General features: G+C 57.9%; 61 protein-coding genes (2 of these 61 cut by a window edge). 29 read left to right on the top strand and 32 right to left on the bottom strand.

Annotated features, from left to right (window positions below; translation table 11 throughout):
- The 5 genes from AC2FFH_RS02240 to AC2FFH_RS02260 all read right to left on the bottom strand — a co-directional run.
- Positions 1-12, bottom strand: the 5' end (the start) of a protein-coding gene (locus AC2FFH_RS02240) for a 2-hydroxyacid dehydrogenase (protein WP_496843635.1). 939 nt of this gene lie to the left of the window's left edge; only the first 12 of its 951 coding nucleotides appear in the window; it begins with the start codon at positions 10-12; the stop codon falls past the left edge of the window.
- Positions 12-350, bottom strand: coding sequence for a tRNA-binding protein (locus AC2FFH_RS02245; protein ID WP_058275547.1), 339 nt, complete (start codon positions 348-350; stop codon positions 12-14). Before AC2FFH_RS02245 ends, AC2FFH_RS02240 begins: the two co-directional genes overlap by 1 nt.
- Entirely contained in the window at positions 343-1,158 is an 816-nt protein-coding gene (proC, locus tag AC2FFH_RS02250) for a pyrroline-5-carboxylate reductase (protein WP_496769067.1), read from the bottom strand. Before proC ends, AC2FFH_RS02245 begins: the two co-directional genes overlap by 8 nt.
- A gap of 36 nt (positions 1,159-1,194) precedes the next feature.
- Complete coding sequence (locus AC2FFH_RS02255) at positions 1,195-1,695, bottom strand: type III secretion system chaperone family protein (RefSeq protein ID WP_496724030.1); 501 nt, start codon at positions 1,693-1,695, stop codon at positions 1,195-1,197.
- Positions 1,696-2,008: 313 nt separating this feature from the next.
- A complete protein-coding gene (locus AC2FFH_RS02260) occupies positions 2,009-2,257 on the bottom strand; it encodes an accessory factor UbiK family protein (RefSeq protein WP_050604795.1) in 249 nt (82 codons plus the stop codon).
- Positions 2,258-2,354: 97 nt separating this feature from the next.
- On the opposite strand from AC2FFH_RS02260, the gene lgt reads away from it, so the two are divergent.
- The 5 genes from lgt to AC2FFH_RS02285 all read left to right on the top strand — a co-directional run bounded on the left by lgt (position 2,355) and on the right by AC2FFH_RS02285 (position 6,574).
- Entirely contained in the window at positions 2,355-3,242 is an 888-nt protein-coding gene (gene lgt, locus AC2FFH_RS02265; protein WP_496769069.1) for a prolipoprotein diacylglyceryl transferase, read from the top strand.
- The gene (locus AC2FFH_RS02270) at positions 3,239-4,306 is read left to right on the top strand and encodes a class I SAM-dependent methyltransferase (protein ID WP_496769072.1); all 1,068 of its coding nucleotides are present in this window, start codon (positions 3,239-3,241) and stop codon (positions 4,304-4,306) included. Before lgt ends, AC2FFH_RS02270 begins: the two co-directional genes overlap by 4 nt.
- On the top strand, positions 4,303-5,061 hold the full coding sequence (gene pgeF, locus AC2FFH_RS02275) for a peptidoglycan editing factor PgeF (RefSeq protein WP_496724024.1): 759 nt from the start codon (positions 4,303-4,305) through the stop codon (positions 5,059-5,061). The genes AC2FFH_RS02270 and pgeF overlap by 4 nt, the downstream gene beginning before the upstream one ends.
- 269 nt (positions 5,062-5,330) lie before the next feature.
- Positions 5,331-5,459, top strand: a complete 129-nt coding sequence (locus AC2FFH_RS02280; protein WP_496738197.1) for a hypothetical protein — start codon at positions 5,331-5,333, stop codon at positions 5,457-5,459.
- Between the two features lie 332 nt (positions 5,460-5,791).
- Positions 5,792-6,574: a Hint domain-containing protein gene (locus AC2FFH_RS02285; protein ID WP_496843636.1), complete on the top strand. Its 783-nt coding sequence runs from the start codon at positions 5,792-5,794 to the stop codon at positions 6,572-6,574.
- 116 nt (positions 6,575-6,690) lie between these two features.
- Here the strand turns inward: AC2FFH_RS02285 and AC2FFH_RS02290 are convergent, their stop codons facing one another.
- Positions 6,691-7,191, bottom strand: a complete 501-nt coding sequence (locus tag AC2FFH_RS02290) for an Lrp/AsnC family transcriptional regulator (RefSeq protein WP_108859290.1) — start codon at positions 7,189-7,191, stop codon at positions 6,691-6,693.
- A 226-nt stretch (positions 7,192-7,417) separates the two neighbouring features.
- On the opposite strand from AC2FFH_RS02290, the gene trxB reads away from it, so the two are divergent.
- From trxB to AC2FFH_RS02315, 5 genes are all read left to right on the top strand, one after another.
- Positions 7,418-8,359, top strand: a complete 942-nt coding sequence (gene trxB / locus AC2FFH_RS02295) for a thioredoxin-disulfide reductase (RefSeq protein WP_496843637.1) — start codon at positions 7,418-7,420, stop codon at positions 8,357-8,359.
- 4 nt (positions 8,360-8,363) lie between these two features.
- Positions 8,364-8,840 (top strand): RES family NAD+ phosphorylase, encoded by a 477-nt coding sequence (locus AC2FFH_RS02300; protein WP_496843638.1) that lies wholly within the window; start codon positions 8,364-8,366, stop codon positions 8,838-8,840.
- A 51-nt stretch (positions 8,841-8,891) separates the two neighbouring features.
- Complete coding sequence (locus AC2FFH_RS02305) at positions 8,892-10,562, top strand: adenylate/guanylate cyclase domain-containing protein (protein ID WP_496843639.1); 1,671 nt, start codon at positions 8,892-8,894, stop codon at positions 10,560-10,562.
- A gap of 206 nt (positions 10,563-10,768) precedes the next feature.
- Positions 10,769-12,487, top strand: a complete 1,719-nt coding sequence (locus AC2FFH_RS02310) for a bifunctional sulfate adenylyltransferase/adenylylsulfate kinase (protein WP_496724013.1) — start codon at positions 10,769-10,771, stop codon at positions 12,485-12,487.
- 111 nt (positions 12,488-12,598) lie between these two features.
- Positions 12,599-13,456, top strand: coding sequence for a hypothetical protein (locus tag AC2FFH_RS02315; protein ID WP_496843641.1), 858 nt, complete (start codon positions 12,599-12,601; stop codon positions 13,454-13,456).
- Here AC2FFH_RS02315 and AC2FFH_RS02320 read toward each other — a convergent pair.
- The 4 genes from AC2FFH_RS02320 to AC2FFH_RS02335 all read right to left on the bottom strand — a co-directional run bounded on the left by AC2FFH_RS02320 (position 13,453) and on the right by AC2FFH_RS02335 (position 15,945).
- Positions 13,453-14,322: a hypothetical protein gene (locus AC2FFH_RS02320; protein ID WP_496696157.1), complete on the bottom strand. Its 870-nt coding sequence runs from the start codon at positions 14,320-14,322 to the stop codon at positions 13,453-13,455. The two genes, AC2FFH_RS02315 and AC2FFH_RS02320, sit on opposite strands and share 4 nt — an antisense overlap.
- On the bottom strand, positions 14,319-15,206 hold the full coding sequence (locus AC2FFH_RS02325) for a PhzF family phenazine biosynthesis protein (RefSeq protein ID WP_496696159.1): 888 nt from the start codon (positions 15,204-15,206) through the stop codon (positions 14,319-14,321). The genes AC2FFH_RS02320 and AC2FFH_RS02325 overlap by 4 nt, the downstream gene beginning before the upstream one ends.
- Positions 15,207-15,301: 95 nt before the next feature.
- Positions 15,302-15,526 carry a DUF1150 family protein gene (locus AC2FFH_RS02330; protein ID WP_058275531.1) on the bottom strand — a complete coding sequence of 75 codons (225 nt, stop codon included), beginning with the start codon at positions 15,524-15,526 and terminating at the stop codon, positions 15,302-15,304.
- Positions 15,527-15,531: 5 nt separating this feature from the next.
- Positions 15,532-15,945 (bottom strand): Hsp20 family protein, encoded by a 414-nt coding sequence (locus AC2FFH_RS02335; protein ID WP_058280036.1) that lies wholly within the window; start codon positions 15,943-15,945, stop codon positions 15,532-15,534.
- A 164-nt stretch (positions 15,946-16,109) separates the two neighbouring features.
- Here AC2FFH_RS02335 and AC2FFH_RS02340 point away from each other — a divergent pair, with 164 nt between their 5' ends.
- The 4 genes from AC2FFH_RS02340 (at position 16,110) to AC2FFH_RS02355 (ending at position 18,719) form a co-directional block, all read left to right on the top strand.
- A complete protein-coding gene (locus AC2FFH_RS02340) occupies positions 16,110-16,334 on the top strand; it encodes a YdcH family protein (protein ID WP_058275529.1) in 225 nt (74 codons plus the stop codon).
- Positions 16,335-16,411: 77 nt separating this feature from the next.
- Entirely contained in the window at positions 16,412-16,897 is a 486-nt protein-coding gene (gene purE / locus AC2FFH_RS02345; protein WP_496769086.1) for a 5-(carboxyamino)imidazole ribonucleotide mutase, read from the top strand.
- The gene (locus AC2FFH_RS02350) at positions 16,894-17,652 is read left to right on the top strand and encodes an NAD(P)-binding domain-containing protein (protein ID WP_496769088.1); all 759 of its coding nucleotides are present in this window, start codon (positions 16,894-16,896) and stop codon (positions 17,650-17,652) included. The genes purE and AC2FFH_RS02350 overlap by 4 nt, the downstream gene beginning before the upstream one ends.
- Positions 17,652-18,719, top strand: a complete 1,068-nt coding sequence (locus tag AC2FFH_RS02355) for a 5-(carboxyamino)imidazole ribonucleotide synthase (RefSeq protein ID WP_496769090.1) — start codon at positions 17,652-17,654, stop codon at positions 18,717-18,719. Before AC2FFH_RS02350 ends, AC2FFH_RS02355 begins: the two co-directional genes overlap by 1 nt.
- A 1-nt stretch (position 18,720) precedes the next feature.
- On the opposite strand, the gene AC2FFH_RS02360 is transcribed toward AC2FFH_RS02355, so the two are convergent.
- The 6 genes from AC2FFH_RS02360 to AC2FFH_RS02385 all read right to left on the bottom strand — a co-directional run bounded on the left by AC2FFH_RS02360 (position 18,721) and on the right by AC2FFH_RS02385 (position 24,522).
- On the bottom strand, positions 18,721-19,872 hold the full coding sequence (locus tag AC2FFH_RS02360; RefSeq protein WP_496843642.1) for an alpha-D-ribose 1-methylphosphonate 5-triphosphate diphosphatase: 1,152 nt from the start codon (positions 19,870-19,872) through the stop codon (positions 18,721-18,723).
- The gene (locus AC2FFH_RS02365) at positions 19,869-20,642 is read right to left on the bottom strand and encodes an alpha/beta fold hydrolase (RefSeq protein WP_496723998.1); all 774 of its coding nucleotides are present in this window, start codon (positions 20,640-20,642) and stop codon (positions 19,869-19,871) included. Before AC2FFH_RS02365 ends, AC2FFH_RS02360 begins: the two co-directional genes overlap by 4 nt.
- A gap of 38 nt (positions 20,643-20,680) precedes the next feature.
- Positions 20,681-21,523 carry a DMT family transporter gene (locus tag AC2FFH_RS02370; RefSeq protein ID WP_496738208.1) on the bottom strand — a complete coding sequence of 281 codons (843 nt, stop codon included), beginning with the start codon at positions 21,521-21,523 and terminating at the stop codon, positions 20,681-20,683.
- Positions 21,524-21,710: 187 nt separating this feature from the next.
- Positions 21,711-23,354 (bottom strand): chaperonin GroEL, encoded by a 1,644-nt coding sequence (gene groL / locus AC2FFH_RS02375; RefSeq protein WP_496723994.1) that lies wholly within the window; start codon positions 23,352-23,354, stop codon positions 21,711-21,713.
- Positions 23,355-23,408: 54 nt separating this feature from the next.
- Complete coding sequence (locus AC2FFH_RS02380) at positions 23,409-23,696, bottom strand: co-chaperone GroES (RefSeq protein WP_496723992.1); 288 nt, start codon at positions 23,694-23,696, stop codon at positions 23,409-23,411.
- A 151-nt stretch (positions 23,697-23,847) separates the two neighbouring features.
- Positions 23,848-24,522: a DUF2161 domain-containing phosphodiesterase gene (locus AC2FFH_RS02385; RefSeq protein WP_496769093.1), complete on the bottom strand. Its 675-nt coding sequence runs from the start codon at positions 24,520-24,522 to the stop codon at positions 23,848-23,850.
- A 106-nt stretch (positions 24,523-24,628) separates the two neighbouring features.
- Here AC2FFH_RS02385 and AC2FFH_RS02390 point away from each other — a divergent pair, with 106 nt between their 5' ends.
- The 8 genes from AC2FFH_RS02390 to AC2FFH_RS02425 all read left to right on the top strand — a co-directional run bounded on the left by AC2FFH_RS02390 (position 24,629) and on the right by AC2FFH_RS02425 (position 31,932).
- The gene (locus tag AC2FFH_RS02390) at positions 24,629-25,618 is read left to right on the top strand and encodes a TraB/GumN family protein (RefSeq protein WP_496769095.1); all 990 of its coding nucleotides are present in this window, start codon (positions 24,629-24,631) and stop codon (positions 25,616-25,618) included.
- A gap of 106 nt (positions 25,619-25,724) precedes the next feature.
- Complete coding sequence (locus tag AC2FFH_RS02395) at positions 25,725-26,645, top strand: manganese-dependent inorganic pyrophosphatase (protein WP_496769097.1); 921 nt, start codon at positions 25,725-25,727, stop codon at positions 26,643-26,645.
- 134 nt (positions 26,646-26,779) lie between these two features.
- Positions 26,780-27,850, top strand: coding sequence for a DUF389 domain-containing protein (locus tag AC2FFH_RS02400; RefSeq protein WP_496723984.1), 1,071 nt, complete (start codon positions 26,780-26,782; stop codon positions 27,848-27,850).
- A gap of 109 nt (positions 27,851-27,959) precedes the next feature.
- A complete protein-coding gene (locus AC2FFH_RS02405; RefSeq protein WP_496723982.1) occupies positions 27,960-28,835 on the top strand; it encodes a TIGR01459 family HAD-type hydrolase in 876 nt (291 codons plus the stop codon).
- Between the two features lie 100 nt (positions 28,836-28,935).
- Positions 28,936-29,379, top strand: a complete 444-nt coding sequence (locus tag AC2FFH_RS02410) for a MaoC family dehydratase (protein WP_058275996.1) — start codon at positions 28,936-28,938, stop codon at positions 29,377-29,379.
- 116 nt (positions 29,380-29,495) lie between these two features.
- Entirely contained in the window at positions 29,496-30,428 is a 933-nt protein-coding gene (locus AC2FFH_RS02415) for a bifunctional riboflavin kinase/FAD synthetase (protein ID WP_496769099.1), read from the top strand.
- Entirely contained in the window at positions 30,425-30,898 is a 474-nt protein-coding gene (locus tag AC2FFH_RS02420; protein ID WP_496843646.1) for a YcgN family cysteine cluster protein, read from the top strand. Before AC2FFH_RS02415 ends, AC2FFH_RS02420 begins: the two co-directional genes overlap by 4 nt.
- The gene (locus AC2FFH_RS02425) at positions 30,898-31,932 is read left to right on the top strand and encodes a threonine aldolase family protein (protein ID WP_496843648.1); all 1,035 of its coding nucleotides are present in this window, start codon (positions 30,898-30,900) and stop codon (positions 31,930-31,932) included. Before AC2FFH_RS02420 ends, AC2FFH_RS02425 begins: the two co-directional genes overlap by 1 nt.
- Before the next feature lie 39 nt (positions 31,933-31,971).
- Here AC2FFH_RS02425 and AC2FFH_RS02430 read toward each other — a convergent pair whose 3' ends face one another.
- Both AC2FFH_RS02430 and AC2FFH_RS02435 read right to left on the bottom strand, forming a co-directional pair.
- Positions 31,972-32,784, bottom strand: coding sequence for an alpha/beta fold hydrolase (locus tag AC2FFH_RS02430; RefSeq protein WP_496769103.1), 813 nt, complete (start codon positions 32,782-32,784; stop codon positions 31,972-31,974).
- A complete protein-coding gene (locus AC2FFH_RS02435) occupies positions 32,781-33,383 on the bottom strand; it encodes a 2-hydroxychromene-2-carboxylate isomerase (protein WP_496769105.1) in 603 nt (200 codons plus the stop codon). The genes AC2FFH_RS02430 and AC2FFH_RS02435 overlap by 4 nt, the downstream gene beginning before the upstream one ends.
- Positions 33,384-33,490: 107 nt before the next feature.
- On the opposite strand from AC2FFH_RS02435, the gene AC2FFH_RS02440 reads away from it, so the two are divergent.
- The 3 genes from AC2FFH_RS02440 to AC2FFH_RS02450 all read left to right on the top strand — a co-directional run bounded on the left by AC2FFH_RS02440 (position 33,491) and on the right by AC2FFH_RS02450 (position 35,978).
- On the top strand, positions 33,491-34,510 hold the full coding sequence (locus tag AC2FFH_RS02440; RefSeq protein WP_058275513.1) for a ribose-phosphate pyrophosphokinase: 1,020 nt from the start codon (positions 33,491-33,493) through the stop codon (positions 34,508-34,510).
- A gap of 60 nt (positions 34,511-34,570) precedes the next feature.
- The gene (gene rpiB / locus AC2FFH_RS02445; protein WP_496778729.1) at positions 34,571-35,017 is read left to right on the top strand and encodes a ribose 5-phosphate isomerase B; all 447 of its coding nucleotides are present in this window, start codon (positions 34,571-34,573) and stop codon (positions 35,015-35,017) included.
- 268 nt (positions 35,018-35,285) lie between these two features.
- A complete protein-coding gene (locus AC2FFH_RS02450) occupies positions 35,286-35,978 on the top strand; it encodes a hypothetical protein (RefSeq protein WP_496778727.1) in 693 nt (230 codons plus the stop codon).
- A 49-nt stretch (positions 35,979-36,027) separates the two neighbouring features.
- Here the strand turns inward: AC2FFH_RS02450 and AC2FFH_RS02455 are convergent, their stop codons facing one another.
- The 7 genes from AC2FFH_RS02455 to AC2FFH_RS02485 all read right to left on the bottom strand — a co-directional run bounded on the left by AC2FFH_RS02455 (position 36,028) and on the right by AC2FFH_RS02485 (position 42,399).
- Complete coding sequence (locus tag AC2FFH_RS02455; RefSeq protein WP_282151793.1) at positions 36,028-36,378, bottom strand: H-type lectin domain-containing protein; 351 nt, start codon at positions 36,376-36,378, stop codon at positions 36,028-36,030.
- A gap of 116 nt (positions 36,379-36,494) precedes the next feature.
- Positions 36,495-36,905 carry a F0F1 ATP synthase subunit epsilon gene (locus tag AC2FFH_RS02460; RefSeq protein ID WP_058276005.1) on the bottom strand — a complete coding sequence of 137 codons (411 nt, stop codon included), beginning with the start codon at positions 36,903-36,905 and terminating at the stop codon, positions 36,495-36,497.
- Between the two features lie 12 nt (positions 36,906-36,917).
- Entirely contained in the window at positions 36,918-38,342 is a 1,425-nt protein-coding gene (gene atpD / locus AC2FFH_RS02465) for a F0F1 ATP synthase subunit beta (protein ID WP_108859264.1), read from the bottom strand.
- A 20-nt stretch (positions 38,343-38,362) separates the two neighbouring features.
- Entirely contained in the window at positions 38,363-39,238 is an 876-nt protein-coding gene (locus AC2FFH_RS02470; protein ID WP_496723962.1) for a F0F1 ATP synthase subunit gamma, read from the bottom strand.
- Between the two features lie 15 nt (positions 39,239-39,253).
- Positions 39,254-40,792, bottom strand: a complete 1,539-nt coding sequence (atpA, locus tag AC2FFH_RS02475) for a F0F1 ATP synthase subunit alpha (RefSeq protein ID WP_058275507.1) — start codon at positions 40,790-40,792, stop codon at positions 39,254-39,256.
- Positions 40,793-41,353: a F0F1 ATP synthase subunit delta gene (locus AC2FFH_RS02480; protein ID WP_108859262.1), complete on the bottom strand. Its 561-nt coding sequence runs from the start codon at positions 41,351-41,353 to the stop codon at positions 40,793-40,795.
- Positions 41,354-41,664: 311 nt separating this feature from the next.
- A complete protein-coding gene (locus AC2FFH_RS02485; RefSeq protein WP_058275506.1) occupies positions 41,665-42,399 on the bottom strand; it encodes a class I SAM-dependent methyltransferase in 735 nt (244 codons plus the stop codon).
- Positions 42,400-42,460: 61 nt separating this feature from the next.
- On the opposite strand from AC2FFH_RS02485, the gene gloB reads away from it, so the two are divergent.
- The 3 genes from gloB (at position 42,461) to AC2FFH_RS02500 (ending at position 46,751) form a co-directional block, all read left to right on the top strand.
- Positions 42,461-43,228 (top strand): hydroxyacylglutathione hydrolase, encoded by a 768-nt coding sequence (gene gloB / locus AC2FFH_RS02490; protein ID WP_496769110.1) that lies wholly within the window; start codon positions 42,461-42,463, stop codon positions 43,226-43,228.
- Positions 43,229-43,400: 172 nt separating this feature from the next.
- The gene (gene clpA / locus AC2FFH_RS02495; RefSeq protein WP_496738222.1) at positions 43,401-45,725 is read left to right on the top strand and encodes an ATP-dependent Clp protease ATP-binding subunit ClpA; all 2,325 of its coding nucleotides are present in this window, start codon (positions 43,401-43,403) and stop codon (positions 45,723-45,725) included.
- Positions 45,726-45,863: 138 nt separating this feature from the next.
- On the top strand, positions 45,864-46,751 hold the full coding sequence (locus AC2FFH_RS02500) for a YHYH protein (RefSeq protein ID WP_496769112.1): 888 nt from the start codon (positions 45,864-45,866) through the stop codon (positions 46,749-46,751).
- Between the two features lie 26 nt (positions 46,752-46,777).
- Here AC2FFH_RS02500 and AC2FFH_RS02505 read toward each other — a convergent pair whose 3' ends face one another.
- The 3 genes from AC2FFH_RS02505 to AC2FFH_RS02515 form a co-directional block, all read right to left on the bottom strand.
- Positions 46,778-48,478 carry a peptidoglycan -binding protein gene (locus AC2FFH_RS02505; protein WP_496769114.1) on the bottom strand — a complete coding sequence of 567 codons (1,701 nt, stop codon included), beginning with the start codon at positions 48,476-48,478 and terminating at the stop codon, positions 46,778-46,780.
- Between the two features lie 3 nt (positions 48,479-48,481).
- Complete coding sequence (locus tag AC2FFH_RS02510) at positions 48,482-49,660, bottom strand: biopolymer transporter ExbB (RefSeq protein WP_496769116.1); 1,179 nt, start codon at positions 49,658-49,660, stop codon at positions 48,482-48,484.
- Between the two features lie 69 nt (positions 49,661-49,729).
- On the bottom strand, positions 49,730-50,260 hold the full coding sequence (locus AC2FFH_RS02515; RefSeq protein ID WP_496843654.1) for a gamma-glutamylcyclotransferase: 531 nt from the start codon (positions 50,258-50,260) through the stop codon (positions 49,730-49,732).
- Between the two features lie 67 nt (positions 50,261-50,327).
- Between AC2FFH_RS02515 and AC2FFH_RS02520 the strand changes: the two genes are divergently transcribed.
- On the top strand, positions 50,328-51,329 hold the full coding sequence (locus tag AC2FFH_RS02520) for a DUF2125 domain-containing protein (protein ID WP_496769120.1): 1,002 nt from the start codon (positions 50,328-50,330) through the stop codon (positions 51,327-51,329).
- Here AC2FFH_RS02520 and AC2FFH_RS02525 read toward each other — a convergent pair.
- The 4 genes from AC2FFH_RS02525 to AC2FFH_RS02540 form a co-directional block, all read right to left on the bottom strand.
- Entirely contained in the window at positions 51,326-52,177 is an 852-nt protein-coding gene (locus AC2FFH_RS02525; protein ID WP_496769122.1) for an extensin-like domain-containing protein, read from the bottom strand. The two genes, AC2FFH_RS02520 and AC2FFH_RS02525, sit on opposite strands and share 4 nt — an antisense overlap.
- Positions 52,174-53,094, bottom strand: coding sequence for a prephenate/arogenate dehydrogenase family protein (locus AC2FFH_RS02530; RefSeq protein WP_496769124.1), 921 nt, complete (start codon positions 53,092-53,094; stop codon positions 52,174-52,176). The genes AC2FFH_RS02525 and AC2FFH_RS02530 overlap by 4 nt, the downstream gene beginning before the upstream one ends.
- Positions 53,091-54,176 carry a histidinol-phosphate transaminase gene (gene hisC / locus AC2FFH_RS02535; protein ID WP_496769126.1) on the bottom strand — a complete coding sequence of 362 codons (1,086 nt, stop codon included), beginning with the start codon at positions 54,174-54,176 and terminating at the stop codon, positions 53,091-53,093. Before hisC ends, AC2FFH_RS02530 begins: the two co-directional genes overlap by 4 nt.
- 64 nt (positions 54,177-54,240) lie before the next feature.
- Positions 54,241-55,508: the 3' portion of an aminotransferase class V-fold PLP-dependent enzyme gene (locus AC2FFH_RS02540; protein ID WP_496769128.1), read on the bottom strand. 148 nt of this gene lie beyond the right edge of the window; 1,268 of the gene's 1,416 nt are visible here — the last part of the coding sequence; the start codon falls outside the window, past its right edge; the stop codon is at positions 54,241-54,243.

A 55,508-nucleotide genomic window follows, 5' to 3' on the forward strand; every position in this document is an offset into this window, starting at 1 on the left:
CAAAAGTTTCATCAGTGCATCCGCCCGCCGGTTGGAACCTCGCCATCCGGACCGATCAGAACGATCTCGCCCTTGTCGTCGGGCAGGCCCAGCACCAGAACCTCGGACATGAACTTGCCGATCTGGCGCGGTGGGAAATTGACAACGGCCATCACCTGCTTGCCAACCAACGTCGTCGGATCGTAATGCGCCGTTATCTGGGCTGAGGTTCGGCGCTCGCCAATTTCGTCTCCAAAGTCGATCCACATCTTGATCGCGGGCTTGCGGGCCTCTGGGTAAGGCTCGGCGCGGACAACCTTACCGACCCGAATGTCGACCTTCAGAAAATCATCGAATGAAATCTCACTCACGGGACAGCTCCTTGGATCGGTCAGTTGCAGCCTTGACGGCGCGGTGCAACAGATCGGGGAAACCTTCTTCCTCATGCATCAGCACTTCAAGCGCAGCTTGCGTCGTACCGTTGGGCGACGTCACGTTGACACGCAGCTGCGATGGGTCTTCCTCTGCCGCCATGGCCAAAGCCCCTGCCCCGGCAACGGTCGATTTGGCCAGTTTCATCGCCAGATCAGGCGGCAAGCCTTGCGCCTGTCCGGCTGCTGCCAGCGTTTCGATCAGGTGGAAGACATAAGCAGGCCCCGAACCGCTCAGCCCGGTCACCGCGTCCATCTGCGCCTCGTCCTCAAGGCGAACTGTGTCACCAATTGCGGACAGCAGGTTTTCCGTTAGGGCTACATCGGTGTCTGAGGCGTTTGCATTGCCGATCAATGCTGTGATCCCCTGCCGGATCGCCGCCGGTGTATTTGGCATCGCCCGCACAATTGGGGTGCCTTCACCCAACAAAGCTTCAAAGGTGGCGATTGATGTGCCCGCTGCGACTGACACAAACAGGCTGCCGCCTCCGCCCAGCGCTTTGATCGCTGGCAGTGCCTCGCCCATCATCTGTGGCTTGACGGCCACCAATACGACCGCCGGGGCCTCGGGTAATGGAGTGTTGATATTGACGCCCTGCGCCTTCAGCCAATCCGAAGGATACGGGTCGATCACCCAGACGGCTGACGTAGGAAGGCCATGCTCCAACCAACCGGCGAGCATGGCCGAACCCATCTTGCCGCATCCCAGAAGAACCAGCCCCTGCTCGGCGACGCGTGACATGTCCATGATTGCCCCTCTCCATATCCGGTTTGGGGCAAATCTTTACGCGCGGCCGTAGGCCTCTGCAATGGCGACCTGCATCGCGTCCTCGGGATCGCGGTTGCCCCAGGTGACCAGTTGGATCGCGGGGTAATAGCGCTCGGCGCTCAGAACCGCGGCGGTGATCATTGTGTCGATCTGTTCCGGGCTGGCCATCTGGCCACCCGCCAGAACCAAACCGTACCGGTAGACCATCAGCTTTTGATTGGCCCAATACGTAAATGCACCAGCCCAGCACTGATCATTCATCTTGTTGAGCAGCTCATAAAGCTCGTTCTCGCGCTCGGATGGAGGTTCCATTTCGAAAGAACACACCATGCGGAGCGTTTCGTCATAGTTGGACCAGGCCAAGGTGATCGAATAGGTGCGCCACTGTCCTTCGACAGCCATGGCAATCTGATCATCCCCGATCCGGTCGAAATCCCAGTCGTGGTGTTCGGCAAGATGTTCAACAATGTCGATTGGATGAAGGTCTTCTTCGAGAAACTGTTCGGAAAGGGCCATAATGCCACCTCACTAATCTCTAGCCTTTTAGGGGCTGGCAGCGCCCCAGCGCTAGTTGCTTGCTCTACAAGCCGGGCTTCCCCAGTCTGCCTGTACTAGATATGGTGCGCCGCTGGCAGGGTTCTGGCAACCCTATTTGTTGGGGATAACATCAATAAGTTGTGGACAGTCGGCAACGGCGATCAAAATATTGGCGCCACCGCCAGCTTTGTCTTGATTAAATTTGGTAAGGTGTCAAAATACACAACACCGCACAATCCCAGCGTGGATTGCGCGGCGGTTTTCTTTTTTCAAAATCTCGAGTGTGCGGAACTTATTTGTCCAGCTTGGCTTCAAGCGCGGCAATACGTGCCTCAAGCGCTGCGTTCTCTTCGCGCGCCTTCTGGGCCATGGCGCGCACAGCATCAAATTCTTCGCGCGTGACGAAATCACGATCGGCTAACCAGCGGTCGATCATCGACTTCATGGCGTTCTCGGCTTCTTCCCGCGCGCCTTGCGCGACGCCCATGGCGTTGGTCATCAGTTGGGAAACGTCATCAAGAATCTTATTACGGGTTTGCATGGCTTTACTCCGGTATCGCGGTTGGTCTCTATATGGGCAAAGAATGGCCCGGGCTCAAGGTTGACTTGCCCCGCTAACCCCGGGCAATGAGACGCACATGCAGGCTGTTCTGAATTTCCCCGACCTTTCGCCCGAAGTTTTCTCGATCTCGCTGTTCGGGATGGAGTTCGCACTTAGATGGTACGCGCTGGCCTATATCGCCGGTATTCTGATCGCATGGCGATTGGGTACTGCGGCGCTGAAGCGTCCGGCCCTTTGGCCTGCAGATACTCCACCGATGAAACCGCAGCAGTTGGAGGATCTGATCACCTGGATCATCCTCGGCGTGATTCTCGGCGGGCGTCTGGGGTTCGTTCTGTTTTACCAACCGGCTTACTACCTATCGCACCCGTTGGAGATATTGATGATCTGGCAGGGCGGTATGGCCTTCCATGGTGGTTTGCTGGGGGTCGTCGTTGCGTCCTATCTCTATGCGCGGCGTTACCAGGTCCCGGTTTTGTCTTTGGCCGATCTGATCGCACACGCTGTGCCGCCCGGACTGCTGTTGGGGCGGTTGGCGAACTTCACTAATGCCGAGCTTTGGGGGCGACCCAGCGACGTTCCATGGGCAGTGATCTTTCCAGGTGGCGCCGCGCAGGACTGCCCTGGTGTTGTGGCCGGGATGTGTGCCCGACACCCCTCGCAGCTTTATGAAGCTGCACTGGAAGGTTTGTTGCTGGGCGCACTTCTACTGTGGATGGCCTATCGGCGTGGGGCGTTTCACAAGCCCGGTCTGGTGATGGGTGTATTTCTGGCAGGTTATGGCGCCTCGCGTTTCATTGTTGAGTTCTTTCGTCAGCCTGACGCACAGTTCGTCTCGGCCGGGAATCCGCTGGGGCTGGCGTGGCACGTGGGCGGCTATGGCCTGACCATGGGGCAAATGCTATCGCTGCCAATGATCGCGCTTGGCCTTTGGTTTGCACTGCGCGCGCGACGCACTCAATGAACCTTAAGGATCACCTACTGGCGCAAATTGCGCTGAATGGCCCGATGAGCGTGGCCGATTTCATGACTGAATGCCTGCTGAACCCTAAGTTTGGATACTACACCACCCGCGATCCGCTGGGGGCGCAGGGGGATTTCATCACTGCACCGGAAATCAGCCAGATGTTCGGAGAGTTGATCGGGCTTGCTCTGGCGCAAAGCTGGATGGATCAAGGCAAGCCGGACAGGTTCATTCTAGCAGAGTTGGGACCGGGTCGCGGCACACTGATGGCAGATATCCTGCGCGCAACCAGCAGCATATCTGGATTTCACGAGGCCGCAGAAATTGTTTTGTTCGAGGCCTCCCCTGCCCTGCGGGACAGGCAGGCGCAATTGCTGAGCGGTCACAACCCGCGCTGGATCGATACGCTCATCGACCTGCCCGAAGCCCCCCTGTTTCTGGTGGCGAACGAGTTTTTTGATGCCCTGCCAGTCCGCCAATTCATACGTGAAGGTGATGGCTGGCGCGAACGTCTAATCGGTGCGCAGGGCGAATCGCTTACGTATGGGCTGGGGCCGAACACGGCTCAGATCGGTCTGGCAGATCGCATGACCGACACCCAAGATAGCGATTTGGTTGAACTTTGCGCGGCCGCAATTCCGATCCTGACCGTGATCGCTGGGCGGATCGCCACTTATGGCGGGGCGGGTCTGATCGTGGATTACGGTGACTGGCATTCGCTGGGCGACACGTTTCAAGCTTTGCAATCACATGAACGTGTTGATCCCCTGCAAGCTCCGGGTCGGGCGGATCTGACCGCGCATGTAGATTTTGAGCCCCTTGCTATTGCCGCACGCGCCGCCGGTTGCGCCCATACAAAGCTGACACCTCAGGGCATGTTTCTGGAACGGCTGGGCATCACGGCCCGCGCACAGGCGCTGGCTGCGCCACTCGGCGGGTCTGAGCTTGAGGCGCTCATTGCTGCACATCGCCGGTTGACGCATCCCGAGGAAATGGGAAATCTGTTCAAAGTACTGGGCCTCTACCCTTCTTATGCTGCACCTCCACCGGGACTGGAACCATGACATTGGAAATTCTGACCTCGGACGTCCTATCGCCTGTCCGCCACGGGTTTTTCAGCCGTCGGGGCGGAGCGTCTTCCGGAATATTCGCGGGTTTAAACTGCGGCTATGGCTCGTCTGACCAAACCGAAGCGGTGGCAGTGAACCGTCAGCGCGTGGCCGCGGCGATGGAGGTCAACCCGGACGCATTGGTCGGGGTGCATCAAGTGCATTCCCCAACCGTTCTGACAGTGGACGCTCCGATAAATGGCGACAAACCCAAAGCGGATGCGGTTGTCACCGCAACCCCGGGATTGGCGCTGACGATTCTGACAGCGGATTGCCAACCGGTCCTGTTTGCCGATTCTGACGCGAATGTGATCGGGGCTGCGCATGCCGGGTGGCGCGGTGCTTTGGACGGTGTATTGGAGGCAACCCTGGACGCGATGGAGGCATTGGGCGCGCAGCGGGAAAACACCGTCGCTGTCATTGGTCCTACGATTTCTCAAAACGCGTATGAGGTCGGTCCAGATTTCCTGGATGAATTCGCAGCGGATTCGCCCGAAAACCTTAGGTTCTTCGCGAATGGCAATGGGGATCGACTGCAGTTCGACCTGCCCGCCTTTGGTCTGCACAGATTGCGGCAAGCCGGGGTGGGTCAGGCGGAATGGACGCGGCACTGCACCTATTCAGACCCGGACAGATTTTATTCCTTCCGCCGCTCGACCCACGCGAAAGAAGCCGATTATGGCCGTTTGATCTCCGCCATTAAATTGTAGAGCGCGCCCAAAATGTGGCGAAATCGCCGCTTTTTCGCCACATTTGTTGTGTCTGTTTGAGTCGAGACATTTTGACTTTTATTGTCCGCACTCAGGTGTTTATCAAACGATTATCCCGCGGTGCGAGGCATTCCAAAGAAGAGGATCTGCCGACCTTCGACTTTACTGTTTAAATCCTGAGTCAGCCTTATCGGTGCCGCATTGACGCGCCACACTGATCCTACACAGGAACCCGGGGTAGCTGCCCCGGTACGACTAGGAATAATAACATGAAGGTTAAATCTCGTTTTCTCAGTGCCGTTGTTGCGGCCACGCGAGAACAGGCACCGGAAATGCCGTGGAAACGGGTTTCCAGTTCTTCGATCAGGGTCGCGCGCCGCTTGGCACGCCAACGCTGATCAAAAGCCCAAGGAACCATGCTGCCGGTTCCAAGGGTCAAGACGCACATCGGAGGGGTGCTCCGGGCCGGTGTGTGACCAACCGCTGAAATTTCCAGCGGCCTGGTTCAGGGGTGTGTGTGCGCAGGTAATTTCCGCCTGTGTTTTAGTGAGTTTGTCTGGGGGGTCAGTGTGTTGACCAAAGGAAAGCGAAAGTTCATCGCGTTGCGACGCCGCAAAGGCGTGCGCCCTGAGGTCGCTATCTCATTAAAGACAAAGAATACGCCGGTCAGGTTGCCCTGTACGGAGGGCTTTACCCGTCTGAACGGTATTTTAGGAGGGACGGAATAAAAATGACAATTCCACATTCCTTGACGCGCGCAGCCAGATACGCGGTCGAAACTTCGGCCATGCTGCGCGAAATTCCGAAGACAAACGCAAGACCAAAGGCGCAGTTGCGGCGCTATGAGGTCAGTACCTTGATGCCGAACGGAGATGTTTCGCAAACGCGCCACATCGCCCCGGCATTGCCCATGTTCGAAGACGCCTTTTGTGCCTTTACACGCGGATCCCTGGTGGAAACCGAAAACGGCCCATTGGCGATCGAAGATCTGCTTCCGGGCGACATGGTTCTAACGCAGGATGGCGCACTGCAGACCGTGTTGTGGAAGGGGTCGGTGACCCTGATTCCCGGGCGCGCGGATTCGCGTGGGCGTACACGCCCGCTAACTCGGATCATGGCCGATACATTTGGAATGCAAAAGCCGCTGTCCGGCGTAATCGCGGGACCTGCAGCACGTCTGCTGGGCGCACCTGCGCATCTGCGCCATTTACACGACGGGGGCGAAATTCTGACCCCTGTCCATGAATTCCAGGACGGTATGAGCGTGATCGAAACATTGCCGCCGACCCCGATTGAGCTGTTTCACATCTGCCTGAAACGTCATTCGGTCATCAAGGTCGATGGCCTGCAATTCGAATCATACCATCCGGGAGTCAATGCCGCACGCCAGGTTAGCCAATCGCTCAGATCGATCTACTTGAACTTGTTTGCGCATATCGAATCGCTGAGCGATTTTGGTCCACTGGTTCTACCACGCGCAGGAGACGGTGAGATAAATGCGCTTTCTGCGTGACAACGAAAACTAACTGCAATGTGGGGGCATTATGCAGCTGATAATTAGTTGGGTTCTATCATTAACGGTCGCAGCTTTTCTGCCGCCGTCAAAACCGCATCAAAAGCGAATGATGTTCACGCCGTCCGGTTCATTCGTTCTTCCAGAACGTCGAAGGGAACGCCGGGTTCGTCTTTGGCGCCGCGAATAACCAGCGATGTTTTTACACTGGCTACATTGGGCGTGGTCAGCAGCTCGCCCGTCAGGAACTGCTGAAAACTGCTCAGGTCAGGGGCGACGCACTTCAGGATAAAGTCCACCTCGCCGTTCAACATGTGGCATTCCCGGACCAACGGCCATTCGCGGCAGCGTTCCTCGAACGCGTTCAGTTCGGATTCGGCCTGGCTTTCCAGCCCCACCATGGCAAAGACCTGAACCTCGAACCCCAACTCGCGTGAGTTCACATCGGCATGGTAGCCGCGGATAAGCCCGGAATCCTCAAGCGTACGCACGCGCCGCAGGCAAGGCGGCGCAGAAATACCTACGCGTTTTGCCAGCTCTACATTGGTCATGCGACCGTCTGCCTGCAATTCTGCCAAAATCTTGCGGTCAATCTCATCCAGCCGTATCGCGACCATGAAATGCTCCTAATTTTTCGGTTGTTATATCAGCACCCGACCAATGCGCAATTATCTTTCGCACCTGCGCAATATTCTATATTTTCAATGTTCTTTTTTTGGGCACCTTGCCGCAAATGCATGGCTACCTGTCAAAATGTTGGGGGTTTAAGCCCTGCGCGACGCTCGCTATATCCATCCGTCAGGGGCCACGCGCCCCAATCAGGCAGATCGAGTTGGGGGTACTATGGCCGAAACACGACACACCAGGGTTCTGATCATCGGATCGGGACCGGCCGGTTACACGGCTGGCGTTTATGCAAGCCGCGCGATGCTGGAGCCGATTCTGGTTCAGGGCATCGAGCCGGGTGGCCAGCTGACCACAACGACCGAGGTCGAAAACTGGCCCGGAGACACCGAGGTTCAAGGCCCCGACCTGATGGTGCGTATGCAGGACCATGCCAAGGCGATGGGTTGTGAGATCATTGGCGACATAATCACCGATCTGGACGTCAGCAAACGCCCGTTCACCGCAACAGGCGACAGCGGCACAGTCTATACGGCTGATGCTGTCATTCTGGCCACAGGCGCGCGCGCCAAATGGCTGGGGTTGCCGTCGGAAGAGAAATTTAAGGGCTTTGGCGTTTCTGCTTGCGCGACCTGCGACGGCTTCTTTTACCGCGGGCAGGAAATCGTGGTCATCGGCGGCGGCAACACCGCTGTTGAAGAGGCGCTGTTCCTGACCAATTTTGCAAGCAAGGTCACTTTGATCCACCGTCGTGATGAGCTGCGCGCGGAAAAGATCCTGCAGGACCGGCTGCTGAAGCATGAAAAAATCGAACCCCTGTGGTTCCACGAGTTGGAGGAAGTGACCGGCACCGATGCCCCGCTGGGCGTCGAAGGTGTGCGGGTCAAAAACGTGAAGACCGGCGAGATTACCGAGATCCCCTGCAAAGGCGTTTTTGTCGCGATCGGACACGCACCTGCCAATGAACTGGTCAAGGACTCGCTGGAATCCCATATGGGCGGCTATGTCGTGACCAAACCTGGCTCGACCGAAACTTCGGTGCCGGGTGTATTTGCGGCGGGCGACCTGACCGACCACATCTACCGTCAGGCCGTCACCAGCGCGGGAATGGGATGCATGGCCGCACTGGACGCTGAGCGTTTCCTGGCCGAACAGAACTAATCAGATGCTGGAATTCTCTGGCCCAGTCTGGAGAATTTTGTTTCTGTCGCAATTGGACGCCCCTTTGGCCCCTGCCCGGGCGCCAGAGGGGCGTTTTCATTACGCGGGACAATCGGCGCTTTACGCTTCGCTCAGCGCGGAAGGCGCCGGAATCGCCATTCGGCGATATGTCACGGCAGGCGAACCACCAAGGGTTTTGGTGCAGGCAAACGTGACAGACGCAAAGCTGGTCGACTTACGGGGGCAGTCTGACGCATCTGTCATATGGCAGGATATTCACGCCAAACAGGGCACCTCACCCACATGGCGGTTCTCTGACCACGCGCGCAGCATTGGCGCGGACGGGTTGATGTACAGCTCGCGCTCGCGCCCCGAACTCAGCCACATCGTCCTGTTCGACCCGTCGCTTTCGCTGATCCGTGTGAATACGCCGCCAACGGATTGGACACCGCCCTATCCGCAACCTGCGCTTGACCGCTAAGCTGCGGCGTATCAGACTCGGCCTCAGGCGAGACCAATGCAGGTGATCTGATTGAAAACTGTTCTGTGGCAAGGCGGGTGGGCAACCCGGCTGAGGATCGGCAGCGGCCTGATTCTGTTCGCCTTTGCGTTCTTTCACTTCATCAATATCGGCCTTGGTCTGTTTCACACAGATTACTTGCATGGCATGCAGGATGCCCGACATGTGATCACACGCCACGATGTCGGCAGCATAATACTCTATGCTGCTCTTTTGATTCACTCGGGGTTAGCCCTGTACTCGATCAGCCAGCGCCGGACTTTGCGCATGCCGTTCAGCACAGGGTTGCAGATGGTTCTGGGGTTGTTGATCCCATTGCAGCTGATCTCGCATATCGTGCAAACGCGCTATGCGAACACGGTCTACGATGTGAACGATGAAATGGGCTATATCATCGTTCTGATGTGGCCCAGCTACGCGGTCTGGATGCAAAGCCTGTTGTTGCTGGTGGTGTGGGTACATGGCTGTATCGGACTGCACATGTGGCTGCGGCTGACCCGCTGGTGGCCCAAACTGGTGCCATATCTGATTGGCCTGGCTGTGTTTGTTCCCACATTTGCCCTTGCCGGAGTGCTGACGGAAGGGCGCCGTATCTGGGCCGATTTTGCAGACCCGTTTTTGCGCGAACAATATATCGAGCATTACAACTGGCCCTCTCCCGAAGACTTCCAGCACCTGTTCAGCGTAAAAGACAATGCGCTCATGGCGTTCTGGGTGGCCCTTGGCGCATCCCTGGCGGTATTTGCGATCCGCAAGCTGTGGCGCCGCCGACATTCCGTGCGCGTCAAGTACGCTCAAGGCCCTGAGGTCGTTGCCGAAAAAGGGATGACCCTACTTGAAATTTCCCAAGCCAACGGTATTCCACACACGGCGCTATGCGGTGGCAAAGGGCGCTGCACCACCTGCCGCGTGATTGTCGAGGCGGGCGGGGATCAACTGCCCGAACCTGGTGAGGTCGAAGCCCGAAGCCTAGCTGCGGTCAGCGCCCCGGCGGGTGCCCGGCTGGCATGTCAAATCCGACCGATGGCTCCGATCACAGCGTTTCGCATGTTCCGTCCAGATGGCGCCCGACACCGGGCACATGCAAGCCAGGGTCAGGAACGGCAATTGGCGGTCCTGTTTCTGGACATGCGCGGCTTTACCTCGCGCACCGCTGGCCAACTGCCCTATGACATCGTTTTCCTGCTAAACCGCTTTTTCGACGCCATCGTCCCCGCGATCACGGCCGAGGGCGGAGTGGTCGACAAATACATGGGCGACGGCCTGTTGGCCGTGTTCGAAACCAACGACGCCCAAAGCTCTGCTCGGGCCGGGATGAAAGCGGCCATTGATATCAGCCTTGCCTTGCAGCGTTTCAACCAGCAGCTGGAATCCGAGGGCAGCCCCCGGATCCGCATCGGAATGGGCCTGCATCTAGGGGACCTTGTTCTGGGTGAAATCGGTGCCGCAGGCCACGCCGCCCGTACAATCATCGGCGACACCGTAAATGTGGCCAGCCGGTTAGAAGCCGAAACCAAATCCCTGGGCTGCGAACTTCTGGTCTCGGAAGAGTTGTTGCTGGCGTCAGGATATGACGGCGATATGCGGCAGGTTCGCCCATTCGAGCTGCGTGGCGTGACGCGACCGATTCCCGCCCTGCCCGTCCCCAAAGCCGCGGATCTGAACGCCAATGTCACTGCATAAGAACACTCGCCCTGAATTGGGTGGAATTGTTGCCCACATCGGGAACCAGCTTCGCAGATTGCCACGCAAACCGGAATTTCCTTCCATTGCGTGGAAAAACCGCGCATATCGTCCTTTGTTTCACCAAGGTATATGGACTTCACCCAAAAGCCGGGGCAAACGCCCCGTAATCAACGGCAAAGCAGCACTTTTACAAGAGTATTCCCATGACGATGTTAAGTAACCTGGCCCCAATCCCCGAATTGTTCGTGTCCTACGATTCAGCACAGAAACTGAAGGTGGAAGCCGCCGATCTGACCAGCTGGGACCTGAGCCCGCGCCAAATCTGCGACCTGGAATTGCTGATGAACGGCGGGTTCAACCCTCTCAAAGGCTTCCTGAGCCAGGCGGACTACGACAATGTCGTTGAGAACATGCGGCTGGCCGATGGTACCCTTTGGCCGATGCCCATTACTCTGGACGTAGACGAGGCGTTTGCCGACAAAGTCGAATTGGGCCAGGACATCGCGCTGCGCGATCAGGAAGGCGTCATTCTCGGCACCATGACCGTCACCGACCGTTGGACACCGGACAAAGCCCGCGAGGCCGAGAAAGTCTTTGGTGCCGATGACGAGGCGCACCCGGCGGTGAATTACCTGCACAACGTGGCGGGTAAAGTGTATCTGGGCGGACCCGTGGTCGGCATTCAGCAGCCCGTCCACTATGACTTTCGCGCGCGCCGCGACACTCCGAACGAGTTGCGCGCCTATTTCCGCAAAGTCGGCTGGCGGCGTATCGTGGCGTTCCAGACCCGCAACCCTCTGCACCGCGCGCACCAGGAACTGACCTTTCGCGCCGCGAAAGAGGCGCAGGCCAACCTGCTGATCCATCCGGTCGTGGGCATGACCAAACCTGGCGACGTCGATCACTTCACCCGCGTGCGCTGCTATGAGGCAGTGCTGGACAAATACCCGGCCTCGACCACATCGATGTCGTTGTTGAACCTGGCAATGCGCATGGCTGGCCCGCGCGAAGCTGTCTGGCACGGGCTAATCCGTGCAAACCACGGCTGCACGCATTTCATCGTGGGTCGCGACCATGCGGGCCCGGGCAAGAACAGTCAGGGCGAAGATTTCTATGGCCCCTACGATGCGCAGGATCTGTTCCGCAAGTACCAGGATGAGATCGGCGTCGAAATGGTCGACTTCAAGCACATGGTTTTTGTGCAGGAACGCGCGCAATACGAGCCGAACGATGAGATTTTGGATAAGGACAATGTCACTATCCTGAATATATCGGGCACCGAGTTACGCCGTCGTCTGGCCGAAGGTCTGGAGATCCCGGAATGGTTCAGCTTTCCCGAGGTTGTCGCCGAATTGCGCAAGACCCGCCCACCGCGCAGCCAGCAGGGCTTTACTGTGTTCTTCACCGGCTTTTCGGGCTCGGGCAAATCCACCATCGCCAACGCGCTTATGGTCAAACTGATGGAGATGGGCGGCCGCCCGGTTACTTTGCTGGATGGTGACATCGTTCGGAAAAACCTGTCGTCCGAACTGGGCTTTTCGAAGGAACACCGCGACCTGAACATCCGTCGCATCGGCTATGTGGCCAGCGAGATCACCAAGAACGGCGGCATCGCAATCTGCGCGCCGATCGCGCCCTATGCCACGACCCGCCGAGCAGTCCGGGAAGAGATCGAACAATTCGGTGCCTTCTGCGAAGTTCACGTGGCCACCACCATTGAGGAATGCGAACGCCGCGACCGCAAGGGACTGTACAAGCTGGCCCGCGAAGGCAAGATCAAAGAGTTCACCGGCATCTCGGACCCGTATGACGTTCCTGCAGACCCAGAACTGAGCGTCGAGACCGAAAATGTCGAGGTCGACAACTGCGCCCATCAGGTTCTCCTGAAACTGGAAAGTATGGGGCTGATTGCAGCATCCTAATTGCTACAACGAACAAGCAAAGCGGCCAGCAGTGGCCGCTTTTTGTGTTGGATTGACAAGCGCACGCTGCCTTGGTGCAAATGCAGACCCTAACCAAAACGCAAAGTGCCCATGACCCGCGACCTGCCTGCAATTGCCAGTTTCTGGTTCGGATCAGACCTGAGCTGGCTCGAGGCGCTGTGCATTCAATCCTATCTGGATAACGGTCACCGGTTTATCCTGTATACCGTGCATGACATCCAAGGCGTGCCCAGGGGCGCCGAAGTACGGCCCGCTTCTGATATCCTTTGGCCCGCGCCGTTTGATTTCCGACCGGAAGACCGGTTAGGGCTCGCAGTGTTTTCCGACATTTTCCGGCTGCGGTTGATGCAGAAAACCCCGTTCATTTGGGTCGATCTGGATGCCTACTGCGTCAAGCCATTCGACTTTTCTTCGACTTACGTTTTCGGGTCGACGCAATCAGGCACTTTTCCCAATGGTGTTCTGCGTCTGCCACCAGACTCAGAGACGCTGGCGCTATGGATTGATTTCGTGATCTCTGCCAACCCGACCCAGCCCTGGCGTGGCGGTCGGCTGTTTCGACACAATCGCAGGCGCATCCGAAACGGAGAGACCTGGGGCATCGAAGCACTTCCCTGGGGCAGCTCCGGCCCCAAGGCGTTGGAGTATTTTCTGCGCCAGACCGGCGAGGACAGCCACGCGATGCAGCCGGATGTGTTCTATCCTTTGGACAAGGAACAGCTATGGAAACTGCACGATCCGCGCATTTCCACGGCCGAGATCGAACGGGATAAGGTGCATTCAGTTCACATCTACGGACATCAGAAAAAATTCATGGCAGGCAAAACCGCCGGGCTGCCGGTCAGCGGATCATATCTGCAGCGGCTTTGCCTTCGACATGGGATCGACGCCTCGGCGAATCCGATCTTGCCGGTGGGGTGGCTGGCCCCGCGGCCATCGCACCACTAGGCCGCGTTTATCTGTTCGCGCAGGGTCCGCACCGCACGGCCTTCAAAGTCACCGAACTCTGCCGCCTTGCTTTGCGCAGCTTTCAGATGCGGCAGGCGTTCGGCATAGTCGTCAGCGGACAGGCTGTTGATCGCGCGCTGAATGTCGGCCTCGGATTCGCAGAGGATCATACCGGCTGTGTCCATGAAGTCCCCTATATTCGGACACCCCCAATAGATCGGGACCGTTGAGCATAAGATCGCATCTGTCAGCTTTTCCGAGAAATAGTTCTTCTCGCGAACATTCTCGATCACAACGGAATAGCGATACGGGGCCAAGCCGTCGGATTTGCGGTCAAATGGCGTGTATCCCCGCCCCATGATATCAACGTCAGCACCCGTTTCCCGCACCCAGTCAATCACCGAATGGCGCAGTTGGTGCCCCTCCAGATCGCGTTTGGCTGAGGCAATGAGCGAGCAGGACTTCGTTTTCTCTACGTTGAGGTCACGCCAATCCGGCACCATCGTCACGCCGTAGGGCAGAAACACCGCATTGGGAAGGTTTCGCAACAGCACATCATGAAACGTCATCACCCGAAAGAACCGCCGCCATGTGTAGCGGAGCATCTTGTCGTGCTTGGCGTGAATGGCCGACGGTTCGCCCATCATCAGCGAAATCCGGGCGCGGGTGCCCCGGCGCAGGCGCAAATGCACGGTAGAATTGGGATACATAATCAGATGGTCGGTACGCTCAAGATCGCCAACTGTTTTGCCCATCAAGCGCTCGGGGCACCCTTCGGGCCAGATCAGATCGGACAATGGAACCGAAGCCAGTTTCGGCCCTATTCGATGCCCGTAAGGCAGGATGGCGATCGCGGGTTCGGTCATGACAGTTGCCCGGGAAAATTGACCTGACCGCGCATTAGAATATAGCCGCGACCCGCCACCTTGATACCGGTCATTGCATCGGCGGGTCCAACGCGTGTAACGGTCGCTTGGCCGGGGCGGTCCAAGTCGTGGCCCTGTTCTGCCGTAAACGTATCTTTGGGCATCAAACCATACTTCCACAGATAAGCTGCCATCGCCCCGGTTGCGGATCCCGTGAAGGGATCCTCGGGCGGGCTGGGCGGCAGCATCAACAGACGTGAGAATGTGTCGCCCGCCTCGGTCGCACCTTCCAGCGTCACAAGGAAGGGCTCGGCCATGTCCGACCCCGAATACCCGCCTGCTTCGATCACTTTTCGCAAAGGTTCTTCAACCAACTTCGCGGCGCGCAAGGCTTCATGATCACGCAAAACGGTGACACAAAAAGGCAACCCTGTGGATACCATCTGAGGTGGGGAGATGATCGCGCTTTCCGGCAGGCTGATGGCGGCGGCAACCAGATCGGCAGGAACCATCGCACCAAATTGCGGGGCAACCTGCGTCATCTCAATCTCATCACCATTGAGTTGGATGGAAACGATCCCTGCCCCGGTGTCCAGTGTCAGCGCATCCCCCTGAAACAGCCCACGCGACCGCATCGCCGCGACAGTGGCAATGGTTGGATGCCCCGCAAAAGGGATTTCACGGCTGGCCAGAAAATAGCGCACTTGGAAGTCGGCCACGTCAGACGGCCCGGTAAAGGTACATTCGACCAAGGACGTTTCGCGCACGTAAGCCGTGCAGACATCTTTGGGTAGGACGGCCCCACCATGCACCACGGCGCATCCATTGCCGCCAAAGGCGCGGTCGCTGAATGCGTCCACCCAGTCAAAATCAAACCAACTCATGTTTGGTGCCTCCGCCTGCGAACCCGTATTGGTTCGCATATCTCACCCGTGGGGCGGCGGATGTCACGGGAAAATCACACGCTGCGGGGGCCGATTTAGTGCACGGCCACCGGGGAAAAGTCATGTTCGCGCGCCAGAATAAAGGCCAGCTTGCGATCTGCGACCAGGGCCAGTTGCTGACCATCCGAGTCATGCACAGCGTAGAGCTGATCCAGATCACCAGCCTGTTCGCGCACTTCACGCGGCAGGTCAGCCACATCGACGGCTTTTACATAGACGATCCGGTCGCCTTCGGTGTTGATTTCAATCGGTGTATTCATTGCTCTTACCCCTTCCGTATATTGATTGTCTGAACCACGGTTTCAGGCACGGCGCGGGTCAGATCCACATGCAGCAGACCGTTTTCCATGATCGCCTCGCCCACCTCGACACCGTCCGCCAGCACAAACATGCGCTGAAATTGACGTGCCGCGATGCCGCGATGCAGAAAGATGCGCCCCTCGCTGTCGTCGCGTTGACGGCCCCGGATCACCAGTTGGCGATCCTCGATGGTAATCGACAGGTCCTGTTCCGCAAAACCGGCAACTGCCAAGGTGATACGATAGGAAAAATCCGAGGTCTGTTCGATGTTATAGGGCGGGTATCCTTCGTTGCCGGCCTTTGCAGACCGCTCCAGAAGGCGTTCCAATTGCTCGAACCCCAAAAGATGCGGGTATGAGCCAAGAGTAAGTTTCGACACGTATTTTCGTCCTTTATTGCCAAAGCGACGTGTGGTGCGGTCCCGTTTTGGCAACCGCGTATGATAGAATATGGGAATATGCAGGGATGTCCACAAGGTCTGGCCGGATAAACCCTGACACACTATCTTGTGTGGAAAGCACCACAACAACAACCGAGTCGTCCATGAACGCGCCCACTGACATTTCAATGAAAACTGATGAAGTTCTTCGGGTCGAGCTGGAGGTTTTTCGCCGCCAGCACCGCGATCTGGACGAAGCGATCGAGGCGCTGCAGGCCACGGGGACTTCGGATCAGTTGACGATCAAGCGGTTAAAAAAACAGAAACTGCGCCTCAAGGACATCATTCGCCTGATCGAAGACCGCCTGACCCCGGATATCATTGCCTAAAATCCCTGTACCGCATTGCCAGATAGGCCGATTTGGCTATAGTGCGCGCTCTTTCGACGGGCAGAGGCGACAAGCGGATGAGCGATGTAAAAGTGGGGATCATCATGGGCAGCCAGTCGGACTGGCCCACGATGAAAGAGGCCGCGGATATTCTGGATGAACTGGGCATTGCGTATGAAAAGCGCATCGTTTCGGCGCACCGCACCCCCGATCGCCTGTGGGACTATGGTAAAACCGCCGTTCAGCGCGGCCTGGATGTAATTATTGCCGGTGCGGGCGGTGCTGCGCACCTTCCGGGGATGATGGCTTCAAAGACGCGCGTACCGGTGATCGGCGTGCCTGTGCAGACCCGTGTGCTGTCCGGCGTCGATTCGCTATACTCCATCGTACAGATGCCCAAAGGCTTTCCGGTGGCGACGATGGCTATCGGCTCTGCCGGTGGGGCCAATGCCGGGTTGATGGCGGCTGGCATCCTCGCCTTGCAGGACGCAGCACTGGCTGATCGGCTGGATGCCTGGCGCGAAGCTTTGTCTGCTTCTATCCCCGAGGAACCCCAAGGATGAGCCGTATCGGCTTTATCGGAACCGGACATATCGCAGCCCCCATTGCGCGTTTTCTTACGGACAAGGGGCATAGCATCGCCGTTACAGAGCGAAACGCCAAAGTCTCAGCTGAGTTGAAGGTTGAACTGGGCGTAACGGTCACAAACCCACAAGCGGTTATCGACGCATCGGATATCGTTTTTCTTTGCCTGCGCCCTCAGATCGCCCCGGAAGTTTTGGACAAGCTGAGTTTTCGCTCGGATCAGCAAATCGTATCGGTGATGGCAGCTGTATCGGTGGACCAGCTTGCATCCCTGTGCGCTCCGGCGACTGACTTCGTTCAAACAATCCCTTTGGGTTTTTTGCGGCAAGGCGGATGCCCGCTTGCGGCGTTTGGCAACGATGCCTTGCTGGCCGAATTGTTTGAACCCGAAAACCCAGTTGTAAAAGTCGAAACCGAGGTAGCGTTGAACGCACATTTTGCGATCTGCGCGATGGTGCCGGGGATTCTGGACGTTATGGCGACAGGTGCCGAGTGGTTGACCGAGCAAACAGGCGACGCGGATGCCTCGGAGTTCTACACAACACAGCTGCTGTCCGGATTTCTGCAGACGATGCAAACCGGGCAAGCCGGGCGTCTCGCCGAGGAACGGGACGCGCTGGCGACGGATGGAACACTCAGCCTGCAGATGACGCAGGCATTGCATGCGGGCAAAGCACATGATGCGCTGCGCTCGGCCCTGCAAGCGATTGGAAAAAGGTTGGAGACTGATTGATGACGGACATGCTTTCTCCGGGCGCGCGGATTGGAATTCTTGGCGGTGGTCAATTGGGCCGGATGTTGTCCGTCGCGGCAGCTCGGTTGGGCTTTGTAACCCACATCTTTGAGCCGGGTGCCAACCCACCCGCCGGTCAGGTGGCGGATCGTGTGACCACTGCAGCCTATGATGACGCAGCAGCGCTGAAGGCCTTTGCCGAGTCCGTCGATGTCATCACCTATGAATTCGAAAATATCCCGACCGAAGCGCTAGACCTGTTGGAAGCACATTGCCCAATTCATCCGGGGCGCGAAGCACTGCGCGTCAGTCAGGACCGCCTGACCGAAAAGACGTTCCTTGCCGGGTTGGGCTTGAAAACAGCGCCGTTCGCCGACATCACCGATCTGGACTGCCTAAAGGCAGCAATTGACCAGATTGGCACGCCAGCCATCCTGAAAACACGTCGTTTCGGCTATGACGGCAAAGGACAGGCGCGGTTGCGCGGCCCTGAGGATGCCGAGGCCGCACTGGCCGATATGGCAGGCGCGCCCGCAATCCTCGAAGGGTTCGTCAATTTCAGCCACGAGGTATCGGTCATCGCCGCCCGCGGTATCGACGGGCAAGTCGCCTGTTTCGACCCAGGTGAAAACGTGCACCGCGATGGCATCCTGCACACCACCACGGTACCCGCCCGCCTCGCCCCGGCGCAGCGAACTGATGCCGTGCTGTTGGCCGCGAATATCCTGAACGCGCTGGATTACGTCGGTGTCATGGGTGTCGAACTGTTCGTGACACCGCAGGGTTTGATCGTGAATGAAGTTGCGCCAAGGGTGCATAACTCGGGCCACTGGACGCAGAACGGCTGCGCGGTGGATCAGTTTGAGCAGCATATTCGCGCCGTAGCCGGTTGGCCGTTGGGCGACGGTCAACGCCATTCAGACGTGGTTATGGAGAACCTGATAGGCGACGATATGGACCGCGTGCCGGAATTGGCGCGGGAACGCGACGTTGCGCTTCATCTCTATGGCAAGGCTGAAGTCAAACCGGGCCGCAAGATGGCGCATTTCAACCGCATCACGCGGTAACTCAGCCCACGAACCGTGCGGCGATATCACCGGACATGAAACTAACCCGCCCGCCAGCCAGCGTAGCAGCGACGTGGTGGGACCGAGCGTCAAGTATCACTAGGTCTGCGCGTTGACCCGGGGCAAGAGTGCCCCGGTCCTGCAACCCAAGAACCCGTGCCGGACCGGACGAGACCAACGCCCAGGCTCCGGCCAGATCCAACAGACCGGATTTGGCCAGCATCAAAGCCGCTCGCCTGGGACTGGGATAATGGTAATCCGAGGCCAGCGCATCACACAGCCCCATGGTGATCAGATCCAGCGCACTAACGTTGCCCTTGTGCGATCCGCCGCGCACCACGTTGGGTGATCCGAGAATAACGTGGTCCCCAGCAGCCCGAGCGGCCTCAGCCGCCTCTAGCGTTTCGGGAAACTCGGCAATCTGAGCACCTCGCTCCCGCCAATCGGCGCGAGTTTCAGCCGTTGCGTCGTCATGGCTGCCCATACGGACACCCTGCTCGGACAATGCCGCACAGAGCGCGTCCAAGGCTGCGGAAACCTCATCGCCTCGGGCATGCATGGACAGCAACATCTCAAAATGTGCTTCAGGATTACGCCCGGCCTTAAGCGCCTGCCCCGTCAGGCGCGGCGGCTTGCGCCCCTCGGCCAGCCTGTCATGTGGCAGGTGATCGTTGAACACCACGTATGGCACACGCCACGCGGCAATACGTTCAGGCAGGCTCGGATATTCCTCGAGCATGTGGGTTTCGAACCGTAGCTGAGGCAGCAAATCGGTGACGACGCGATCTTTGACCGACGCAATAGCATCGAACACTTGGCCAGCGAAATCAGGGCCGCGTACACCGCCCTCCCAACTTAGAAACTGGGCCAGGACCGCCGTCGTGATCCCGTTGGCGGCCAGTTCGGCCTCGACCGACAGGATGCCCTCGTCCATCTGCTTCATCGCCCCTCGTCGCGGTGCGATGTGACGCTCGAACCCGTCGCCGTGCAGGTCGATGATGCCGGGCATCACCAGATATCCAGACAGGTCGATTGTCCGTCCCGCCCGGTCCCGTTGCACGGCCCCGTCAGAAATGGACAGATCGGCACGAGTCATGCCCTGATCCGGCAACAGAACCTCTGCGCCGGACAAAGTCAGAGAAAGTGCGGTCATTCAGAGCGCTCCGAGTCCGGTTCCGAGCAATCCTGCCCAATGCAGATTTCATCGATGATTTCCATCACCCCATCCAGCCATGTGATCTGCGGATCAAACTGACCGAACTCGATGAAATGCAGCGCTTGCGCCATCACGCGTGGATTGTTCATCATGAACGTGTGAGTCACCGGTAGGACGATATGATCCGCCATCCCTTCGACCTTGGTCGTTTCAACCGAAACTTTCCCGTCATCCGAGCCATCGATCATCGAAGAAAACAGTGGGTTCAACGAATTCTCCCCGGCGATCACACCAAGTTCGAAATCCACGGGGGGCAGTCGTCGTGGGATACCTTCGGGGCCCGTGCCCAGCGCCAGACCGGCCGGGCCATTCAACATCCCGAACACCTCATACGCGCTAAGTTCGTCCACCAGCTGGCTGCCCTGATTGGGCGGGCCGAGCATGACTACGCGACCCAGGTTTTCCGGATGATTGTCCTGCAGCCAATAGCGCAACAGAATACCGCCCATCGAATGCGCGACAACATTGACTTTGTCGTCGCTGCATTCCGCAAATGCACCCGGCAGCGTCTGTGCAGCCAGATCGGGAATTGGCAGGTCGGTAGAGGAATACCCCGGGCGCACGACGGTATAATCATGCGTTTTGAACAACTGTTCCATGACGGTAAAAGACGCTTCGGTCCGTGCCAACCCATGCAGCAGGACCACGCATTTTGCCTGCACAATGGCAGGCACAAAGAACAGAAAGAGGGCAAGCAAATAACGCATAGCCGCCAGATAAGGCCTAACGTCCAGCGAATAAACCCCTACCGCGGCGTCCTGCGCAGAACGGCCAGTGCAATTCCGCCCAATACCAGCCCGGCCCCCATGATCAGGCGCAGGCTGGCGGCCTCGCCCAGCAGGAGGACACCGCCAATAATGGCTATAATCGGAACGCTGAGTTGCACGACGGCCGCCGTTGTGGGCGTCAATTCCCGCAGAACCTGATACCACAGCGCATACCCCATCCCTGATGTGACCGCACCGGCCAACGCGGCCAGCAAGTATCCGTTAGCAGTCATGTGCCACGCCCCTCCTGTCGCCAATAAAGCCAGCGTTGTCACTGGCAATGCCACGACGAAATTTGCAGCAGTGCCGGATAAGGCATCCGGTTCGGACTTGCCAACCAGCGAATAGATCGCCCAGCCGATCCCGGCAGCAATCATCAGAGCTGCTCCGACCGGGTTGACCTGTATCGATCCGGACGGCCAAAGCACGTAGCCCAACCCCAGCAACGCGATTGCGGCGCCCGCGATCTGCCGACCAGTGGGCAGAGTGCCTTTCACTGATGTCACAGTGAACATCGTCACCTGCACCACCCCGAACAGGATCAGCGCGCCAAGACCCGCGTCCAGCGTCAGATAGGCGACAGAGAATCCGATCATGTACAGGGACAACGACCCTGCCCCGGCAATCCTGCGCCGGTCAAACAGGGGCAAATGGCCAGCCCTCAGAAGAACCAACCCGGCCAGCACCACTGCACCGGCTAAAACCCGCACCACGGCAAAGGCAGCGGGATCGCTGGCGCCACTATCAATCGCTAGCCGATTAAGTATCGAGTTGGACGCAAAGGCGCACATCGTCAGGCACGTGAGTAGGAACAGTTTCATATCAACCGCATAGCCGGTTTCGGCGCGTTTTGCACACTCACATTCCTGCGGGATGGTCCGCAAAACGAAACGGGGCCGCCCGAAGGCGACCCCGTCCCTAGATACTAAGGCTTCCCTCTCGGCAGCTTGGCCTTACAGCCAAGCGCCTGTCGGGACCGTCAGAATTCGCCGAGGCGAATTCGACGTCTTACATCATGCCGCCCATGCCGCCCATGTCGGGCATGCCGCCGCCAGCAGGCGCGCCGTCTTTGGCAGGCTTGTCAGCAACCATTGCTTCGGTGGTGACCAGCAGGCCAGCAACCGATGCTGCATCTTCCAGCGCAGTGCGGACAACTTTGGCCGGATCGATAACGCCGAACGAGAACATGTCGCCATACTCTTCGGTCTGAGCGTTGAAACCAAAGGCCGCTTCCGAAGATTCGCGAACTTTGCCTGCAACAACTGCGCCGTCGACGCCCGCGTTCTCAGCAATCTGGCGCAGCGGCGCTTCGATGGCTTTACGCACGATATTGATGCCTGCGTCCTGATCAGCGTTTGCGCCTTTCAGAGTGTCCAGTGCTTTACCTGCCTGAACCAGCGAAACGCCACCGCCCACAACAACGCCTTCCTGAACGGCTGCGCGCGTTGCGTTCAGAGCATCGTCAACACGATCCTTACGCTCTTTCACTTCAACTTCGGTCATGCCACCTACGCGGATAACAGCAACACCGCCTGCCAGTTTGGCAACGCGCTCTTGCAGCTTCTCACGGTCGTAGTCCGACGAAGTTTCTTCGATCTGAGTGCGGATCTGAGCAACACGTGCTTCGATCTCGGCTTTCTCGCCAGCACCGTCAACGATGGTGGTTTCGTCTTTGGTGATTTCGATTTTCTTGGCGGTGCCCAGCATATCCATGGTGACGGACTCGAGCTTCATGCCCAGATCTTCACTGATGACCTGACCGCCGGTCAGGATTGCGATGTCCTGCAGCATGGCTTTGCGGCGATCGCCGAAGCCAGGTGCTTTGACAGCAGCAATTTTCAGGCCGCCGCGCAGTTTGTTGACAACCAGAGTTGCCAGCGCTTCGCCTTCAACGTCTTCAGCAATGATCAACAGCGGCTTTTGCGACTGGATCACCTGCTCGAGCAGCGGAACCATCGGCTGCAGCGAGGACAGTTTCTTTTCGTGCAGCAGGATCATGCAGTCGTCGAGATCTGCGATCATCTTGTCAGCATTGGTGACGAAGTAAGGCGACAGGTAGCCACGGTCGAACTGCATACCTTCGACAACATCGGTCTCGGTTTCCAGACCTTTGTTTTCTTCGACGGTGATAACGCCTTCGTTGCCAACCTTCTGCATCGCGTCTGCGATTTGCTGACCGATTTCGGCTTCGCCGTTGGCCGAGATGGTGCCAACCTGAGCGACTTCTGCCGAGTCTTTGACTTCACGCGCCATCTCTTTGATGCCTTCAACGACTTTGGCAGTTGCCAGGTCGATGCCGCGCTTCAGGTCCATCGGGTTCAGGCCCGCTGCAACCTGCTTAAGACCTTCGCGAACGATTGCCTGTGCCAGAACGGTTGCGGTGGTGGTGCCGTCGCCGGCTTCGTCATTGGTGCGGCTGGCGACTTCTTTCACCATCTGCGCGCCCATGTTTTCGAACTTGTCTTCCAGTTCGATTTCCTTGGCAACCGATACACCGTCTTTGGTGATGCGCGGTGCGCCGAAGGATTTGTCCAGAACCACGTTGCGGCCTTTGGGGCCCAGGGTCACTTTGACAGCATCGGCCAGGATGTTCACACCTGACAGCATGCGGTTGCGGGCATCGGTGTCGAACTTGACGTCCTTAGCAGCCATGTTGTTTCTCCTTGAGAAAAATGTTGGAAATGAAGATCAGAGAAGCGTGGGCGCTTACTCGATGATCCCCATGATGTCGCTTTCTTTCATCATCAGCAGCTCTTCGCCGCCGACGTTGACCTCGGTGCCCGACCACTTGCCGAACAGGATCTTGTCGCCAGCTTTTACAGCCATTGCGATCAGTTCGCCGCTGTCCTTGCGCGCGCCTTCACCGGTCGAAACGACTTCGCCTTCGCTGGGCTTTTCTTTTGCGCTTTCGGGAATGATCAACCCGCCTGCGGTTTTTTCATCGCTTTCGGTACGACGAACCAGCACGCGGTCATGAAGCGGTTTCAATGCCATCTTTGCAGCTCCTTGGGCTCAAAGTTTATTATCCTCCCCTCGCCGGCTGGCGAGGCGTTAGCACTCAAGGGTAGAGAGTGATAACGACGCATAGCTAGGGGGTCGGAAACCCCGAGTCAACAAGCTGTGATGGATTTTTTAGTTGCGAGGCTCAGCCGGTCTCTTCCCAGCTATAGGCCCAGTGTTTCAACCCTTCGGCTCCTGTGGTCGACAGCGCATAGACCCCCTTATCGACCTTTTCGAACCACCCGTAGTGATTATCCCGCATCAGGCGCGTGGCCTCGGCGACGCCGGTGGATTGGGCAACTTCCGCCCCCTTTGTCGCTCCGCATTCGGCCAGATGGGCTGCACATTTCAGCGCGTCCTGACGATAGGCCGTCACGATCCCGTGCCGGGTGGCCCCTCCTGCATTGGGATCACCTTCAAGCCGGTCAAATTCACGCAAAAGACGAGCCGCTTTTGCTTTGTTTTTTCGCGGTGCATACGGGCCAGGGTCACATTGCACCTCGACCGCACCGTCAGCACGTACGGTGATCAGACCCAGACCAAGCCTGCGGCACAGCGCCAAATTGTCCTTTAACGCACGCCGCGCGGTTCGCCCCTTGGGTTTGCACACACCGATATAGACCTGGTCAGTCACCCTTAACCGCGTGATTGCCTGATGAAACAGCGCCAATGAGAACCGCAGCTTCAGCTCAACAATCACCGGCTCATCGCCATCCCGAACAGCGACGATATCGGCAGCGCCGACTTCGCCTTTGACGGTATAGCCCTGACGCTCGAACAGCGCCTTGATCGGCGGGTATAGATCCTGCTCACGGTCCATTCCGCCATGCTATGCAAATTTGCCGCGAACGCCAGCCATCACCTGCATCTGGCTTGAATACATTGCTGCGCAAAGGCAATGTCGCGGTCACACTGAAGATTCCGAGATGATCCTTATGCGCTTGTTTGCACCTCTGCTGTTCCTATTCCTGCCCGCCGCCGTACAGGCCGCATGCGAAGGGAATGATCTGAGGCCGGGACTTAGCCCCGCGGTAAAGTCCGAACTGCAACAGACAGTGGCCGATATCCCGTTTGCCGAGGGCAATCACTGGATCGCGTCCAAGGGTGACACGATCCTGCACCTTGTTGGTACGTTGCATGCCAATGACGCACGTATGGACGCAGTGGTCGAACGGCTAACGCCGACCCTCGGCGATGCGGACGCGTTTTATTTCGAGGTCACGCGGGAAGAAATGGACGCGTTCGAAAAAGACCTGGCCAAGGACATGAGCCCGGTGATGATCACCTCGGGACCCAGTCTGATTGATCTGATGTCCGAGGAAGACTGGTCCGCCCTGTCGATCGGGCTGTCCGAACGCGGTATCCCCGGCTGGATGGCAGCCAAAATGCGGCCCTGGTTTCTGAGCATGATGCTGGGCGTCCCTCCATGTATGATGCAGGACCCCAGTGCGAACCACGGGATGGACGCCCGTCTGGACCAGTTGGCTGACGAGTTGGGTATCCCCAAACGCTCGCTAGAACAGATTGCCGATCTTATGAGTATGTTCGACAGCCACCCCATCGAAAAGCAGGTTCAGTCCCTTGTGCGGATGGCCGGTGCCATGGGCGGTAGCGAGGATCAACTGGCGACGATGGCCAACGCCTACCTGGAAGAGAAACATGTCGAAATCATCCAGCTCGCCCGTCTTCAGGGATTGGAAGACTCGGGCCTGTCGCCCGAAGTATTCGACGAGGAATGGAATGATTTCGAGCAAAAACTCCTGGTCGAGCGCAACAGCAACTGGATGCAGAAAATTCTGAACATTCAGGACCAAAACGTCGTGATCGCGGTCGGTGCCGGGCATCTTGGGGGCGACTACGGGCTGCTGAACCAATTACAACAGGCCGGGTACACCCTGACCCGCGCCCCGTTCTGACCAACCTCGATTTCAGACCAACCGTCGCAGCGTAAACACTGTCGGGTGACAACCCCGGCGGACCGCCCTATAAGGCGCGCAAAATGATCACCCTCAGGACGCTGACATGACAACGCTCGTATTTGGACATAAATCCCCCGACACCGACTCCACAGGCTCACCTATCCTGTGGTCATGGTACCTGAACGAAATCAAAGGCGAACAGGCCGAGCCAGTTCTGCTGGGCGAACCCAACACCGAAGCGGCATTCCTGCTGCAGCGCTGGGACCTGCCCAAGCCGCGCATCATCGAAGACGTGGCCGAGGGCACGCCGGTTGTCATCGTGGACACCAACAACCCGGCCGAGCTGCCAGCCAGCGTAAACAGCGCGGACATCCGGGCAATCATCGACCACCACAAGCTGGTTGGTGGCCTGGAAACCAAAGGCCCGATCGACATCACCGTGCGCCCGCTGGCTTGCACCGCGACCATCATGATGGACCTGATCGGTGATGACGCCGCTACGATGCCCGACGCCATCAAAGCCGCCGCACTGACCTGCATCCTGTCGGATACGCTGGAATTCCGCTCTCCCACCACCACCGCACATGACCGCGCAGTGGCCGAGAATCTGGCCGCTGATCTGGGTCTGGACGTCGCGACCTATGCCGCGGAAATGTTCGCGGCCAAATCGGATGTCTCGTCCTTCTCGGACGCCGAACTGATCCGCATGGACAGCAAGGAATATGAGGTCGACGGCACCAAGTTCCGCGTTTCGGTTCTGGAAACCACCGCACCGGGCGTTGTACTGGACCGCAAGGCCAGCCTGGCGGGTTCGATGGCTGACGTAGCCAAGGAAGACGGCGTTGATCAGGTTCTGCTGTTCGTGGTCGATATCCTGAACGAAGAGGCCACTCTGTTGGTACCCAACGATCTGGTCAAGGGCGTCGCAGAAAAGAGCTTTGGCGCAAGCGTGGATGGCGATGCCGTGGTCCTGCCCGGTATCATGAGCCGCAAAAAGCAGATCATCCCGAACCTCAAGGTTTGACGCGGACAAACATCCCAACCGAAAGGCGCCCCACGCGGGCGCCTTTTTTCTTTGCTACTAATGTTTTGCGCGAATGGCATCCGTTGGTAGTCTGACATCAATAGCCAGACAGCGAATTGGGTCAGACGACGTTCATGAGTTCCCGCAAGTTCAGCACCACACGCGACATCCTGAGATTTGAAGGCAAGGACAAATCTGCCTATTGGCGACGGTTTGCCATGCTTCTGACCTTATCCGTGGTGATCGCCACGATGGGCATGCTACGCGACTCTGGCGCGGTGGTCATTGCCGCAATGCTTGTTGCGCCATTGATGACCCCGATCCTTGGGGTTGCGGCGGCGATGGTGATGGGATGGCTGGGTCGCGCGTTCAAACTGGCTTTGATTGTCTGCGGTGCCGCGGTAATCAGCGTCTTGCTGGCGTGGCTTCTTGTCTATGTCGCAGACGTCCCGCGCGGCATTCTGATCCCCGATCAGGTTCTCGCCAGAACGGATCCGGGCACCGAGGATCTGATCGTTGCCCTCGCCGCCGGAGTGGCCGCAGCTTACGTTCAAATCAACCGGTCCGAGGCCAGCCTGCTTCCCGGTGCAGCCATCGGCGTGTCCTTGGTGCCACCTCTGTCTGCATCGGGTGTTTTGCTGTATTTCGACGAGCCCGCCGAGGCCTATGAGGCCGGCCTGCTGTTTGCCACCAACCTTGGAGCAATCATTCTGTCGGCCTGCGCGGTTTACATCGTATATGCGGCGCGCGCGGTGGTGTTTAGCAAGGGTCGGCGCAAGCTGAACTTCACCGCAAGCGTGGTGGTGACACTGGCATTCCTGGCCTTCGTTGTCCTTCAACTGGGAAAGTCGACCTACAACCGTTACCTCGAAACCCGGACCGAGGCGCAGTTGGCGCAAACGATCCGGGACTGGGCCGATCCGGTGTCGGTCGAGATCATCCGCGTGGACGTGAATGCCAAACGTAAACACGCCGATATTTGGCTGATCGTGGACCTTCCGATTGAAGCGGCTTACAAAGTATCCTCGATCGCCGGTTTGCTGCCCGAGGCCCTGCGTGACACGCCTTTGGTCGACGTACTTCAGAAAGAACTGGGGCCGGGTTTTCTGGTCGTAGTGCGTTTCCAGAACAGGATCGGCGCACAGATCATATTGGGCACCGAAAACGTCCAACAAGCACCCGATGTCGAAGAAATCGTCGAATGACGCGATCAGACACACCGTGTTCGACCAGCAATTGATATTGCGGGATGGCCAAGAGGTGAAAGCTTTGCCATAGCTGTCACAACTCAGAATTTCAGGTCCCGAGGCTCCCATGACCCAGATCATCCACACGCTTTCCGAGATTTCAGGCCGCTACAAGTCACTGTTCGTTGACCTGTGGGGATGCGTTCACAACGGCATCACTGCCTATCCCGATGCGGTCGCGGCTTTGCAAAACTACCGGGCGCAAGGCGGGATCGTTGTGCTGGTCACCAACTCACCCAAACCGCGCGCTGGCGTGGCTGAGCAGCTTGGGCAGTTCAATGTCCCCGCAGATGCCTATGACACCATTGCCACCAGCGGGGACTCGGCCCGGTCCGCTATGTTCCGTGGGGCGGTTGGTGAAAAAGTCTATTTCATGGGGGAATGGGAACGCGACGCGGGATTCTTTGAGCCGCTGAAAATACTACACCATCCGATCCACATCGAACGTGTCCCGCTGGATGAGGCCGAAGGGATCGTCTGCTGCGGGCCGTTCGACCCAATGGCGGATCCGGCGGTCAATCGCGCCGATTTCCTCTATGCCAAGCAGAAAGGCATGAAGCTGCTCTGCGCCAACCCCGACATCGTTGTCGACCGGGGCGAGATACGCGAATGGTGCGCGGGTGCGTTGGCGAAGCTGTATACCGAGATGGGAGGCGAGAGCCTGTATTTCGGAAAACCCCACCCGCCGATCTATGATCTTGCGCGGCGCAGGCTGCAGGAATTGGGTCATGACATCCCTGATGGCGACATTCTTGTGATCGGCGACGGCCCGCATACGGACATTCTGGGTGGTATGGGCGAAGGGATTGATTCTCTGTTCATCTCGGGTGGTTTGGCCGCAGCGGAAACAAAAACTGAGCATCATCCGCACCATGAATCCCTAAGTGATTATATTGCAAAGGAAAACATTAATCCTACCTACACAATCGGTCGATTGAGGTAGTCAGAAAAGACTTGATTTTCTGCAGTTGCGAAGTAATAAAGTTGCCAAACGGGGGCGACTTGAGTTGTTTTGTTGCCCATTGAACTCGAGTGAGGGCGACATGTTGGATAATCTTCCACGCGGCACGATCTGTATTGAAGACATCGAGATGGGCATGACCCGCCACCTGCGCAAAGTGGTGACGGACGAAGATATCGAGATGTTCGCGCAGGTTTCGACGGACCGGAATCCGGTACACCTGGACGACGACTATGCCCGCGACACGATCTTCGAAGGTCGTATCGCCCACGGCATGTTGACGGCGGGCCTGATCTCAGCCGTGATCGGCGAGCAGCTGCCGGGCCACGGCACCGTGTATATGGGGCAGTCGCTCAAATTTCTGGCTCCAGTGCGCCCCGGAGATATGGTCTATGCCGAGGTCAAAGTGATCGATATTGATTTTGCCAAGCGTCGCGTGAAACTGGATTGTCACTGTGCGGTCGACGGCAAAAAGGTGCTGGTAGGCGAAGCCATGGTTTTGGCCCCTTCGCGCAAGTTCGACTGACGATTCGATACCTTTTTCCTTTTGAAGGGCACTGGGAACGGTGCCCTTTTTTGTTGCGCGGCATTTGTACCAATCAGGTGCTTGAACCCGGTCACCAGTCCCGCTAGGCAAGCTACATGCAGATCATCCGTGATTTCCAGTTTGTCGAGCCAGAAGACCGCGGTGCCAGTGTGGCAATCGGGAACTTTGATGGCGTGCATGTGGGCCATCAGTCGGTGATTGAACTTGCACAAAGCGTGGCCCCGGATGCTCCGCTTGGTGTTCTGACGTTCGAGCCTCACCCTCGCGAGTACTTTGCACCCGATGCCCCACCTTTTCGTCTGATGCGCGGAAACGCACGTGCGCACCGGTTGGAGAAACTGGGTGTACAAAAGCTGTACGAATTGCCGTTCAATGCAGCGCTTGCCGGTCTGACGCCCGAAGGCTTTGCCCGCAATGTCATCTGCGAGGGACTTGGTCTATCGCACGTCGTGGTCGGCGCGGATTTCTGTTTCGGCAAAGGGCGCAGTGGGACCGCCAAAGATATGGCCCGGTTCGGGCAAGAAATGGGGTTTGGCGTCACCATTGCACCGCTGATGGAACGGTCTGACGATGTGGTATCCTCGACTGGTATCCGCACCGCGCTGACCGATGGCCGCCCCCGCGACGCCGCGGCAATGCTAGGCCATTGGCACCGCGTCGAGGGCGAAGTAATCGGCGGTGAACAACGCGGGCGCGAGCTTGGGTTCCCTACCGCGAATATGTCCATCGAAGGGTTGCACCCACCAAAGTTTGGCGTCTATGCGGTGCTGGTCGATGTGCTCGACGGACCTCATCAGGGCAGCTATCACGGCGCATCCTCTGTCGGCGTACGGCCTATGTTCAACGGAGAGGTTCCGAATATCGAGACCTTCCTGTTCGATTTCTCAGGCGATCTGTACGGTTCGACTCTGTCCGTCGGCCTGGTCGAATACCTGCGCCCCGAGATGACGTTTGACGGGCTGGATGCCCTGATCGCGCAGATGGATGCCGATTGTGACAAGGCGCGCATCCTGCTGGCCGCGCTATGACCACCGATCCGATCAATCGCAAAGGCCTTGGCCCGCGGTTCTGGGAACGCAAACCCCTAACCAAGATGAACCAGCGCGAATGGGAAGCCTTGTGCGACGGCTGCGGCAAATGCTGCCTGAACAAGCTTGAGGATGAGGACACCGGCGAGGTCGCCCTGACCTGCGTCGCCTGCCGTCTGCTGGACGATGAGACCTGCCGCTGCACGCAATACGACATCCGCCACCAATTCGTCCCGGAATGCATCGTGATGAAGCCCAACAACATCGACGATCACGCCTATTGGCTGCCCCAAACCTGCGCCTATCGGCTGCTGTGGGAAGGGAAACCACTTTACGATTGGCATCCCCTGATATCAGGTACACCGGACAGCGTGCACGCAGCTGGCATGTCAGTTCAGGGGCGCACGGTATCCGAATTCGAAACCCCCTTGGAAGAGTGGGAAGACTATATCATTGAGGAACCCAGCTGATGTATTTCGCCTCTGACAATTCCGGTCCGGTTCACCCGCGGGTTATGGCCGCATTGAACGAAGCCAATCAGGGCTATCAAATGGCCTATGGCGCGGACACCCTGATGAACGAAGTGCGCGATCGTATTCGCGGAATCTTCGAAGCGCCAGGGGCCGCAGTTTATCTGGTAGCCACCGGGACAGCCGCGAATTCGCTGGCTCTGGCGACACTCTCAAACCCATGGGAAACCGTGTTCTGTTCACCCGTCGCGCATATCCACGAGGATGAATGCAACGCGCCCGAGTTCTATAGCGGCGCAAAGCTGACACTGGTGCCGGGCGGCGACAAGATGGAGCCCGCAGCGCTGCGTCGCTCGATTTTGGCCGAAGAAACACGTGGCGTGCACGGTCCCCAGCGTGGGCCCGTGTCGATCACTCAGGTGACAGAGCGTGGCTCGGTATACTCACTGGCCGAATTGCAGGCGCTTTGCAGTATCGCCAAGGAATACGACCTGCCAGTTCATCTGGATGGTGCCCGGTTCACCAACGCGTTGGTCGCGCTCAATTGCTCGCCTGCTGAGATGACGTGGAAAGCGGGCGTCGATGCGGTCAGCTTTGGCGGCACCAAGAACGGGTTGATGGGTGTCGAAGCGGTAGTTTTCTTTGACGAATCCAAGGCCTGGGAATTCGAACTGCGGCGCAAGCGTGGTGCGCATCTGTTCTCCAAGCATCGTTACTTGTCCGCCCAGATGGCCGCATATCTGAACGATGATCTGTGGCTGCAGATGGCGCGACAAGCCAACGCCAACTGCGCGCATCTGGCCGACGGTCTACGCGGCAAAGGCGCAACCTTTCTACATGAGCCGCAAGCCAATATGATCTTTGCGCAGTTTTCGCGCGCGCGTCACAAGCAGTTGCACAAAGCGGGTGCGGTCTATCATCTGTGGGGCGCAGAGCTGGACGGTGCGGATGACGACGAGATCCTGGCCTGTCGACTGGTCTGCGACTGGTCGATCAACTCGGACGAAATCGACCGGTTCATCGGCTTGTTGTGATTTCAGGGATTAGGGGCGTCATCCTGTCCACAACATGGTTCAGGATAGACCACCCCAAAACTTTCGAATGACGGCAGCCGTCTGATCCGGGTGAGTGATTGGGACCATGTGGTCAGCACCCGAAACAACGCCCGTTCCGGCATTGGGAAGCCGCCGGGCAAGACCTTCTCCGATCGCGGGCATAACGGGGTGCGTCTCAGACCCGCTCAGGATCAGAACCGGCATAGATGCGCGGTCGAGAACGCCAGGGTTCAGCATCCCCTTCTGATCAAGGAACAAAGCGTCATCAACGGCGGGCACAACGTGAATACCACGGATCATTCCCGCGCGTGTCCGCTCTGGCAATTCGGGCCATCGTGGGCCGTCCTGTGCGCCCCACATCCGGTTGAACAAACGGGCGGCCTGCTCAAAATTTCCGGCCGCGAGCGCATCAGAGACAGGTTTCGCCTCTTCATCATGTTGCCGCACCAAATCGGGCGTGTCCTGAATCGCAACCGCAAAGAACACAGGCTCGATCAGGACCGCACTGCGGACCAGGTCCGGAAATTCGACAGCCAACCGAAGGGCAAGCATTCCACCGAAGGAATGCCCAATCACGTCCATCGGTTCGGTCAGATGCGCGGCCGACAGTTGGATCACTTGGTCAAAGAAATCCCCTCTCCCGTCCCAATCGGAACTGCGGCCATGGGACGGCATGTCGGGGGCCGTAAATGTCGCCTCGCCCTCTAGAGCCGTCGCCAGCCCCGACCACGCCCCGGAATGCGCGATTGTGCAGTGCAGGGCGAGCACCTCGCGCGCGCCCTGCCCCAACGTTCTGACAAAAGTGTTGTCTGCCAGGGGGGTGTCCCTCACCCCTTCAGTTCCGACAAATGACGATCCAGATCATCCAGCCGGTCCTGCCCCCAGAACCGCTGATCATCTTCGGTAATATAAAACGGCGCGCCAAATACACCGCGGTCCACGGCCTCTTCTAGATTGGCGGCATAAGTTTCCGCGCCCACCAGAAGGCCGCTGTCCGCCAGCCCTGGATCAAAACCGGCCTGCGTTAGGCAATCGCGGATCACATCATCCTGCGCGATGTCTTTCTCCTCGGCCCAACAGGCCCGCACGAAGGAATGCGCAAGTTTGCCAACATCCCCTGACCCGTCCTTGATCGCAGCGATGATCGCATAGGATGACGGCGCCGCATTGGTCGGCCAATGCGCGGGCTGTAGATTGAATTCCATACCAAGTTGCTTGGACTGTCGCTGTAGTTCCTGCGTCCGATATTCGATGCGAGAGATGTGGCGGTCTTTGGGAGGAGTGCCCCCCGTACGCCCAAACAGAGCGACAATATCCAGCGGTTTGTAGTTGATCGTCGCGCCATGTTTCGCCGCCACCTCTTCCAACCGCATACCTGCAAGGTAGGTATAGGGCGAGAGTGTCGCAAAATAGTAGTCAATCTGGGTCATCTGCACTTTCTCCGCTGCGTTATCTTTGCTGGACGTTAGACCCGTGCTAAGCGGTGTCAACATCACGAATCTGTCACATTGCCATTGCTGCCCGGGGACCTCAGCCGATGCCGACACTCAACGAACCCAAGCTTATCGCTGGGAACGCCAACCTTCCTCTTGCCGAATCCATCTCGCGACGCATGAGCCTGTATCGCGGCGTCGATCAGAATCTTGTCGATGCGCGGGTCGAGCGCTTCAATGACGGCGAGATTTTCGTCGAAGTTTTCGAAAACGTGCGCGGCGAGGATATGTTCATTGTCCAACCGACGTCGAATCCGGCGAATGACAACCTGATGGAGCTGCTGATCATCGCTGACGCGCTGCGTCGGTCTTCCGCACAGCGTATCACCGCCGTGATCCCTTATTTTGGTTACGCCCGTCAGGACCGCCGCACCAAGGCGCGGACGCCAATCAGCGCCAAGTTGGTGGCCAACATGCTGACCGGTGCAGGGATCGAGCGGATCCTGACCATGGACCTGCACGCAGCACAGATTCAGGGGTTCTTCGACATGCCTGTCGACAACCTTTATGCGTCGCCGATTTTTGCGCTGGATGTGAAACACCAGTTCCAGGACAATCTGGACGAGCTTATGGTCGTATCACCTGACGTTGGCGGCGTTGCCCGCGCGCGGGAATTGGCCAAGCGCATCAACGCCCCCCTGTCGATCGTGGACAAGCGCCGCGAAAAGGCGGGCGAAGTGGCCGAGATGACAGTGATTGGTGACGTCAAAGACAAGATCTGCCTGATCGTCGACGACATGTGCGACACCGCCGGTACGCTATGCAAGGCCGCTCAGGTCCTGCTGGATAACGGCGCGAAAGAGGTTCATTCGTACATCACCCACGGTGTCATGAGCGGCCCGGCGGTCGAACGTGTGACGAATTCGGTGATGAAATCTCTGGTGCTGACCGACACGATCCAGCCTACCAAAGAGATCACCAACGCCAAGAACATCCGCATCGTGCCGACCGCGCCTATTTTCACTCAGGCGATCCTGAACATCTGGAACGGAACAAGCGTGTCTTCATTGTTCGAGGACAAGACACTGACACCGATCTACGAGTCGATGTATCACATGGACTGACCGAGTTGGGCGGCGTAACAGCCGCCCTTTTTTGTCAACACAGCAAGACAGGACGTACCCGTGACAGCCTCAAAACGCATTGTTCTTTCCAGCGACCACGCGGCTATCGAGCTGCGCCAAGCGGTCGCCGACCACATCGCAGCGCAAGGCTGGGAGGTTGTCGATATCGGCCCCAAGACGCCTGAAAGCACACATTATCCCATCCACGGTAAAGCTGCGGCTCAGGCCGTTGCCTCGGGCGATTGCCACCTTGGAATCGTCCTATGTGGTACGGGTCAGGGGATCATGATGGCGGCCAACAAAGTTCCGGGTATTCGCTGTGGCGTATGTTCTGACGCCTTTTCGGCCCGCATGATCCGCGCGCACAACAACGCCAACATGCTGTCGATCGGCGCGCGTGTCGTGGGCGAAGGTCAGGCCCTTGATATCGTAGATGCGTTTCTGGGGGCCGAGTTCGAAGGCGGTCGTCACGCAACCCGTGTGGACATGATCGAAGAAAACGATTGATAGGGTTCAAGTCCAAAGACCTTTCGAAGCGAAACTAAGTGCAAAAAACGCTTGTTCACGGCACTGATGAAAACACATTACGCCCACCACCTTAGGGATCGGGCAGGTGGTTGAGGGGACCCGCCTGTCCTCGTCACACCCCCATTTTCGATGTATTTCAACGCTTGCTCCCGCTGGAAAACCTTTCACAAGAGAGGCCACCCAACCAATTGTCACCACATTCTCGCAGCAAGTTGCAGTTTATTGCGAAACCAAAAGAAATCACCTTATGTCAAACGCCAATTTTCACGATCGCATACAACGCATCAACGCCAAATCCCAACAACCTCGGGCAACGTTGTATGGCGGGTCACAAACCGCCCCGACACAGGTAAAAAAGAAACCGAACCTAGCTGTTCTGTTTGCCGGTTCTCTCTTAATGTGCATGGGACTATATATTATCAAGGACCTAAACGAAGAATACGAGGTGCTTCGCGATAGCAATGGCCTAGGGTTCATAACTGCGTTTGCTCTGAGTGGCGTGGTTTTTCTTCTAGCGGGTTGCTTCATCCTTTTTCGCGCTTTTTCGAGCAAACGAAGTTCCCGCAATGGCACTGCGCTTCAAAGTTCAGAGAACGGTAAACCCCAAATCCTAAGAGCATCGGGCAAGGCGCAAACACTAAGCTCGGTTTTCGGCCTCATACTCGGTGTTGGTGCATGCATTTGCTTTTTATCAGGGGTGATGGCTACAAGAGTTGCAACTGAGACCGCGTTTGAGGTCTTTCAGAGTACTTTAGTGGTTTCGATTTCTTTGCTTGTTTCTTCGATACTCATCGGACTCGTTTGCGTATTTCTGCGTGGATATGCGCTTGGCCGAGTTCCGGTGTATTTTGCAATCGGCGCATTGGCGACCTTTTCGATAGTCCTTTTTACAGGATTGCCCGAGCAGTTAATGGAGTACTTCTATTCCGCTTTGCAGTAACTACGAGCGAATGGAAACAGAGGTGGTGCCATATGATTGACCCTCAGTATTAAGAGATATTCCAATCGTCGTCATGGGCCACCTCTCCGATTGCGGTCCATGTGACCCGTATTCGGGCGATCCGTGTATCGGACCATGTGCGGAAAACGGCGCTAAAGCCCTCTGGTGTGATGTCTTCAGCCGTGACTTCGGCGCGCAGAGCGGAAGATGTATCCACATCCCACAAAGAGACACCGATCTGAACCACCGGATTGGATCGAAACGGTTGGTTGAAAACAACACTCGACCGCCTCTGGCGCGGTCCTTCGCCCGTCCACATTTCGCCACCATCGGCGAATTCGGAAAAAATAACTGCCTCGCCTTGGTCAATACCAATTGGATGGGTTCGAAACGTCTTCATTGATTTGTCTTTATCTATGTAAATCCAGACCTTAACCCGTCGCATTGATAAAATCACGATAAAAAAACGGCCCCGTATTAACGGGGCCGTTTCTAACTGTCGGAATGCGGTGAGCCTTACAGGCTCATATGCGTTCCAAGGGCTTCCATGTCGGCCAGCAGTTTGGCAGCGTCATCGACAATTGTCTGATCATCGCCTGCCTTGGCTGCTTCGTGCGAAGCACGCGCCTCGGCGACCAGATCGTCCAGATGCGACCGTGTCACTTCGGCGACCGGAATGGCTTTTTCGGCCAGAACCGACAGGCCATCGCCATTGATCTGAGCAAACCCGCCGGTGACCAGGTATTCACTGGACCCTTCGGGTGCCTCGACCTTCAGGATGCCCGGGCGCAGCGTCGTGATGGTGGGGGCATGATCAGGCATTGCCGTCATGTCTCCGTCCGCGCCGGGAAGCTGGACCGCGGTCGCGCTGAGCGAAGCAAGGCTTCGCTCGGGGCTGACGAGGTCAAATTGCATCGTGTTTGCCATCAGGTTTGCTCCTTAGGCAGCTTCTGCGGCCATCTTCTCCGCTTTGGCGATCACGTCGTCGATGCCGCCAACCATCAGGAAGGCTGCCTCGGGCAGGTGATCGTATTCGCCAGCCACAACGGCCTTGAACGACGCGATGGTGACATCCAGAGGAACCTGAACGCCGGGCGAGCCGGTGAAGACCTGTGCCACGTCGAACGGCTGCGACATGAAGCGTTCGATCTTACGGGCACGGGCCACGGTCAGCTTGTCCTCTTCCGACAGTTCGTCCATGCCGAGGATGGCGATGATGTCCTGCAGCGACTTGTAGCGCTGGAGGATCTGCTGAACGTCGGTCGCAACCTTGTAGTGCTCTTCACCAACGATGGCCGGGTCGAGCAGACGCGATGTCGAGTCGAGCGGGTCAACCGCCGGGTAGATACCCTTTTCCGAGATCGCACGGTTAAGAACGGTGGTCGCGTCCAAGTGAGCAAACGAAGTTGCCGGTGCAGGGTCGGTAAGGTCATCCGCAGGCACGTAGATCGCCTGAACGGATGTGATCGAACCCGACTTGGTCGAGGTGATGCGTTCCTGCAGGGCGCCCATGTCGGTGGCCAGTGTCGGCTGGTAGCCCACCGCCGAAGGAATACGACCCAGCAGAGCCGAAACCTCGGAACCCGCCTGCGTGAAGCGGAAGATGTTGTCGACGAAGAACAGAACGTCGGTACCGGACTGGTCGCGGAACTGCTCGGCCAGGGTCAGGCCGGTCAGAGCAACACGCGCACGTGCTCCCGGAGGTTCGTTCATCTGGCCGTAAACCAGGGCAACCTGCGATTCCGACAGGTTGTCAGGCTTGATGACGTTCGATTCGATCATCTCGTGGTACAGGTCGTTTCCTTCACGGGTCCGTTCACCAACACCCGCGAACACCGAGAAGCCCGAGTGCACTTTTGCGATGTTGTTGATCAGTTCCATGATCAAAACGGTTTTACCAACGCCGGCACCGCCGAACAGGCCGATCTTACCGCCTTTGGCGTAAGGGGCCAAAAGGTCAACAACCTTGATGCCTGTGACCAGAACTTCCGACTCGGTCGACTGTTCTGCGAAGGTCGGCGCAGGCTGGTGAATTGCGCGGGATTCGGTTGCCTCAACCGGGCCCTTTTCGTCGATGGGGTCGCCAACAACGTTCAGGATGCGGCCCAGAGTGGCGTTACCAACGGGAACCGAGATCGGTGCGCCCATGTCGGTTACAGCCTCGCCGCGGACCAGACCTTCGGTTGCGTCCATCGCGATGGTGCGGACAGTGTTTTCACCCAAGTGCTGAGCAACTTCCAACACGAGGCGCTTGCCGTTGTTGGTGGTTTCCAGCGCGTTCAGAATTTCAGGCAGCTGATCTTCGAAGTGCACGTCGACGACGGCCCCGATGATCTGTGTGACTTTGCCTTTTGCATTCGCCATGTTTCGTCTCCGGTTTGTCTCTACAGCGCTTCGGCGCCGGAAATAATTTCAATCAGCTCGTTGGTGATCACGGCCTGACGCGAACGGTTGAACTGGATCGTCAGCTTGTCGATCATCTCACCCGCGTTGCGTGTTGCGTTGTCCATCGCGGACATACGTGCACCCTGTTCCGAGGCTCCGTTTTCGAGCAGAGCCGAGAAGATTGCAGTCGCAACCCCCTTGGGCAGCAGGTCGGCCAGAATAGCCTCTTCGCTGGGCTCGTAGTCGAACACGGCACCACTGTCGTCGCCCTCGGTGTCCTCGAACGAGGCAGGGATAACCTGTTGTGCCGTCGGGATCTGGGTCACAACGTTGACGAACTTCGAATAGAAGATCGTGGCAACGTCGAACTGACCCCCGTCGAAGCGGGACAGAACATCCTTCGCGATGTCTTGCGCGTTGGTGTAACCCAGACGCTTGACCTCGCTCAGGTCGATATGTCCAACGAACAGATCGCCAAGATCACGCTTGAGCGCGTCGCGGCCCTTCTTGCCGACAGTCAAAACCTTGACCGTCTTGCCTTTCAGGCGCAGCTCTTCCGCTTTGACACGGGCCAGCTTGGCGATGCTCGAGTTGAAGCCGCCACACAGGCCGCGTTCAGCTGTCATGACAACCAGCAGATGGACATCATCACTGCCCGTACCACGGAGCAGCTTGGGGGCGCTGTCGCTGCCCCCGACCGATGCCGCCAGCCCCGCCATCACGGCATTGAACCGTTCGGCATAGGGACGAGAGGCTTCGGCAGATTCCTGGGCGCGGCGCAGTTTTGCAGCCGCGACCATCTGCATGGCCTTGGTGATCTTGCGGGTCGATTTGACCGACTCGATCCTGTTTTTAAGATCCTTAAGATTTGGCATGTGCCCGCCTCTCCCTTAAGCGAAGGTTGCGGCGTATTCGTCCAGCGCAGCCTTGATCTTGTCGGAAGCGTCGCCCTTGATCTTGGGATCTTCGTCGGTGATCCACTGAAGCAGGTCGGCGTGCTTGCCGCGCAGGTGCGCCAGCAGGCCAGCTTCGTAACGGCCAACATCGGACACGTCGATCTTGTCGAGGTAACCGTTGGTGCCGGCGAAGATGACGCAGACGATTTCAGCGTTGGTCAGTGGCGAGTATTGCGGCTGTTTCATCAGCTCGGTCAGACGCGCACCACGGTTCAGCAACTGCTGGGTCGCGGCGTCAAGGTCGGAACCAAACTGCGCAAACGCAGCCATTTCGCGGTACTGAGCCAGTTCCAGCTTAACCGGACCGGCAACCGACTTCATCGAGTTGGTCTGAGCCGAAGAGCCCACACGCGAAACCGACAGACCGGTGTTCACAGCAGGACGGATGCCCTGATAGAACAGTTCGGTTTCCAGGAAGATCTGGCCGTCGGTGATCGAGATCACGTTGGTCGGAATAAACGCCGAAACGTCACCACCTTGCGTTTCGATAACCGGCAGAGCGGTCAGCGAGCCAGCACCAAAGTCTTCGTTCAGCTTCGCCGAACGCTCCAGTAGGCGGGAGTGGAGATAGAAAACGTCGCCAGGATAGGCTTCACGTCCGGGCGGACGACGCAGCAGCAGCGACATCTGACGATAAGACACAGCCTGTTTCGACAGGTCATCATAGATGATCAGAGCGTGGCGGCCATTGTCGCGGAAGAACTCGGCCATTGCGGTTGCGGCATAGGGTGCCAGGAACTGCATCGGCGCCGGGTCGGACGCGGTTGCGGCCACAACGATCGAGTAGTCAATCGCGCCGGACTCTTCCAGTTTCTTAACCAGCTGCGCAACGGTCGAACGCTTTTGGCCGATCGCGACGTAAACGCAGTACAGCTTCTTCGACTCGTCGTCGCCTGCCGCATCGTTGTAGGTTTTCTGGTTCAGGATCGCGTCCAGAGCAACGGCAGTTTTACCGGTCTGACGGTCACCAATGATCAGTTCCCGCTGGCCACGGCCAATCGGGATCATGGCGTCAACCGACTTCAGGCCGGTTGCCATCGGCTCGTGAACCGATTTACGCGGGATGATGCCCGGTGCTTTGACGTCAGCAACGCCACGCTCGGTGGATTCGATGGGGCCTTTGCCGTCCAGCGGGTTACCCAGGCCGTCAACAACACGACCCAGCAGACCGTTACCAATCGGAACGTCCACGATCGAGTTGGTGCGCTTGACGATGTCACCTTCTTTGATGTCACGGTCGGAACCGAAGATAACGACACCAACGTTGTCGCTTTCCAGGTTCAGCGCCATGCCCATGATGCCGCCGGGGAATTCGACCATCTCACCCGCTTGCACATTGTCCAGACCGTATACGCGGGCAATCCCGTCACCGACGCTCAGCACGCGACCGATTTCGGCCACTTCGGCTTCCTGACCAAAATTCTTGATCTGGTCCTTCAGGATTGCAGAAATCTCTGCAGCTTGGATTCCCATTTATCCGACCTCTTTCATTGCATTCTGTAGGGAGTTGAGCTTCGAACGGATCGAGCTATCGATCATCTTCGAGCCCACTTTAACGACAAGACCGCCAATGAGGCTTTCATCAACGGTCGCATTTATTGTCACGGTCTTGCCCACACGCTCGGACAGCGTCTTGGACAGTTTTTCCAGTTGTGTCTTGGTCAGCGCCTTGGCCGACGCGACATCGGCGGTCACTTCGCCACGTTCGTCCGCCAGCATGTCGCGCAGAACCTGCACCAACTCGGGAACGACGAACAGACGGCGCTTCTGTGCCATCAGAGCCAGCGTGTTACGCATGATGGCGTGCAGACCCATTTTGTCAGCGATTGCGATAATGGCGCCTTCTTGTTCGGCGCGAGACACCAGAGGCGATGCGATCAGGTCGCGCAGCTCGGCGCTTTCGCCCAATGCTGCTGCCAGATCGTTGATTCCGGTTTCCAGACCTGCGAGGTCATTATTCTCTTTGGCGATCTCAAAGATCGCGGTGGCATAGCGCTTGGCGATGCCTGTGGAAATCGAAGCTGGTTCGGACACGTCCACCCTTCCGATATTTTGGGCCCCGAATTCGCGTTGCGGCAGCTACCCCGGGGGCGTGAAGAAACCCCGGCCAGACGGTCGGGGATCAAAATCACCGGGGATGTAGCAGAGCCGAACCCAGCTAGCAATATATTATCACGGCAACAGGTTTATCCACAAAATGTTCAATTTCAATAACTTAAGAAGGGTGCGACCCTTTTATCCGGCTTACGCGAGCGAAAAATGTTACGAAAGTGTCGGTTTTTGCGATTCCTGTGTCCTTTTTCCCTCAATATTTACGAATTGAAGAGGGAATATGACCCAGCTGCTCAGGCTGGTTTCAGAAGGCCATCAAGCGCCTTTATCGGACGACGTTCGGCATCCTTTGCAACACTGCCACTGGGCGGTCGGATGTGTTTTGTCACCTCAACCATCAGCACTCCGCCAGCCATGACTGTTGGCAGCCTTTGGCCAGTCTTTTCGATCAGGCTCGCCGACTTTAGCCAGAAACGGCGGAATGACGGCGGCAGATATAGAGCCGAGCAATGGCTTTCCGGGATGAAGTGATGCGCCTTGAGCTGACTTTCCAGCTGCGAAGCTGTGTACGGCCGACCAAAGCCAAACGGGGTCTTGTCCGTCCGCGACCACAAACCCGCCCGGTTTGGCACAACAAAGAATGCGCGCCCCCCTGGCCCCAGCACACGCCAGCACTCGCTCAGCAATTGGCTGGGCCGCTGCGAGGTTTCAAGCCCGTGCATCACAATCAGCTTGTCGACATGACCCGTTTCAATGGGCCACAGGGTTTCTTCGGTCAGAACCGACACATTGGGCATTCCGGCGGGCCAGGGCATGACGCCTTGCGGGCCTGGCATCAAACCGATAACGCGGCGGGCGTCCGCAAGATAAGGGCGCAGCAATGGGACCGCGAAGCCGAATCCTGCAACCGTTTGCCCCTTGGCCTCGGGCCATTGCTCGATCAATCGCCCACGGATCGCCGCTTGCGCGGCACGACCCAGAGTGCTGCGATAGTAGAAGTTCCTCAAATCCTGCACATCAAGATGCATTGCAGACACCCGGTCAATCGGCTTAGCTGGGCGCAGTCTAGCAACGAAAGGGCAAAAGGCCATGCCTCTTGAGGTCGTTACCATCCCATGTCTCAGCGACAATTACGCATTTCTGGCGCATGACGCCGCAAGCGGCAATACCGCACTGGTCGACGCGCCCGAAGCCGGACCCATTCTGGCCGAGTTGGACAAGCGCGGCTGGACATTATCCCATGTTCTTCTAACCCATCACCATTGGGACCATGTGGATGGCCTGTCTGCCATTTTGGAAAAACACCCGGCCAAAGTTGTTGGCGCGGCCGCCGATGCGCACCGCCTGCCCCCGCTGGATCAGCAGGTCAGCGACGGCAATATGTTTGAATTCGGAGGCGAGCAGATTCGGGTGCTGGATGTGTCCGGCCATACTGTTGGCCATGTCGCCTTTTACATGCCGGACAGCGCAGTTGTTTTCACCGCAGACAGCCTCATGGCTTTGGGATGTGGACGCTTGTTTGAAGGCACGGCGCCACAGATGTGGGCTTCTCTCAGCAAATTGGCCGCCCTTCCCGATGAGACAATCGTATGCTCGGGCCACGAATACACGCAATCAAACGCAAAATTCGCTTTGACCGTCGATCCCACCAATGCCGCACTGCAAAAACGCGCCGATGATATCAACCGCGCTCGCGCTGCCGGAGAACCCACAGTCCCTTCGACGATGGCGCTGGAAAAGGCCACAAACCCGTTCTTGCGGGCCGCTGACCCGGCGATTCAGGCGCATTTGGGAATGCAAAATTCGGACCCCGCAGAAGTTTTTGCTGAAATTCGGACTAGAAAAGACAGCTTCTAGTACCCAAATTGCCTTCCTCACGGCCACGGTCACGTGAAATGTGACTGTCAAGAGCAAGAAAACCCTTGAAGCCGGGCCACGATCAACCAAACTCTAATAGTATGAGGACATGGTTGGGATGGGGTTCCGGCCGAAGCCTGCCCCTTTCGACCCAAGACAGAGGAGCACCCGCGTGCCTTCATTCTCGAGCACATTAGAACAAGCCATCCACGCGGCCTTGGCAGCTGCGAATGAACGGCGTCACGAATTTGCCACGCTAGAGCATCTGCTTCTGGCGTTACTGGAAGAACCTGACGCCATCCGCGTCATGAAAGCCTGCAGCGTCGATCTGGAAGAACTGCGCAGCACTCTGGTTGAATTCATTGACGAAGACCTGTCCAATCTGGTCACGGATATCGACGGTTCTGAGGCCGTGCCAACGGCCGCTTTCCAACGCGTCATACAACGCGCGGCGATCCACGTCCAAAGCTCGGGCCGAACCGAAGTGACCGGTGCAAACGTTCTGGTCGCCATCTTCGCCGAACGTGAAAGCAATGCGGCCTATTTCCTGCAAGAGCAGGACATGACGCGCTATGACGCGGTTAACTTCATCGCGCATGGCGTGGCCAAAGACCCTGCCTACGGCGAAAACCGCTCAGTTTCGGGTGCGGACCAAGTCGAGGAAGAGGCTCAACCTGGCGTCACCGAAGGCGAACAAAAGGAAAGCGCGCTTGGGAAGTACTGCATTGACCTGAACGCTAAATCGCGCGCAGGCGATGTCGACCCGCTGATCGGCCGTGCTGATGAGGTTGAGCGTTGTATTCAGGTCCTGTGCCGCCGCCGCAAGAACAACCCGCTGCTGGTAGGTGATCCCGGCGTGGGCAAGACCGCCATCGCTGAAGGCCTGGCACGCAAGATTGTTGGCGGCGAAGCGCCAGATGTGTTGTCTGAGACCACAATTTATTCTCTCGACATGGGTGCTCTGCTGGCAGGTACCCGCTATCGCGGAGACTTCGAGGAACGCCTGAAGGCGGTTGTGACCGAGTTGGAAGACCACCCGGACGCGGTGCTGTTCATTGACGAGATCCACACCGTGATTGGTGCCGGTGCCACCTCGGGTGGCGCGATGGATGCGTCGAACCTGCTGAAACCTGCCCTGCAGGGCGGCAAATTGCGCACCATGGGCTCGACCACATACAAGGAATTCCGTCAGCATTTTGAAAAAGACCGCGCGCTGAGCCGCCGGTTCCAGAAGATCGACGTGAGCGAGCCTTCGGTCGAAGATAGCGTGAAAATTCTGCGCGGTCTGAAACCCTATTTCGAAGAGCATCATGAGATCAAATATACCGCCGATGCGATCAAGACCGCGGTGGAACTGTCGGCCCGCTACATCAACGACCGCAAACTGCCCGACAAGGCCATCGATGTAATCGATGAGGCCGGTGCGGCGCAGCATCTGGTGGCCGAAAGCAAACGGCGCAAAACCATCGGGGTCAAGGAAATCGAGGCGGTCGTCGCCAAGATCGCCCGCATTCCGCCCAAGAACGTCACCAAAGACGATGCCGAGGTGCTGAAAGATCTCGAGGCTTCGCTGAAACGTGTGGTGTTTGGCCAGGATCTGGCAATCGAAGCGCTTTCCAGTGCGATCAAGCTGGCACGTGCCGGTCTGCGTGAGCCAGAAAAGCCTATCGGCAACTACCTGTTTGCTGGTCCTACCGGCGTGGGTAAAACCGAAGTTGCGAAACAACTGGCAGATACGCTGGGCGTGGAACTGCTTCGGTTCGACATGTCGGAATATATGGAGAAACACGCCGTCAGCCGTCTGATCGGTGCGCCTCCGGGCTATGTAGGCTTTGATCAGGGTGGTCTGCTGACCGACGGCGTCGACCAGCATCCGCATTGCGTGCTGCTGCTGGATGAGATCGAAAAGGCCCATCCGGACGTGTTCAACATCCTGTTGCAGGTGATGGACCACGGTGAGTTGACCGATCACAACGGACGTACGGTGAACTTCCGCAACGTTGTGCTGATCATGACCTCGAACGCGGGTGCGCAGGAACAGGCCAAGGCTGCCATCGGCTTTGCCCGTGACCGTCGCGAGGGTGAGGATACGGCCGCAATCGAACGTATGTTCACGCCGGAATTCCGCAACCGACTGGACGCCGTGATCTCATTCGCGCCACTGCCGAAAGAGGTCATCCTGCAGGTGGTCGAGAAGTTCGTGCTGCAGCTCGAAGCGCAATTGCTGGATCGCAATGTGACCATCGATCTGACCCCCAAAGCTGCCGCGTGGCTGGCGGACAAAGGGTATGATGACAAGATGGGTGCTCGTCCTCTGGGTCGTGTCATTCAGGAACACATCAAAAAACCACTGGCCGAGGAGTTGCTGTTCGGAAAGCTGGCCAAGGGTGGTGTGGTCCGCGTGTCTGTCAAAAAGGGCGATTTGAACCTGGAAATTCTTGGCCCCGATCAACCGCGTATTCCGGGCGACAAACCTCCGCTTTTGACCGCAGACTAAGACCCAATTTACTCAATGAAATTGATCGCCCGGTTGCCCAGCAACCGGGCGATTTCGTTTCCGTCACAATCGAATGCGACGGAATAACCAACCCCGCGCGTTTCAATGTCACAGTTGAATCGCAAAAAGGGGATTTTGATGACCAAAACCGTCGCCGTTTGGAGCATTGCTTTCACTCTCTCCGCCGTTGCCGCCATTGCAACCGCCCAGCATCGATTTCGGTATCATGATGAGACGGAAACACGACCGTTGCGCTTGCAGGCCGCAACGGTTGATCCGGGGCACAGCCACTCCGAAATCTCTGAGACCCGCAAAAGTATACGCGTCTCGGCAAACGGGATCCCCGATCACCTTGTCGGGCGCTTTCCGAACCAAGGCAACCCGCACAGCATTTCCGAGCAACGTGTCAATGTGAAAGTACCGACGAACCCGAAATCCAATCGATCCACCACCCCGCTTGAAATGGGTTGGAATTTTGGTGTGTCTCTGAACGGCGTCGTGTTCGACCCGCTGGCCGCTGAGTTCTGGCAGGGCAATCCCCGCTCAGGCTGGTCATACAATGCGCTTGGGGGCGCGGTTACTTTGGGGTTCGACGAAAACTATGCGCACGTTCAACCCAATGGAAAATACCATTATCACGGCATTCCCACCGGTTTTGTTGAGCTGCTGAACTATTCACCCAACCGACATTCACCGCTGATCGGATATGCGGCAGACGGCTTCCCAATCTATGCGATGACCGGCGTTGTGGATGGGAAAGTGACACAAATTAAGTCGTCCTACCGTCTGAAGAACGGCAACCGCCCCGGAGGAAACGCGCCCGACGGAAAACATGATGGCACGTTCAATGAGGACTACGCCTATGTAGCAGGCGCCGGAAATCTGGATGAATGTAACGGAGCCTTTACGGTTTCGCCTGAATATCCATCTGGAACGTATGCCTATTTCCTGACTGAAAGTTACCCGGTCATCCCGCGCTGCTTTGCGGGCAAGCCCGATAGCAGCTTTCGGTTCGGTCGTCGCTAACCCGGGTTTCTTAACGAGTGTCTCGGTTACCTTTCGGTGAGTTTCAGCTCGATTCGGCGGTTTTGCGCCCGGGCCTCCGGGGTGTCTGCCGGGTTTACGGGCTGGAACTCACCAAAACCGTTTGCGGCCAATCGGCTCGGCGGGATACCCAGCGCATCGACCATGTACCGCACTACGGACAAGGCACGACCCTGACTAAGTTCCCAATTGTCGCGATAGCGCCCGGAACCGGCCAGCGGCACGTTATCAGTGTGACCATCAACGCGGATCACCCAGTTCAGGCCTTCGGGAATTTCAGCCGCCACGCTGCGCAGGATATTTGCCACCTTGGCGATGTCCTGCTGCCCGGCCGGTGACAAAACGGCCGAACCCGTGTCAAACAGGACCTCGGACGAGAACACAAAACGGTCGCCTTCGATCCGAACGCCTTCTTCATCCCCTAGGACGTCGCGCAATCTTCCAAAGAACTCTGACCGATAGCGCTGCAGGTCCTCGGCCTGCGCCGCCAATTCCTGATTTTGTCCAGACAGAGCTTCGGCCTCGGCCTCCAGCCGGGCACGCTCAGCCTCTTCCAACAGACGCCGACGGCGTTCTTCCGAGGCCGCGCGGGCCAAAGCTGCGTTCAGGTCCTGACCCAGGGTCTGAATTCGAATGTCCGAAGCGGCGTTGCGTTCTTCATAGTCGTCCAACAACGCCTGCAACCCGCCAAGTTGTTGGCGCAGTGCCGCCATCTGTTGGTTCAACAACGCCGTCTCTCGCTGCGCTTTTGCGGAAATCGTTTTCTCATCTGAAATCGCATCACGGGCCACAGCCAACAGGTTTGCACGCTCTTCGGCCAATGAGCGCTGCGTTTGTGCCTCGGCCTGCGCCTCGGTCTGCGCAGCCAAAGCGGCTTGTAGTTGCGCCTGCAACTCCTCCGCATCCAGCGCACCAAACTGGCGCTCAAGCTCGGCCCTGGCGGCTTGTGCTGCGGCAAGCAGGGTCAATGTATCCTCAGCTTCTTTGCGCTGTGCTTCCAAGGCCAGTGTCATTGCTGTCAACTCGGCATCTGCATCCTGCAGACGGTTGCGCAGGTTCTCGGCAGCTGCAGCTTCGGCTAGCTTGGCGGCCTCTTCCGCACTGATCTGTTCTTCCAGTTCACTGATCCGGGTGGATTGCGCCGCGTCGCTTTGTTCAAGATCCGCAACCAACGCCTCCAGCGCCTCGCGTTGGGCGGCAGCCAGCCGGGCGGCTTCGGCCTGTTCGTCGATCTCAGATCGGCTTTGCGCCAGTGCGAGGTTCAGCGCCTCTTGGTCCTCCAGCAACTTGGCGCGCTGGGATTCCAGTGTTGCAATGGCACCGCGCGCCCGCTCCTGATCCGTCAGAAGTGCGGCGACCTGCGCCTCGAAATCCGTGATACGTGCCTGCGACAAGGCCAGGTCCACTTCGGCCCGCGCCAGCGTATCTTCAGTTTGCGACAGGGTCGTGTTCAACGCGCCAAGACGGGCCTCCAGGCGGCTATTCTCACGCTCCTCCAATCCCAATGCCCCGGCCAGCGCTGCGACTTCGTCCGACAGGGCGGTCAATTCGTCCTCTTGCCCGGAAATGGTTTCGCGCAACACGAACTGCACCACCATAAAGATGGTCAGAACGAAGGTCAGCACCATCAGCAAACCGGTGATCGCGTCAACAAAACCCGGCCAAACCGAGCCCTGAAAACGCTGACCTGTGCGACGGGACAGAGCCATGGATTACTCTCCTTCCGGAGCGGTGCGCACGGCGCCTCGGGGCAATGTCAGAGCTTTGACCAGCAATTCGATATCCTTGCGCAGTTCGCTCATGCTTTCCTGACGACCGGCCGAAATTTCTTCGAGGATACGCAAAAGTTGAACGTCCATCGACCGCAGGCGCATCCGGCTTTCGGCGTCAATTCCTTCACCCGTGCCCTGATCACGCATGTGATCCAACAGGGCGTCCTGCCCAAGGGCCACACGCTCCAATGCGGCTGTCACCCCTTCGGATTCAGACTGTCGCACATTCATCTCACCAATCGCGTCGACCAACTGGCCCAGTTTGACCGAAACGGCAGCGCGATCAGCCTCATGCCCTGAAAACAGGTCCTGCAGCGCATCCATCTGTTCGGACATCGCGTCCAGAACTGGGGTCAGAACCGCAATTTCCGCCCCACCTTCCTCAGCCGCGGCAAAGCCAACACGGGTGATTGAGGACAACCATTCCTCAAGCTCGCGGTAGAACCGGTTCTGGCCGTGACCAGCGAATAATTCCAGCAAACCGACGATCAGAGATCCGGCAAGGCCCAAAAGGGACGACCCGAATGCCACGCCCATTCCTTGTAGCTGGGCCTCAAGCCCCACCATCAGGCGGTTGAACACGGCCAGCCCTTCTTCGCCCTCTTGCGGGTTCAGGCTGCGGATCGTGTCGACAATGGCTGGGACGGTGGTCGCCAGTCCAAAAAACGTGCCCAAGAGACCCAGGTAAATCAGAACATTGGTAATATAGCGCGTGATCTCACGCTCTTCTTCGACGCGTTCCGCGACCGAATCCAGGATCGACCGGGTCGAACTTGAGCTGATCTGCGATCGTGCACCGCGTTCGCGCAGCAATGAGGCTAAAGGTGCCAGCAATTGCGGCGTGCGCGCGTCTTCGCGGACAACGCCGCCAACAAAAGCTTCAATCCAGCGCACCGACCCAATCAGCTGTGTCACCTGAAAGAAACAGGCAAAAACGCCGATTATGAAAACCAGGATGATAAAGCCGTTCAGGTACGGGTTGGCCTGAAATACCGGCAACACATAAGGCAGCGCCATAAAGACGCCCAAGCCTGCCAGGCCAATTGCGACCAACATCATCACAATTTGACGGATGGGATGCGAGAATTGGGGTCTCGCGCCCTGATGTGCCTGCGCCATGCGCGTACTTCCCGGTTCTTGCCTGCTCTGGCGTGAATCTAGCCAAAATCCGCCGGGTACGCCAAGGATTTATGCGGTAATGCTGCGCACCCGTTGCGCTAACCACTCAAGATCGGGATCGCGCAGGTCGATCTCGGCCAGATGTTCAGCAGTATTATACAGGTATTCTGTGTTCGGACCGCGCCCACCAATTGCGTGTGCTATGATCTGCGCCTGCTCTTCCAATGGCATACCGCCACAATATTGGACGTGATCCGCGTCGATCACATAGGTCACCGCGGTGACGACTTCGCCATTGTTCAAATGCACATCAAGGTTTTTCTCGACATAGGCTGACGAAATCAGCTCACGCTCGCGCAACTCAAGCAAGGTGCGCTCTTCATGGCCGGCCTCGACCGAAAGTGCCAAGCCAGTGCAATTGGCATCGGCCTGTTCATCCAGTGCCAGCACAAGGCCGGGGTGTTCTTCGGTGCCGCGATGGTGGATCGAGCTCATGCAGAACGACCGGGCGTATCCATGCAATGTGGCGTGTTCGCTGCGGGCGACCGGAAAGCCCGGATTCCACAGCAGTGATCCATATCCAAAAACCCACATCGTCATAGCTCTGGTCCTTGCCCGTTTCGGCCTATAAACATCAAATTCAACGCGGGAAAAAGGGCCAACTGCCATGCGCGGTCTAATACGAGTAGTCATTTTCTTAACGGTTATCTGGAGCGCCTATTGGTTCGTTGCCGGATTCGGTTTGCGCAACGCAATCACCGCCTGGTTCGACAATCAGCAGGAACAAGGCTGGCAGGCGGACTTTTCCGATGTTTCAACAGCCGGGTATCCGTTTCGTCACGTTACGCGCCTGAACAGTCCTGCTCTGGCAGACCCGGTCAACGGCACCGCGTGGAGCGCGGATTGGATTGAGTTCCAAAGTCCTGCGATCTGGCCCGGGCGCCAGGTGCTGCGCTTTGCCGACACGCCCCAGCGCCTGTCCTATTTTGATCAGACTGCGACCATTGAAGCCAGCGATCTGCAAGCCGAGCTACAGCTGCAACCCGGTGTGGCGCTGGAGCTGGAAAAAATGGCTTTGACCGCGGGTTCATGGTTGATCACCGATGATGCCGAAGCGCTGGCTGGCGGCGATACGCTGACATTGGTTATGGAACAGACCTCTATTCCGGTAACCTATGCCATCGGCGCTCGAATAGACGGGTTTACCCCGGGAGATGGTCTGCGCGATTTGATGCGGTCTGCGACCACGTTGCCGCAGGCGTTTGAGACGCTCGAACTGGACATGACGGCCACGTTCAACAAACCGTGGGATCGTACGGCTCTTGAACAGGGCAGACCGCAGCCGGTGAAGATTGACCTGAACCTGGCCGAGATGAAATGGGGCGCTTTGCGTTTGTTTGCGGCGGGTGAGCTCGACATTGACTACCAGGGCATCCCAACGGGCGAGATTGCGGTCAAAGCTGAAAACTGGCGCGACATGATTGCCATGGCCAATGCCGCAGGCGCCCTGCCCGATCAGGCCGTTGATCCTGTGACACGGGCACTAAACTTTATGGCCGGACTAGGTGGAAACCCAAACGCGCTGGACTTGCAATTGAACTTCCGCGACGGCTTCGTGGCACTTGGACCGTTGCCGCTGGGGCCTGCGCCCCGCCTGATCTTGCGTTAACGGCAATATGGCCCGCGACGATGGCGGGCGGTATCCAGATGGAAATGATCCCGGTGATATCGGTCGGCGTTTGGCCCTAGTACAGTGCCAAACGGCCCGCACGCTTCGCGCCAGATCTTGACCAGTTGTTTTTGGGACGGGTTCTTGCGCCACCCGTTCAGGACCGACACAACCTCTCCATCGGCCATCTTGAAAGCCGAGATATCAATTGCACGGCCTTTGCCGTGCTCGGAAATACGGGCGCCTTTACGGTTGTTTCGCGTCCGACACGCATAATGCGCGGCGACCTGCAACTGGACCACCGGCCCGCGTCTCTTGAAGGTCGGCTTGACTGCCTTTTCAACCCACTTGTTCAGCGCAACAGCCGTTCCACAATCCATCGTGGAAGGACGACTAAGCGTCACCCCCGAGATCGAGGTGATCTGCACTGCGTCCTTGATCCCACACGCCTTGATCTTACCCGGTACAGTGCCGACTGGCTTGCCCTGTATATTGATGTCGCCGCATACCGACCCCTTACGCAACTTACGCTTTTTGAACAGCGCCTCCTGCTCAAGGGCTTTGGGCCGCAGGTACGGCTTCAGCGATGTGTCTGGTCCAAGCAGGGGCAGGTCTGCGGGACGGGCCGCGACCGCCAAAACCTGCGGCGACGCTGGCCGCAACTCCGGGCGTATCGTCGCCGGAGGCAGCTGAGGCAACACCGCGCTGCTGAGGACGATCTGTTGCGGGACCAGTACAGTGCCGGGCCGCGACAACGGTACTAACGAGCGTTCCAGTGAACCAGCCTGAGTCGACGCTGCGCAAAGCGCTGCAAATGCAATCAGAGTGGTTCTCCAGCCCCGTGTCATGGGTTCGTTTTCCCCCGTCCGAAATCTGGCGCATCCGTGTCTTGCCCGGCGTCAATGATGCCGCGGCGGATCGCGCGTGTACGGGTGAAATAGTCGAATAGTTGCTCGCCGTCACCTGTTCTGATTGCGCGCTGCAAGGCAAACAGCTCTTCGGTAAACCGGCCAAGGATCTCCAGCGTCGCTTCCTTGTTGGTCAGGAACACGTCACGCCACATCGTCGGATCCGAGGCTGCAATGCGGGTGAAGTCCCGGAACCCCGCAGCGGAATACTTGATAACTTCGGTATCGGTGACCCGACGCAGATCATCCGCCACGCCAACCATTGTGTAGGCGATCAAGTGCGGCGCATGCGATGTCACGGCCAGAACCAGATCATGGTGATCCGCGTCCATTTCATCAACGTTTGAGCCCATGCCTTCCCACATCGCTCGCAGGCGGGCAATCGCGTCCGGATCAGAGCCTTCGACCGGAACCAACAGGCACCAGCGGTTATCAAATAGCTCGGCAAATCCCGATTCCGGGCCAGAATGCTCGGTCCCCGCCAACGGGTGCGCGGGTATGAAATGAACGCCATCAGGGATTTCAGGCCCAACGGCCTGAATAACGTGGTGCTTGACCGAGCCGACATCTGTCACTGTCGCCCCAGGTTTCAATGCGGGCGCAATTTCCTTTGCAACAGCCCCCATCGCGCCGACAGGGACGCAGAGCACGACAAGATCCGCTCCCTCGACCGCCTCTTGCGCGCTGTCGCAAACGCGGTCGCACAGACCGATACGGCGGGCCGTTTCGCGGGTGGCCTCGGACCTCGCATAGCCAGTCACCTCGCCCGCAAGCCCGGCGCGTTTGATCGCCCAGAACATTGACGAGGCGATCAGGCCCAGCCCGATCAAGGCCACACGGTCGTAAACTTGGCTCATGCGGCGCCCCCTTTGAACGCAGTGATGGCCGCAACAACGCGGCGGCAGGCTTCTTCGTCGCCCACGGTGATCCGCAGGGCATTTGGCAGGTTGTAGCCCGCCACGCGGCGCACGATCAAACCCTGGGTCTTGAGATAGTCGTCACACGCTTCGGCCTCGGCCTGGTTGGCAAAGCGGGCGAGGATGAAATTGGTGCAGGACGCATCCGACGGAATCCCGATCTTGTCCAGTTCTTCCGACAGCCACACCCGCAGGCGCGCGTTTTCAGCCTGGCAGAAGGACAGGAATTCCAAGTCATTCACCGCTGCCTCTGCAGCAGCCAACGCGGTCAAGGACAGGTTGAACGGCTGGCGCACCCGATTCAGAACGTCGATAATCGACTGTGCGGCATAGCCCCAGCCGACACGCATCCCACCCAGACCGTACACCTTGGAAAAGGTGCGCGTCATAATCACGTTGTTAAATCGGTCTACCAGCGATGCACCGCCGTCGAACCCTTCGACAAACTCGGCATAGGCCCCGTCGATCACGATCAGGCAGGTCTTGGGTAATGCCTCGGCCAAACGCAGCAATTCAGCCTCGGGGATCATAGTCGAGGTCGGGTTGCCCGGGTTCGTCACGAACACGATCCGGGTCTGGTCGGTCACGGCGGCCAAAATGTTGTCGACATCCACGTGGCGGTTGCGCTCGGCCACCATCACCGGTGTCGCGCCGGCCATACGGGCGATGATCGGGTACATTGAAAACCCGTGCTCGGTATAGATGACGTCATCGCCCGGCCCGGCATAGGCCTGGGCGATGAATTGCAGCACCTCGTCACTGCCTACGCCGCAGATTAACCGCGCAGGGTCCAACCCGTGCCTTGCGCCTACCGCTGCGCGCAAACTGGCGTGGTCGGTGCTGGGATACCGATGAAGCGTCGCCGCACTACCGCGCACGGCCTCGATCGCCTTGGGGCTGGGACCAAACGGATTTTCGTTGGAGCTGAGCTTGATCACATGCTCTACCCCCGCCACATGCGACTGGCCGCCCTGATAGAGCGCGATGTCCATAATGCCGGGTTGCGGGGTGATCTTGTTCATAAGAGGCTCCGTTGTTGGAGCCTCTCATACCCGTCTCAACGCGTTGAGAAAAGCGGCAATTCCGTCACGCCGCTTTGAAGCGGGCGGTCGCCGGGTCGGCGTTGTAATAAGGGGCGAATTCTTCTGTCCTGTGGGACAGGTCATTGACGCTGTCGATGATGAACTGAACCGTCTCTTCGCTCATAAGATACGAGAAATTCAGGCGGACCCATCCGGGTTTCTTCATCTCTTCCCCTGCGGACAAAGCAGCATGCAGTTCAGCGGACGTCTCACGGTCGATATCCAGCAAGCGATGCGCATATGGCCCGGCACACGCGCAACCACCGCGCGCCTGAATGCCGTAGATGTCGCTGAGCATCCGGGTAAACAGCTGCTGATGCACCGGCTGGCCAGAGTTGTCCCGCACAAGGAAAGAATAGATCGGCAAACGATGCGGGTTTTCAGTACCTAGCAAAGTCAGGTTCGGATTGTCGCCCCACCCTTTCAATGCCATTTCATTGTACCGGGCTTCGCGTTCAGCAATTTCATCCGTGCCGACGACATCCTTAACGATGAAGGCCAGCGCGGCGCGAATATCTCCGATCACATTGGGTGTTCCGGCTTCTTCTCGCGTGGCCAAATCCTCGCTGTAGTCATGGCGCCAGGGCGACACAAAGCTGACAGTGCCGCCACCAGGCCAACTTGGGCAAGTGCGGCGAACTGCGTTCTGATTGACGATCAGCACACCGGACGCGCCCGGGCCGCCCGGGAATTTGTGCGGGGATACTACGATGGCGTCCTTGCGCGCATCTTCTGGCCCCATGTCCATCGGCAAATATGGTCCACCACCAGCGTAATCCCAGATCGAAACAGCGCCATGAGACTTGAGCAGCCGCGTGATCGGGTCCGGGTCTGTAATGATACCGGTTACGTTAGAGGCGGCGGAAAAAGACCCGACAATCAGATCGGAATCTGCATTGTCCACCAATGTCCGTTCAAGTGCACCGAGATCAACGCCGCCTTCGGGCGCTTCGGGAATTTCGATGACCTGCGCTTTGCTTTCCCGCCAAGGGAGGATGTTCGAATGATGCTCATACGGCCCGATCAGAACAACCGGCCGGTCAGCCCCCTCAATTCCCGTCAAACTGACCAGCCGGTTAAGACCCGCAGTGGCGCCGGACCCGGTAAAGATCACCGCGTCGTCTTCCTTTGCTCCAACAATGCGGGCTATTTCCGCGCGCGCTTCGCGGCGCAGACGGGTCATGTAAGACCCGCAATAGGAGGCCTCGGTATGGCTGTTGGCATAAAAAGGCAGCACCTCATGGGCGACAAAATCCTCTACCTGCTGCAGCG

Source organism: Ruegeria sp. YTSC003 (assembly GCF_059609785.1).

Coding starts and splice junctions, on each gene's coding strand:
- proC (WP_496769067.1), bottom strand. CDS start 1,158: ATGGACATGTCACGCGTCGCCGAGCAGGGGCTGGTTCTTCTGGGATGC.
- AC2FFH_RS02255 (WP_496724030.1), bottom strand. CDS start 1,695: ATGGCCCTTTCCGAACAGTTTCTCGAAGAAGACCTTCATCCAATCGAC.
- AC2FFH_RS02260 (WP_050604795.1), bottom strand. CDS start 2,257: ATGCAAACCCGTAATAAGATTCTTGATGACGTTTCCCAACTGATGACC.
- lgt (WP_496769069.1), top strand. CDS start 2,355: ATGCAGGCTGTTCTGAATTTCCCCGACCTTTCGCCCGAAGTTTTCTCG.
- AC2FFH_RS02270 (WP_496769072.1), top strand. CDS start 3,239: ATGAACCTTAAGGATCACCTACTGGCGCAAATTGCGCTGAATGGCCCG.
- pgeF (WP_496724024.1), top strand. CDS start 4,303: ATGACATTGGAAATTCTGACCTCGGACGTCCTATCGCCTGTCCGCCAC.
- AC2FFH_RS02280 (WP_496738197.1), top strand. CDS start 5,331: ATGAAGGTTAAATCTCGTTTTCTCAGTGCCGTTGTTGCGGCCACGCGA.
- AC2FFH_RS02285 (WP_496843636.1), top strand. CDS start 5,792: ATGACAATTCCACATTCCTTGACGCGCGCAGCCAGATACGCGGTCGAA.
- AC2FFH_RS02290 (WP_108859290.1), bottom strand. CDS start 7,191: ATGGTCGCGATACGGCTGGATGAGATTGACCGCAAGATTTTGGCAGAA.
- trxB (WP_496843637.1), top strand. CDS start 7,418: ATGGCCGAAACACGACACACCAGGGTTCTGATCATCGGATCGGGACCG.
- AC2FFH_RS02300 (WP_496843638.1), top strand. CDS start 8,364: ATGCTGGAATTCTCTGGCCCAGTCTGGAGAATTTTGTTTCTGTCGCAA.
- AC2FFH_RS02310 (WP_496724013.1), top strand. CDS start 10,769: ATGACGATGTTAAGTAACCTGGCCCCAATCCCCGAATTGTTCGTGTCC.
- AC2FFH_RS02315 (WP_496843641.1), top strand. CDS start 12,599: ATGACCCGCGACCTGCCTGCAATTGCCAGTTTCTGGTTCGGATCAGAC.
- AC2FFH_RS02320 (WP_496696157.1), bottom strand. CDS start 14,322: ATGACCGAACCCGCGATCGCCATCCTGCCTTACGGGCATCGAATAGGG.
- AC2FFH_RS02325 (WP_496696159.1), bottom strand. CDS start 15,206: ATGAGTTGGTTTGATTTTGACTGGGTGGACGCATTCAGCGACCGCGCC.
- AC2FFH_RS02330 (WP_058275531.1), bottom strand. CDS start 15,526: ATGAATACACCGATTGAAATCAACACCGAAGGCGACCGGATCGTCTAT.
- AC2FFH_RS02340 (WP_058275529.1), top strand. CDS start 16,110: ATGAACGCGCCCACTGACATTTCAATGAAAACTGATGAAGTTCTTCGG.
- purE (WP_496769086.1), top strand. CDS start 16,412: ATGAGCGATGTAAAAGTGGGGATCATCATGGGCAGCCAGTCGGACTGG.
- AC2FFH_RS02350 (WP_496769088.1), top strand. CDS start 16,894: ATGAGCCGTATCGGCTTTATCGGAACCGGACATATCGCAGCCCCCATT.
- AC2FFH_RS02355 (WP_496769090.1), top strand. CDS start 17,652: ATGACGGACATGCTTTCTCCGGGCGCGCGGATTGGAATTCTTGGCGGT.
- AC2FFH_RS02360 (WP_496843642.1), bottom strand. CDS start 19,872: ATGACCGCACTTTCTCTGACTTTGTCCGGCGCAGAGGTTCTGTTGCCG.
- AC2FFH_RS02365 (WP_496723998.1), bottom strand. CDS start 20,642: ATGCGTTATTTGCTTGCCCTCTTTCTGTTCTTTGTGCCTGCCATTGTG.
- AC2FFH_RS02370 (WP_496738208.1), bottom strand. CDS start 21,523: ATGAAACTGTTCCTACTCACGTGCCTGACGATGTGCGCCTTTGCGTCC.
- groL (WP_496723994.1), bottom strand. CDS start 23,354: ATGGCTGCTAAGGACGTCAAGTTCGACACCGATGCCCGCAACCGCATG.
- AC2FFH_RS02380 (WP_496723992.1), bottom strand. CDS start 23,696: ATGGCATTGAAACCGCTTCATGACCGCGTGCTGGTTCGTCGTACCGAA.
- AC2FFH_RS02385 (WP_496769093.1), bottom strand. CDS start 24,522: ATGGACCGTGAGCAGGATCTATACCCGCCGATCAAGGCGCTGTTCGAG.
- AC2FFH_RS02390 (WP_496769095.1), top strand. CDS start 24,629: ATGATCCTTATGCGCTTGTTTGCACCTCTGCTGTTCCTATTCCTGCCC.
- AC2FFH_RS02395 (WP_496769097.1), top strand. CDS start 25,725: ATGACAACGCTCGTATTTGGACATAAATCCCCCGACACCGACTCCACA.
- AC2FFH_RS02400 (WP_496723984.1), top strand. CDS start 26,780: ATGAGTTCCCGCAAGTTCAGCACCACACGCGACATCCTGAGATTTGAA.
- AC2FFH_RS02405 (WP_496723982.1), top strand. CDS start 27,960: ATGACCCAGATCATCCACACGCTTTCCGAGATTTCAGGCCGCTACAAG.
- AC2FFH_RS02410 (WP_058275996.1), top strand. CDS start 28,936: ATGTTGGATAATCTTCCACGCGGCACGATCTGTATTGAAGACATCGAG.
- AC2FFH_RS02415 (WP_496769099.1), top strand. CDS start 29,496: ATGCAGATCATCCGTGATTTCCAGTTTGTCGAGCCAGAAGACCGCGGT.
- AC2FFH_RS02420 (WP_496843646.1), top strand. CDS start 30,425: ATGACCACCGATCCGATCAATCGCAAAGGCCTTGGCCCGCGGTTCTGG.
- AC2FFH_RS02425 (WP_496843648.1), top strand. CDS start 30,898: ATGTATTTCGCCTCTGACAATTCCGGTCCGGTTCACCCGCGGGTTATG.
- AC2FFH_RS02435 (WP_496769105.1), bottom strand. CDS start 33,383: ATGACCCAGATTGACTACTATTTTGCGACACTCTCGCCCTATACCTAC.
- AC2FFH_RS02440 (WP_058275513.1), top strand. CDS start 33,491: ATGCCGACACTCAACGAACCCAAGCTTATCGCTGGGAACGCCAACCTT.
- AC2FFH_RS02450 (WP_496778727.1), top strand. CDS start 35,286: ATGTCAAACGCCAATTTTCACGATCGCATACAACGCATCAACGCCAAA.
- AC2FFH_RS02455 (WP_282151793.1), bottom strand. CDS start 36,378: ATGAAGACGTTTCGAACCCATCCAATTGGTATTGACCAAGGCGAGGCA.
- AC2FFH_RS02460 (WP_058276005.1), bottom strand. CDS start 36,905: ATGGCAAACACGATGCAATTTGACCTCGTCAGCCCCGAGCGAAGCCTT.
- atpD (WP_108859264.1), bottom strand. CDS start 38,342: ATGGCGAATGCAAAAGGCAAAGTCACACAGATCATCGGGGCCGTCGTC.
- AC2FFH_RS02470 (WP_496723962.1), bottom strand. CDS start 39,238: ATGCCAAATCTTAAGGATCTTAAAAACAGGATCGAGTCGGTCAAATCG.
- atpA (WP_058275507.1), bottom strand. CDS start 40,792: ATGGGAATCCAAGCTGCAGAGATTTCTGCAATCCTGAAGGACCAGATC.
- AC2FFH_RS02485 (WP_058275506.1), bottom strand. CDS start 42,399: ATGCATCTTGATGTGCAGGATTTGAGGAACTTCTACTATCGCAGCACT.
- gloB (WP_496769110.1), top strand. CDS start 42,461: ATGCCTCTTGAGGTCGTTACCATCCCATGTCTCAGCGACAATTACGCA.
- AC2FFH_RS02500 (WP_496769112.1), top strand. CDS start 45,864: ATGACCAAAACCGTCGCCGTTTGGAGCATTGCTTTCACTCTCTCCGCC.
- AC2FFH_RS02505 (WP_496769114.1), bottom strand. CDS start 48,478: ATGGCTCTGTCCCGTCGCACAGGTCAGCGTTTTCAGGGCTCGGTTTGG.
- AC2FFH_RS02510 (WP_496769116.1), bottom strand. CDS start 49,660: ATGGCGCAGGCACATCAGGGCGCGAGACCCCAATTCTCGCATCCCATC.
- AC2FFH_RS02515 (WP_496843654.1), bottom strand. CDS start 50,260: ATGACGATGTGGGTTTTTGGATATGGATCACTGCTGTGGAATCCGGGC.
- AC2FFH_RS02520 (WP_496769120.1), top strand. CDS start 50,328: ATGCGCGGTCTAATACGAGTAGTCATTTTCTTAACGGTTATCTGGAGC.
- AC2FFH_RS02525 (WP_496769122.1), bottom strand. CDS start 52,177: ATGACACGGGGCTGGAGAACCACTCTGATTGCATTTGCAGCGCTTTGC.
- AC2FFH_RS02530 (WP_496769124.1), bottom strand. CDS start 53,094: ATGAGCCAAGTTTACGACCGTGTGGCCTTGATCGGGCTGGGCCTGATC.
- hisC (WP_496769126.1), bottom strand. CDS start 54,176: ATGAACAAGATCACCCCGCAACCCGGCATTATGGACATCGCGCTCTAT.